This is a genomic window from Vreelandella songnenensis (assembly GCF_003002925.1).
Taxonomy (GTDB): Bacteria; Pseudomonadota; Gammaproteobacteria; order Pseudomonadales; family Halomonadaceae; genus Vreelandella; species Vreelandella songnenensis.
Genome location: NZ_PVTK01000002.1, coordinates 230687 through 288357 on the forward strand (window position 1 = coordinate 230687; position 57671 = coordinate 288357).

Annotated in this window: 51 protein-coding genes and 1 tRNA gene (2 of these 52 running past the window's edge); 34 read left to right on the forward strand and 18 right to left on the reverse strand. The window is 57.8% G+C overall.

The genetic code is table 11. From position 1 onward, the window contains the following. The 8 genes from B0H98_RS05635 to B0H98_RS05670 form a co-directional block, all read right to left on the reverse strand. Positions 1-189 carry the 5' end (the start) of a histone-like nucleoid-structuring protein, MvaT/MvaU family gene (locus B0H98_RS05635; protein ID WP_106374087.1) on the reverse strand. The gene continues 189 nt to the left of window position 1, outside the view, so only the first 189 of its 378 coding nucleotides appear in the window; it begins with the start codon at positions 187-189; its stop codon lies beyond the left edge, outside the window. A 314-nt stretch (positions 190-503) separates the two neighbouring features. Next, positions 504-2183, reverse strand: coding sequence for a 30S ribosomal protein S1 (rpsA, locus tag B0H98_RS05640; protein ID WP_106374088.1), 1680 nt, complete (start codon positions 2181-2183; stop codon positions 504-506). A gap of 183 nt (positions 2184-2366) precedes the next feature. After that, a complete protein-coding gene (gene cmk, locus B0H98_RS05645; protein WP_106374089.1) occupies positions 2367-3056 on the reverse strand; it encodes a (d)CMP kinase in 690 nt (229 codons plus the stop codon). Continuing rightward, positions 3049-5337, reverse strand: a complete 2289-nt coding sequence (locus B0H98_RS05650; RefSeq protein ID WP_106374090.1) for a bifunctional prephenate dehydrogenase/3-phosphoshikimate 1-carboxyvinyltransferase — start codon at positions 5335-5337, stop codon at positions 3049-3051. Before B0H98_RS05650 ends, cmk begins: the two co-directional genes overlap by 8 nt. Next, positions 5334-6425 carry a prephenate dehydratase gene (gene pheA / locus B0H98_RS05655; protein ID WP_106374091.1) on the reverse strand — a complete coding sequence of 364 codons (1092 nt, stop codon included), beginning with the start codon at positions 6423-6425 and terminating at the stop codon, positions 5334-5336. Before pheA ends, B0H98_RS05650 begins: the two co-directional genes overlap by 4 nt. A 5-nt stretch (positions 6426-6430) precedes the next feature. Next, complete coding sequence (gene serC, locus B0H98_RS05660; protein ID WP_106374092.1) at positions 6431-7534, reverse strand: 3-phosphoserine/phosphohydroxythreonine transaminase; 1104 nt, start codon at positions 7532-7534, stop codon at positions 6431-6433. Then, entirely contained in the window at positions 7518-10220 is a 2703-nt protein-coding gene (gene gyrA, locus B0H98_RS05665; RefSeq protein WP_106374093.1) for a DNA gyrase subunit A, read from the reverse strand. Before gyrA ends, serC begins: the two co-directional genes overlap by 17 nt. A gap of 153 nt (positions 10221-10373) precedes the next feature. Next, the gene (locus B0H98_RS05670) at positions 10374-10808 is read right to left on the reverse strand and encodes an acyl-CoA thioesterase (protein WP_106374094.1); all 435 of its coding nucleotides are present in this window, start codon (positions 10806-10808) and stop codon (positions 10374-10376) included. 164 nt (positions 10809-10972) lie between these two features. Between B0H98_RS05670 and B0H98_RS05675 the strand changes: the two genes are divergently transcribed. The 12 genes from B0H98_RS05675 (at position 10973) to nth (ending at position 23319) form a co-directional block, all read left to right on the forward strand. Then, complete coding sequence (locus B0H98_RS05675; protein ID WP_106374095.1) at positions 10973-11911, forward strand: recombination-associated protein RdgC; 939 nt, start codon at positions 10973-10975, stop codon at positions 11909-11911. 53 nt (positions 11912-11964) lie between these two features. Further along, on the forward strand, positions 11965-13149 hold the full coding sequence (locus B0H98_RS05680; protein WP_106374096.1) for a 1-acyl-sn-glycerol-3-phosphate acyltransferase: 1185 nt from the start codon (positions 11965-11967) through the stop codon (positions 13147-13149). Positions 13150-13266: 117 nt separating this feature from the next. Then, complete coding sequence (locus B0H98_RS05685) at positions 13267-13548, forward strand: hypothetical protein (RefSeq protein ID WP_106374097.1); 282 nt, start codon at positions 13267-13269, stop codon at positions 13546-13548. 114 nt (positions 13549-13662) lie between these two features. Beyond that, entirely contained in the window at positions 13663-15699 is a 2037-nt protein-coding gene (gene metG, locus B0H98_RS05690; RefSeq protein ID WP_106374098.1) for a methionine--tRNA ligase, read from the forward strand. 200 nt (positions 15700-15899) lie between these two features. Next, positions 15900-17411 (forward strand): sensor domain-containing diguanylate cyclase, encoded by a 1512-nt coding sequence (locus tag B0H98_RS05695; protein WP_106374099.1) that lies wholly within the window; start codon positions 15900-15902, stop codon positions 17409-17411. Continuing rightward, positions 17408-17989 (forward strand): electron transport complex subunit RsxA, encoded by a 582-nt coding sequence (rsxA, locus tag B0H98_RS05700; protein WP_106374100.1) that lies wholly within the window; start codon positions 17408-17410, stop codon positions 17987-17989. The genes B0H98_RS05695 and rsxA overlap by 4 nt, the downstream gene beginning before the upstream one ends. Before the next feature lie 9 nt (positions 17990-17998). After that, the gene (gene rsxB / locus B0H98_RS05705; protein ID WP_106374101.1) at positions 17999-18592 is read left to right on the forward strand and encodes an electron transport complex subunit RsxB; all 594 of its coding nucleotides are present in this window, start codon (positions 17999-18001) and stop codon (positions 18590-18592) included. Continuing rightward, entirely contained in the window at positions 18593-20257 is a 1665-nt protein-coding gene (rsxC, locus tag B0H98_RS05710) for an electron transport complex subunit RsxC (RefSeq protein WP_106374102.1), read from the forward strand. Next, entirely contained in the window at positions 20254-21285 is a 1032-nt protein-coding gene (locus B0H98_RS05715) for an RnfABCDGE type electron transport complex subunit D (RefSeq protein ID WP_106374103.1), read from the forward strand. The genes rsxC and B0H98_RS05715 overlap by 4 nt, the downstream gene beginning before the upstream one ends. After that, a complete protein-coding gene (locus tag B0H98_RS05720) occupies positions 21285-21932 on the forward strand; it encodes an RnfABCDGE type electron transport complex subunit G (protein ID WP_106374104.1) in 648 nt (215 codons plus the stop codon). Before B0H98_RS05715 ends, B0H98_RS05720 begins: the two co-directional genes overlap by 1 nt. Continuing rightward, complete coding sequence (locus B0H98_RS05725; protein ID WP_106374105.1) at positions 21929-22627, forward strand: electron transport complex subunit E; 699 nt, start codon at positions 21929-21931, stop codon at positions 22625-22627. Before B0H98_RS05720 ends, B0H98_RS05725 begins: the two co-directional genes overlap by 4 nt. A gap of 53 nt (positions 22628-22680) precedes the next feature. Beyond that, a complete protein-coding gene (nth, locus tag B0H98_RS05730) occupies positions 22681-23319 on the forward strand; it encodes an endonuclease III (protein WP_106374106.1) in 639 nt (212 codons plus the stop codon). Here nth and B0H98_RS05735 read toward each other — a convergent pair. After that, positions 23316-24374, reverse strand: coding sequence for a tRNA-queuosine alpha-mannosyltransferase domain-containing protein (locus B0H98_RS05735; RefSeq protein WP_106374107.1), 1059 nt, complete (start codon positions 24372-24374; stop codon positions 23316-23318). The genes nth and B0H98_RS05735 overlap by 4 nt on opposite strands. Before the next feature lie 174 nt (positions 24375-24548). Between B0H98_RS05735 and B0H98_RS05740 the strand changes: the two genes are divergently transcribed. The 5 genes from B0H98_RS05740 to B0H98_RS05760 all read left to right on the forward strand — a co-directional run bounded on the left by B0H98_RS05740 (position 24549) and on the right by B0H98_RS05760 (position 31227). Next, the gene (locus tag B0H98_RS05740) at positions 24549-24923 is read left to right on the forward strand and encodes a response regulator transcription factor (protein ID WP_106374108.1); all 375 of its coding nucleotides are present in this window, start codon (positions 24549-24551) and stop codon (positions 24921-24923) included. Continuing rightward, the gene (locus B0H98_RS05745; RefSeq protein WP_106374109.1) at positions 24920-26977 is read left to right on the forward strand and encodes a 3'-5' exonuclease; all 2058 of its coding nucleotides are present in this window, start codon (positions 24920-24922) and stop codon (positions 26975-26977) included. The genes B0H98_RS05740 and B0H98_RS05745 overlap by 4 nt, the downstream gene beginning before the upstream one ends. Further along, a complete protein-coding gene (locus B0H98_RS05750; RefSeq protein WP_106374110.1) occupies positions 26974-27177 on the forward strand; it encodes a hypothetical protein in 204 nt (67 codons plus the stop codon). Before B0H98_RS05745 ends, B0H98_RS05750 begins: the two co-directional genes overlap by 4 nt. Positions 27178-27179: 2 nt before the next feature. Next, complete coding sequence (locus B0H98_RS05755) at positions 27180-29915, forward strand: sensor histidine kinase (RefSeq protein WP_106374241.1); 2736 nt, start codon at positions 27180-27182, stop codon at positions 29913-29915. 82 nt (positions 29916-29997) lie between these two features. Then, positions 29998-31227, forward strand: coding sequence for an EAL and HDOD domain-containing protein (locus B0H98_RS05760; RefSeq protein WP_244182974.1), 1230 nt, complete (start codon positions 29998-30000; stop codon positions 31225-31227). 105 nt (positions 31228-31332) lie between these two features. Here the strand turns inward: B0H98_RS05760 and B0H98_RS05765 are convergent, their stop codons facing one another. Together B0H98_RS05765 and B0H98_RS05770 are read right to left on the reverse strand one after the other, a co-directional pair. After that, positions 31333-31656, reverse strand: coding sequence for an HlyU family transcriptional regulator (locus B0H98_RS05765; RefSeq protein WP_106374111.1), 324 nt, complete (start codon positions 31654-31656; stop codon positions 31333-31335). 56 nt (positions 31657-31712) lie between these two features. Continuing rightward, positions 31713-32933, reverse strand: a complete 1221-nt coding sequence (locus tag B0H98_RS05770) for an argininosuccinate synthase (RefSeq protein WP_106374112.1) — start codon at positions 32931-32933, stop codon at positions 31713-31715. 210 nt (positions 32934-33143) lie between these two features. Here B0H98_RS05770 and rnt point away from each other — a divergent pair, with 210 nt between their 5' ends. Beyond that, on the forward strand, positions 33144-33812 hold the full coding sequence (gene rnt, locus B0H98_RS05775) for a ribonuclease T (RefSeq protein WP_106374113.1): 669 nt from the start codon (positions 33144-33146) through the stop codon (positions 33810-33812). A gap of 129 nt (positions 33813-33941) precedes the next feature. Continuing rightward, positions 33942-35201 carry a 6-phosphofructokinase gene (locus B0H98_RS05780; protein WP_106374114.1) on the forward strand — a complete coding sequence of 420 codons (1260 nt, stop codon included), beginning with the start codon at positions 33942-33944 and terminating at the stop codon, positions 35199-35201. A gap of 104 nt (positions 35202-35305) precedes the next feature. On the opposite strand, the gene B0H98_RS05785 is transcribed toward B0H98_RS05780, so the two are convergent. Further along, entirely contained in the window at positions 35306-37024 is a 1719-nt protein-coding gene (locus B0H98_RS05785; protein WP_106374115.1) for a bifunctional protein-serine/threonine kinase/phosphatase, read from the reverse strand. Positions 37025-37276: 252 nt separating this feature from the next. Here B0H98_RS05785 and ppa point away from each other — a divergent pair, with 252 nt between their 5' ends. The 8 genes from ppa to purH all read left to right on the forward strand — a co-directional run bounded on the left by ppa (position 37277) and on the right by purH (position 46044). Then, on the forward strand, positions 37277-37807 hold the full coding sequence (ppa, locus tag B0H98_RS05790) for an inorganic diphosphatase (RefSeq protein ID WP_009095357.1): 531 nt from the start codon (positions 37277-37279) through the stop codon (positions 37805-37807). 140 nt (positions 37808-37947) lie between these two features. Continuing rightward, a complete protein-coding gene (gene dsbD, locus B0H98_RS05795) occupies positions 37948-39795 on the forward strand; it encodes a protein-disulfide reductase DsbD (protein ID WP_106374116.1) in 1848 nt (615 codons plus the stop codon). Positions 39796-40102: 307 nt separating this feature from the next. After that, positions 40103-40564 carry an acetyl-CoA carboxylase biotin carboxyl carrier protein gene (accB, locus tag B0H98_RS05800; protein WP_106374243.1) on the forward strand — a complete coding sequence of 154 codons (462 nt, stop codon included), beginning with the start codon at positions 40103-40105 and terminating at the stop codon, positions 40562-40564. Between the two features lie 30 nt (positions 40565-40594). Then, positions 40595-41935, forward strand: a complete 1341-nt coding sequence (gene accC, locus B0H98_RS05805) for an acetyl-CoA carboxylase biotin carboxylase subunit (RefSeq protein ID WP_106374117.1) — start codon at positions 40595-40597, stop codon at positions 41933-41935. Between the two features lie 116 nt (positions 41936-42051). Further along, positions 42052-42963: a 50S ribosomal protein L11 methyltransferase gene (gene prmA / locus B0H98_RS05810; protein ID WP_106374118.1), complete on the forward strand. Its 912-nt coding sequence runs from the start codon at positions 42052-42054 to the stop codon at positions 42961-42963. An 89-nt stretch (positions 42964-43052) separates the two neighbouring features. Beyond that, positions 43053-44093 carry a tRNA dihydrouridine synthase DusB gene (gene dusB / locus B0H98_RS05815; protein WP_106374119.1) on the forward strand — a complete coding sequence of 347 codons (1041 nt, stop codon included), beginning with the start codon at positions 43053-43055 and terminating at the stop codon, positions 44091-44093. Next, positions 44090-44413, forward strand: coding sequence for a DNA-binding transcriptional regulator Fis (fis, locus tag B0H98_RS05820; protein WP_106374120.1), 324 nt, complete (start codon positions 44090-44092; stop codon positions 44411-44413). Before dusB ends, fis begins: the two co-directional genes overlap by 4 nt. Positions 44414-44463: 50 nt before the next feature. Then, positions 44464-46044 (forward strand): bifunctional phosphoribosylaminoimidazolecarboxamide formyltransferase/IMP cyclohydrolase, encoded by a 1581-nt coding sequence (gene purH / locus B0H98_RS05825; protein WP_106374121.1) that lies wholly within the window; start codon positions 44464-44466, stop codon positions 46042-46044. Between the two features lie 86 nt (positions 46045-46130). Here purH and B0H98_RS05830 read toward each other — a convergent pair whose 3' ends face one another. From B0H98_RS05830 to B0H98_RS05845, 4 genes are all read right to left on the reverse strand, one after another. Beyond that, positions 46131-47588, reverse strand: a complete 1458-nt coding sequence (locus B0H98_RS05830; protein ID WP_106374122.1) for an NAD-dependent succinate-semialdehyde dehydrogenase — start codon at positions 47586-47588, stop codon at positions 46131-46133. 121 nt (positions 47589-47709) lie between these two features. Continuing rightward, positions 47710-48261, reverse strand: coding sequence for a GTP cyclohydrolase I FolE (gene folE / locus B0H98_RS05835; protein WP_106374123.1), 552 nt, complete (start codon positions 48259-48261; stop codon positions 47710-47712). Between the two features lie 242 nt (positions 48262-48503). Further along, the gene (locus tag B0H98_RS05840) at positions 48504-49478 is read right to left on the reverse strand and encodes a serine/threonine protein kinase (protein WP_106374124.1); all 975 of its coding nucleotides are present in this window, start codon (positions 49476-49478) and stop codon (positions 48504-48506) included. A gap of 31 nt (positions 49479-49509) precedes the next feature. Continuing rightward, entirely contained in the window at positions 49510-50199 is a 690-nt protein-coding gene (locus B0H98_RS05845) for a ComF family protein (protein ID WP_244182975.1), read from the reverse strand. A gap of 116 nt (positions 50200-50315) precedes the next feature. Here B0H98_RS05845 and B0H98_RS05850 point away from each other — a divergent pair. From B0H98_RS05850 to B0H98_RS05860, 3 genes are all read left to right on the forward strand, one after another. Next, positions 50316-50400, forward strand: a tRNA-Leu gene (locus B0H98_RS05850). Between the two features lie 191 nt (positions 50401-50591). Beyond that, a complete protein-coding gene (locus tag B0H98_RS05855) occupies positions 50592-51221 on the forward strand; it encodes a hypothetical protein (protein WP_106374125.1) in 630 nt (209 codons plus the stop codon). 45 nt (positions 51222-51266) lie between these two features. Further along, on the forward strand, positions 51267-52262 hold the full coding sequence (locus B0H98_RS05860; RefSeq protein ID WP_106374126.1) for a hypothetical protein: 996 nt from the start codon (positions 51267-51269) through the stop codon (positions 52260-52262). 83 nt (positions 52263-52345) lie between these two features. Here the strand turns inward: B0H98_RS05860 and B0H98_RS05865 are convergent, their stop codons facing one another. Then, on the reverse strand, positions 52346-53107 hold the full coding sequence (locus tag B0H98_RS05865; RefSeq protein WP_106374127.1) for an SDR family NAD(P)-dependent oxidoreductase: 762 nt from the start codon (positions 53105-53107) through the stop codon (positions 52346-52348). A gap of 181 nt (positions 53108-53288) precedes the next feature. On the opposite strand from B0H98_RS05865, the gene B0H98_RS05870 reads away from it, so the two are divergent. The 4 genes from B0H98_RS05870 to B0H98_RS05885 all read left to right on the forward strand — a co-directional run bounded on the left by B0H98_RS05870 (position 53289) and on the right by B0H98_RS05885 (position 56930). Then, positions 53289-53798, forward strand: coding sequence for an FxsA family protein (locus tag B0H98_RS05870; RefSeq protein ID WP_106374128.1), 510 nt, complete (start codon positions 53289-53291; stop codon positions 53796-53798). A 232-nt stretch (positions 53799-54030) separates the two neighbouring features. After that, on the forward strand, positions 54031-54324 hold the full coding sequence (locus B0H98_RS05875; protein ID WP_106374129.1) for a co-chaperone GroES: 294 nt from the start codon (positions 54031-54033) through the stop codon (positions 54322-54324). A 58-nt stretch (positions 54325-54382) separates the two neighbouring features. Next, positions 54383-56026, forward strand: coding sequence for a chaperonin GroEL (gene groL, locus B0H98_RS05880; protein ID WP_106374130.1), 1644 nt, complete (start codon positions 54383-54385; stop codon positions 56024-56026). 169 nt (positions 56027-56195) lie between these two features. Continuing rightward, on the forward strand, positions 56196-56930 hold the full coding sequence (locus B0H98_RS05885; protein ID WP_106374131.1) for an RNA methyltransferase: 735 nt from the start codon (positions 56196-56198) through the stop codon (positions 56928-56930). A gap of 68 nt (positions 56931-56998) precedes the next feature. On the opposite strand, the gene B0H98_RS05890 is transcribed toward B0H98_RS05885, so the two are convergent. Further along, on the reverse strand, positions 56999-57671 hold the 3' end of the coding sequence (locus tag B0H98_RS05890; RefSeq protein WP_106374132.1) for a Na+/H+ antiporter family protein. The gene runs 674 nt beyond the window's last position; only the last 673 of its 1347 coding nucleotides appear in the window; its start codon lies off the right edge, out of view — the gene reads right to left on this strand; it ends in the stop codon at positions 56999-57001.

The window sequence follows — 57671 nt, forward strand, 5'->3', positions numbered from 1 at the left end:
ATCGTTTGACGGGTCCAGCAGTGCGATCACATCTGCAGGGCGCTTGCCAAACTCATTCATCAGAGCTTCAAGTTTAGCCTTGAACTCCAACTCACTTTTTAAACGCTGATCGCCTTCAAGACGCTGTAAATCTTCTTGAAGCTGCTTAAGCTGCTGCTCTTTTTGAATATATTCATTGAGAAGTGACATGGGGAGTCCTTTTACTTCGGGTTTATCTACTAGACATCAAATTAGCCAACGCGAGTTATCAAACTGACCAATACAATATCCATTAGTTCAGGATGCGTTGCCATTATTGCTTTAAAAACTCTAATTGACAATAGTCTAGCGTGGTTTCATTTAATTACTAATAATTTTTAAGCGCTTAATTCAAATTTAAAAAAGTGGAAAACCCGATTAGCATTAGATGCAATGTATCGAAGCGATTAAAAAAATTGTTAGTTAAGGACAAAAAAAAGCGCCGCCCGTTAGGGCGGCGCTTGATGAAACCAGCGACTAAAAAATTAGTCTTGGCCCATCTGCTGCTTGATCAGATCACCGATGGTAGTCGGGCCGCCCGCTGTTTCGGGCTCCTGGTCGCGCAACTTCTTCAGATTCTGACGAGTATCGTCTTGCTCTTTCGCCTTGATGGAAAGATTGATCTGACGGCTCTTACGGTCAACGCTTACGATGCGTGCTTCAACGCTATCGCCTTCGTTGAGTACGTTACGAGCGTCTTCAATGCGGTCAGCGCTGATTTCTGACGCTTTAAGAATCGCAATAACGTCAGTTGCCAGCTCAACCTGAGCTTCTTTCGCATCAACTTCAATGATGCGACCGGTAACGATGCTGCCCTTGTCATTTACAGACAGGTATTCAGCAACCGGGTCGGAATCCATCTGCTTGATGCCCAGCGAGATGCGCTCACGCTCAGGATCAATGGAGAGGATAACCGCTTCGGCTTCGTCGCCTTTCTTGAAGTTGCGAACGGCTTCTTCGCCAGTCTCTGTCCAAGAGATGTCGGACAGGTGAACCAGGCCATCGATGCCGCCTTCAAGGCCGATGAAGATACCGAAGTCAGTGATTGACTTGATGGTACCTGAAACGCGGTCGCCCTTGTTGTATTCAGCGTTGAAGGTTTCCCACGGGTTAGCAGTACACTGCTTGATACCCAGAGAAATACGACGACGCTCTTCATCGATATCCAGCACCATGACGTCAACATCGTCGCCCACCTGGACAACTTTAGACGGGTGGATATTCTTGTTGGTCCAGTCCATTTCAGAAACGTGAACCAGGCCTTCGACGCCTTCCTCAAGCTCAGCAAAGCAGCCGTAGTCAGTCAGGTTAGTGACGACTGCGTGTACTTTCATGCCTTCCGGGTAGCGCTCTTTGATGTTGACCCACGGATCTTCGCCCAGCTGCTTCAGACCCAGCGATACGCGGTTGCGCTCACGGTCGAACTTCAGCACTTTGACGTTGATCTCGTCGCCAACGGCTACGATTTCGGAAGGATGCTTGATGCGCTTCCAAGCCATGTCAGTGATGTGCAGCAGGCCGTCAACACCACCCAGGTCTACGAAAGCGCCGTAGTCTGTCAGGTTCTTAACGATACCCTTGATCTGCTGGCCTTCTTGCAGAGTTGCCAGCAGCGCTTCGCGCTCGGCACTGTTCTCTGCTTCCAGAACCGCACGACGTGAAACTACAACGTTGTTGCGCTTCGGATCGAGCTTGATGACTTTGAAGTCCAGCTCTTTGTTTTCCAGGTGCGCAGTATCGCGAACCGGACGAACATCAACCAGAGAACCCGGCAGGAACGCACGGATAGAGTCAACTTCGACAGTGAAGCCGCCTTTGACCTTACCGTTGATAACGCCCTTGATGATTTCGTCTTTCTCGAAGGCTGCTTCAAGAATCTTCCAAGCTTCAGCGCGCTTGGCTTTTTCACGAGACAGACGAGTCTCACCGAAACCGTCTTCAACCGCTTCAAGTGCAACGTGAACGTCATCGCCGATGGCAATGTTCAGTTCGCCGTTCTCGTCACGGAATTGAGAGGCCGGGATTTGACCTTCAGATTTCAGGCCAGCGTTGACAGTAACCCAGTCACCGTCAATGTCGACAACTTGAGCCGCAACAATAGCGCCCGGCTCCATGTTGATGTCGTTAAGAGACTGTTCAAACAGCTCAGCAAAGCTTTCGCTCATGGTGTTCCTACGTAATTACGTTGTTGAGGCATAAATGCCTTCTCCGCACCACCAGCGAGTGCGGGCCTAATGTAACTCTGCCTTTGAGGACGTTAGCGCTGGTTAAACCTGACCGGGCTCACCGATGTGAGTTACCTGCCCTGCCACGTTGTGACGCCGCATCAAAAGCGCCGCAAGGGAGAATCAATCAACAGAAGCCAACCCTTTCTGGGCAAGCAGTTCCGATAACCGTTCCACCACTTCCGGTATGCTCAGGCGCGTGGTATCAAGCGTAATGGCATCATCTGCCGGCTTGAGAGGAGCCACACTGCGCTGCGTGTCGCGTGCATCGCGTGCCTGAATCTCCTTTAAAAGACTCGGAAGACTAGCATCCATGCCCGCCTCCTGCAACTGAAGATGGCGACGACGCGCTCGCTCTTCAGCGCTGGCCGTTAAAAACACCTTTAAAGGCGCATCGGTAAAAACGACCGTTCCCATATCACGTCCATCCGCCACCAACCCCGGCGTCTGACAAAAATCCCGCTGGCGTTGAAGCAAAGCGGTACGAACTTCTGGCATGGCTGCCACCATCGACGCCCGCTCGCCCATCTGCTCGGTACGAATCAGTTGGCTTACATCCTCGCCTTCCAGCAGCGTGCGAACGCCGCCTTCCCCAACGGGAAAGGCGACATCCAGTGACTGCGCCAGTGCAGCCACACCCTGCTCGTCATCAAGGGCCACTGCGTGCTTGATGGCCGCCGCTGCCGTCAGCCGGTAAAGCGCCCCGCTATCCAACAGATGCCAGCCTAGACGCTTGGCTATCAGACTGCTGATGGTTCCCTTGCCTGCACCGCCCGGCCCATCAATGGTGAGCACCGGGATAGACTTAGTCATGCCCGCCCTCCACGTTGACGCTCATGCCGATTCGATTGGCAAGCTCGACAAAGCTTGGGAATGAAGTGGCCACGTTGGCGCAGTCGTCAATGACGATGTCATCGCCAGCACGCAGCGCCGCGATGGCGAACGCCATGGCAATGCGGTGGTCACCGAGACTATCGACACGCCCACCGCCGTAGCTTGGCGTGTCACCACTACCGTTGCCCACGATATCGATACCGTCTTCGACCACGGTATGTTCAACGCCCAGCACGGCAAGTCCATCGGCCATGGCCTGAATGCGGTCAGACTCCTTTACACGCAGCTCTTCTGCGCCGCGCAGGCGAGTCGTGCCGGATGCATTGGCGGCGGCGATAAACAGTGCCGGGAATTCATCAATCGCCAGGGGCACCTGTTCGACCGGAATATCAATGCCGTTGAGCGGCGCGTAGCGGATACGAATATCGGCCACCGGCTCACCGCCGACTTCACGCTCGTTTTCAAGCGCAAGATCCGCCCCCATCAGGGTCAGAATATTGATAACTCCGATGCGAGTCGGGTTGATTCCCACGTGTTCCAGGGTAATGTCAGCGCCAGGCGTGATGGCAGCAGCCACCAGGAAGAAGGTTGCCGACGAAATGTCCGAAGGCACATCGATCGGCCCCGCCGAGAGCTTTCCGCCGCCCTGTAGCCAGCAAGTGTCTTCTTCGCGGGAAACCGCATAGCCAAACCCATTGAGCATACGCTCGGTATGATCGCGGGTGGGTGCCGGTTCACGTACGCGTGTTTCACCCTCGGCATAAAGCCCTGCCAGCAAAAGACAGGATTTTACCTGCGCACTGGCCATGGGCATATCGTAAAAAACGCCTTTAAGCGACGCGCCGCCTTTAATCCTGAGTGGCGGCCGGCCACCTTCGGCGGTGTCAATCGTGGCGCCCATCAAGCGTAGCGGATCAGCCACACGCGCCATGGGACGCTTGGTCAGCGACTCGTCCCCTGTCAGTTCGCTATCAAATGCCTGGCCCGCGAGCAGCCCGGCAAAAAGACGCATGGCGGTTCCGGAATTGCCGACATAAAGCGGCCCGGAAGGTGCTTTCAGGCCGTGCATGCCAACGCCATGAATCGTCACGCGTCCTTGGTGCGGGCCTTCAATGGCAACGCCCATTTCGCGAAACGCCTGAAGCGTGGCCAGGCTGTCCTCACCTTCCAGAAATCCTTTTACCTCGGTGACGCCTTCTGCAAGTGCGCCCAGCATGATCGAGCGGTGCGACATGGATTTATCGCCCGGTACGCGCAGACGGCCCTTGGCTTCACCGCCCGGGTGTACTCGATAGGTCACCTTACCCTGTGGTTGCATATTGTATTCCGCTTGGTAGCTGGTTTTATTCAATAACGTATCAAAGTAATGGCGTGCATGACTTGCACGATCAAAGGTAGCGATCAGCGCATCGCTATCACCGCCTTCCACGGCCTGACGTAGCCGGGCAAGGCCCGCCTCGAAATCATCCAATGACGCCAGCACCGCTTCACGATTGGCAACAAAGATATCCCGCCACATGACCGGATCGCTGCCCGCGATACGGGTGAAATCACGAAAACCGCCGGCGGCATAACGAAATATCTCGAGCCGCTCGTCCTGGCGGGCCAGCGTATCCACCAATGAGAACGCCAGCAGGTGGGGCAAATGGCTGGTACGCGCAAGCACTTGATCGTGGCGCTCGACATCCATTTCCAGCACATCAGCACCGCAGGCTTGCCAAAGCGCACGCACCCGCTGCAAGGCGTCCGGGTCGACATCAGGCTCCGGCGTGAGGATAACGCTGTGCCGGACATACAGCGCTGGGTTGGCAGCGGCAACGCCACTTTTTTCCGAGCCTGCAATGGGATGCCCCAGCACCATATTGGGGGGCACACGACCAAAAGCGTTAATGGCACTGGCACGAATGGTCGCCTTGGTACTTCCCACATCGGTCAGCACGACATTATTGGCCGCCAGGGGCAGTGCATCCGCCAACGCGACCAGAACGGATTCCATGGCAAGCACCGGCACGGCCAGTACCACCATGGTGGCATCCACTACCTGAGCGGCAAGATCCACACCGCCTTCATTGACCAGACCCATTTCGATGCCGCGGGCAACTTCATCCGGATCGGGATCACAAGCGGCAATCACCCCTTTGAAACCCGAAACGCGCAGCGCTGCCGCCAACGAACCACCGATCAGGCCCAATCCGACGATAACCAGCCGCTGCTCGGTGCATGGCGATCGCTTTGCCGCTGGTGAACGCACGGATGTCACAGCACGCCTTGCGGGTAGGAGCCCAGCACACGCAGCTCGGAAGCGCGTAGCTTGACTTCCTCCAGCACGGCGGCGACACGTGGCTCATCGACATGGCCTTTAAAATCGATAAAGAACACGTAGTTCCATACGCCGGTGCGCGATGGCCGGGTTTCGATACGGGTCAAGTCGATCTTGTGGCGGTGAAAAGGCTCCAGCAGGTCATGCAGCGCGCCGGGCTGGTTGCGCATGGCGACCACGATGGAGGTCTTGTCCTCGCCGGCCATGGGCACCTGCTGATTACCGATAATCAAGAACCGGGTCGAGTTGTCCGGCCGGTCTTCAATCTTGTCGGCGATCCGTTCAAGGCCATAGAGCTTGGCAGCCATATCACCGGCAATTGCAGCGCTGTGCCATTCGGTCTTGACCAGTTTGGCCGCTTCGGCGTTGGAGGATACCGGCACGCGCTCGGCGTGAGGATAGTGTGCATCGAGCCACTTGCGGCACTGACCAAAGGATTGCGGGTGCGAGTAGATACGCGAGATCTTGTCGCGGCGCGTGGTATCACTGATCAGAAGATGGTGATGAATGCGCAGCACGACTTCGCCGCAAATATGGATAGACGAATCCATGAAGGTATCGAGCGTGTGATTGACGACCCCTTCCGTCGAGTTCTCGACCGGCACCACGCCGTAGTTTACGGCACCGGCCTCAACCTCGCGAAACACCTCGTCAATGGCCGCCATGGGCAAGCTGATCGCGCTCTCGCCAAAATGTTTGAGCGCCGCCTGCTGGGTAAAGGTACCTTCCGGCCCCAGATACGCCACCTTGATCGGCTGCTCAAGCGCCAGACAAGCCGACATGATTTCGCGAAACAGCCGCGCCATCTCTTCAGAATCCAGCGGCCCCTGGTTAAGCGACATGATACGGCGAAGCACCTGCGCTTCACGCTCAGGCCGGTAGAACACCGCATCCTTGTCGTGAGCGAGCTTGACGTGCGCTACTTTCTGCGCGCAGTCGGCGCGTTCGCTGATCAGGCGAAGAATATCGCCATCCAGCTGATCAATACGCTGGCGCAGCTCATCCAGGTTGATTGACGAGTCGGACATGAACGTTAGCCTCTTCGTTGTTCAAAATCTGCCATGAAAGCTACCAGCGCATCGACTGCCTCTTCAGGCACGGCGTTGTAAAGACTGGCACGCATGCCGCCCACGCTGCGGTGACCTTTCAGGTTGAGAAGCCCCGCCTGGTCAGCCTCTTGTAAAAATGCCTTGTCCAGAGCGGCATCGGCCAATACGAAAGGCACGTTCATGCGCGAACGGTTCGCCTTGGCAATCGGATTGCTGTAGAAGTCGCTGGTATCAATGGCGCTATAAAGCTTATCCGCCTTGCGCTGATTGATGACATTCATCGCTTCAAGACCGCCAATATCATCGCGCAGCCACTGAAAGACGAGCCCTGCCAGGTACCAGGCATAGGTTGGCGGCGTGTTGACCATGGAGCCGGCTTCGGCCAGCATTTGATAGTCAAACAGCGAGGGGATATCCGGCTTGGCACGACCCAGCAGATCGTCGCGAACCAGCACCAGCGTCAAGCCCGCTGGGCCAATATTCTTCTGCGCCCCGGCATAGATGACGCCAAAGTCGTCAACCTGCATGGGCTTGGAAAGAATATTGGAAGACATATCGCAGACCAGCGGTACACGCTGGCCGTCAGCACGCGAAACGTGGGGCGTGTAGTCAAACTCCAGGCCACCAATCGTCTCATTGGACGTGTAATGCAGGTAAGCCGCGTCGCGGCTGATATCCAGCGTATCATGCCCAGGTACAGCCGTATGGCCATTGGGTTCGCTGCTGCCGGCTACGTGGCACGCATAGCCAAGCCGCCTGGCTTCACTCAAGGCTTTCTTGCCCCAGATACCCGTCTGGATAAAATTGCCGCTGCCGCCCTGGCCCAGCAGGTTCATGGGCAGCATGGCAAACTGCATGCTCGCCCCGCCTTGCAAGAACAGCACGCGGTAATGATCAGGAACGCTCAGCAACGCGCGGAAATCCGCCTCCGCCTGCTCGGCAATCGCCACGAACTCGTCGCTTCGGTGGCTCATTTCCATAACGGAAAGGCCACGCCCCTGATAATCCACCAGCTCGTTGCGGGCCCTTTCGAGCACCGCAACAGGCAGGGCCGCCGGCCCTGCGCAAAAGTTATAGTGACGCGTCATCGGCCCCAGTATCCTGTGCACTTTCGCTTGCGTTGTCTTCAATCACCTCATCCAGCGCTTCCAGCTCGCTGTCGTCCGGCTCATCAACACGCACGGTTTTAACCAGCTTTTCCTCTTTACCCAGGCGAATCAGCATTACACCCTGAGTATTACGCGATGTCGTGGATACCTCTTCAACCCGCGTACGTACCAGCGTGCCGCGATCGGTAATCAGCATCATTTCATCGGCGTCGTAGACCTGCATGGCGGCCACCAGTGCGCCGTTACGCTCGCTGGTCTGCATGGCGATGACACCTTGGCCACCGCGTCCACGCAGCGGGAACTCTTCCAGGCGCGTGCGCTTGCCATAACCATTTTCACTGGCGGTCAGGATATAGATCTGGCCTTCCGGCTGGGTGCTTTCAACAGCACTCTCAACCGCTTCTTCACCCTCGGCATCCGCTTCGGCATCGATCTGCTGGCTCTTGGGAATGATCAAGCTGATCACTTCACAGCCTTCGGCCAGACGCATGCCGCGTACACCGCGGGCTGTACGCCCCATGGCGCGCACATTGCCTTCTTCAAAGCGAATCGCCTTGCCATTGGAGGAGAGCATCATGGCGTGGTCGGACCCGGAAGTGATCGCGGCACCGACCAGGCGGTCGCCCTCTTCAAGATCGATCGCGATCAGGCCCACGCTACGCGGACGCGAGAACTGCTCGAGACTCGTCCGCTTCACCGTGCCGTTGGCCGTGGCGAAGAAGATATAGTGTTCAGGGTCGTAGTCACGCACCGGCAGGATGGCATTGACCGACTCGCCTTCTTCCAGCGGCAGCATGTTCACCAGCGGCTTGCCACGTGAACCGCGGCTCGCGGCGGGCATTTCGTAAACTTTCAGCCAGTACACCTTGCCGCGGTTGGAGAACAGCAGCACGGTGTCATGGGTCGAGGCCACCAGCAGGTGCTCGATCACGTCTTCATCTTTCATGGACGTGGCCGACTTGCCGCGGCCACCCCGACGCTGCGCCTGATAGTCCGAAAGCGGCTGGGTCTTGGCGTAACCCGAGCGCGATACGGTAACGACCATATCCTCTTCAGCAATCAGGTCTTCCATGGAAAGATCCAGATGGCTTGCCTGAATTTCGGTACGCCGGTCATTGCCGAACTGATCGCGCACGGCATGCAGCTCTTCACGAATGACTTCCATCAAACGGTCAGCGGAGGCCAGTATTTCGGTCAGCTCGGCAATACGCTCAAGAATCGACAGGTATTCGTTAAGCAGCTTCTCGGTTTCCAGCCCCGTCAGACGATGCAGGCGCAGCTCAAGAATTGCCTGAGCCTGGGCTGGCGACAGCCGGTACTCGGTCGCTGACGGATTAAGACCAAAGTGCTCATCAAGCTCTTCAGGCTTGCAGGAAGTCGCCCCCGCTCTTTCGAGCATGGCGGTTACCTGGCCAGGCTGCCACGTTTTCGCCAGCAGCTTCTCCTTGGCTTCGGAAGCACTGGGCGATGCCTTGATCATTTCGATAATGGCATCGATGTTGGAGATAGCGACCGCCAGGCCTTCCAGGATATGGCCACGTTCGCGGGCTTTCTTGAGTTCGAACAGCGTTCGCCGGGTAACCACCTCTCGGCGGTGACGAATGAACGCTTCCAGCATTTCCTTGAGGTTCAGGGTACGCGGCTGGCCGTTCTCGAGCGCCACCATGTTGATACCGAACACGTTTTGCAGCTGGGTCTGGGCAAACAGGTTGTTGACCACGACTTCGCCGGACTCGCCGCGCTTGATCTCGATGACAACGCGCAAGCCGTCCTTATCGGATTCATCGCGCAGCTCGGCAATGCCTTCGATCTTCTTCTCTTTGACCAGCTCGGCGATTTTCTCGATCAGCCGCGCCTTGTTCACCTGATAAGGCAGCTCGGTGATGATGATGTGGTCGCGGCCAGTCTTGTCATGGTGTTCGATGGTATGGCAGGCGCGCACATAGATGCGCCCACGCCCGGTGCGATAGGCATCCAGAATGCCTGCACGCCCGTTGATGATACCGCCAGTGGGGAAGTCAGGACCCGGGATATACTCCATCAGGTCATCCACGGACAGCGTGTAGTCGTCGATCAGCGCCAGACAGCCATCGATGACTTCACGCATGTTGTGCGGAGGAATATTGGTCGCCATGCCTACCGCGATGCCCGACGAGCCGTTGATCAGCAGGTTGGGCACCTTGGTGGGTAGTACGGCCGGGATACGTTCGGTACCGTCGTAGTTGTCGACCCAATCCACGGTATCCTTTTCAAGATCCGCGAGCAGCTCGTGCGCTAGACGCGACATGCGCACTTCGGTGTAACGCATGGCGGCGGCATTATCGCCGTCGATGGAGCCGAAGTTGCCCTGGCCGTCGACCAGCACATGGCGCATCGAGAAGTGCTGCGCCATACGTACGATGGTGTCGTAAACCGCGCTATCACCATGCGGGTGATATTTACCGATGACATCGCCGACCACACGTGCCGACTTCTTGTACGGTTTATTCCAGTCATTGCCCAGTTCGTGCATGGCAAACAGCACACGCCGGTGAACCGGTTTCAGCCCGTCGCGCACGTCAGGCAGCGCGCGGCCGATAATGACACTCATCGCATAGTCGAGGTACGACTGTTTGAGCTCGTCTTCAATATTGACGGGCAAGATTTCTCTGGCGATGTCACCCATGAAAGTCAGATCCTTTGCACTGCATTGGCACTGCGAGAGTTGAAAGCGCTTAAAATACCGCCTTTTAGCAGAACCTCAAGGCGGCGCGCAGATACCCCTACATCATACCACTGCATCCGCGGCAAGGGCAGTCAGGGACTCACGCATTGCTGATTAAGGCGTAAATTGCTCCTTGGCAAGCACTAGCCGGTCAAGCGTCTGCCTGAGCTCTCCTTCAATGGCCACCGCCTTGTTGGCCTTCATGTCCAGAAGCACGAAGGTAAGATCCGCCTGGGCAATCAGTGTACCGTCGCTTCTATAGATACGGTGATGGCAAAGGGCGCTACGCTCACCCACCTCCACCATGCCGGTAAGCACACTAAGATCATCGCCGTGTCCGGCGGCAGCGCGATAGTCGATGTTCAGATTGACCACGACAAAGGCGCGCCCGGCTTGATGAAGCTCGCTCATCAAGCCGGGATGTTCATCAAAGAATGCCCAGCGGCCCTCCTCCATGAACTCGAGATAGCGGGCATTATTGACGTGCTGATAGACATCCAGATGATAGCCGCGAACGCGTAGCGCCACGCGTGAAAGCCCCTCGGACATAATTTCTTCTCCCTGAAAACATGATGACGATAGCGGGTTTACCCACCATGACGTCAATCAAACACAAGTTTGAAACACATACAATAAGCGCATGGGAGGTAAGGAGCTGGCAGGAATGCCCGGCTTTCGACATAATGTGCCACCTTTTGGATAGGACTGGTGACATGTGGTTTAAGCACCTGCATTTATATCGCCTGCACGGCGCCCCCGAGCTCGACAGCACAACCCTGACCGATGCTCTCGATGCGCATGCAGCCAAACCGCTGGGCACGGCGGATGCGCGCCGCCTGGGCTGGACGGCGCCCGCCGGCCGCCTTGGCGGTGGCCAGCTGCTGCACGAGATACAGGGCCACCGTTTGCTTTCGGTACTGCGCCAGGAGCGCCTGCTGCCCGCCTCGGTCGTCAAGGAAGAGGTGGATGAACAGGTGGCCGATATAGAGGCACGCGAAGGCCGCAAGGTAACCCGCAAGGAAAAAACCGCGCTGAAGGAGCAGGTAACTGAAGAGCTGCTGCCCCGAGCCTTTATCCGTAGCCAGAAAGTCGATCTCTGGTGGGATACGCGCCGCCAGTTGATAGGTATCAATGCAAGCTCACGCACGCGTGCCGAAGACGTCCTGGATCTGCTGCGCGAAACCCTGGGTAGTTTGAAGGCTACGCCGCTCTCCTCCCAGACACTGCCGATTCGCGCCATGACCACCTGGCTTGGCGACCCGGCAAGCCGTCCGGCGGATCTTCAGCTTGGCGATCAAGTCGAACTCAAGGCCAAGGGCGATGACGGCGTACTGCGCGCGCGCCAGGTGGATCTGGACAGCGACGAGATTCAGCAGCTGCTCGAAAGCGGCCGTCAGGCCAGCAAGCTCGCCGTGAGCCTCGAAGGTCGGTTAAGCTTCGTGCTGCATGATGACCTGGCGCTCAAGTCGCTGCGTTTTGGCGATGCCTTGATTGAAGAAGCGGACCATGCCGATGATGGCGACGACGCGCTTGCTCGGCTTGAAACCGACTTTATTTTAATGGCCCAAGCGCTATCTGATGATATCGTCCGCCTGATAGAGTGGCTGGATGGTGAAAACAAGCAGGAACCTGCTGAGCCCTCAGGCCACTAACGCTTTGATGCTGCCATGAATCGTTTTTTACTGTTTATCATCCAACGGATCGCATGAATCATCACAACGACGCAACCAACGCTCTCACTACCACCGATCCGTGGGCGGATATACGCCCCTATGCGGATAGCGAAGTGGCTGATGTCCTTGCACGTCTGGCCCGCGACAGCGAGCTATTGGATGCGCTCACCCGTTTTCGGCTGCCGCGCCTGGCCCGCTGGATGCCGTCGCTTGCTCGCACGCTTGCAAGTCGGGCCATTCAACGTGAAGTAAAAGGGGTTACCTCGGTACGCGATTTTCAGATGCGCATTGCCACCTATATGGAGCGCATGATTCGCACGACCACCGATGCGTTTGAGGTATCCGGGCTTGACAAGCTCGACCCGGAAAGTGCCTATCTCTTCATTGGCAATCACCGTGATATATCGCTTGATCCGGCGTTTGTGAACTATGCGCTTTATCAGGCGGACCGCGACACGGTACGTATCGCCATTGGCGATAACCTGCTTAAAAAGCCTTATGTCACCGACCTGATGCGGCTCAACAAAAGCTTCATCGTACCCCGCAGCGCACGCGGCAAACGGGCCATGCTGGCGGCCTATCAGCAGCTCTCGGCCTATATTCGTCATTCAATTACCGATGACCAGCACTCCATCTGGATGGCTCAGCGTGAGGGACGGGCCAAGAATGGCATCGACCGTACCGACCCGGCCATCATCAAGATGCTGACCATGGCCAAGCGAAATGCCGAGCGAGACATGGTATTTGGCGAAGCGGTAGCCGAGCTCAAGCTCGTGCCGGTTTCGATCAGCTATGAATACGACCCCTGTGATGTACAAAAAGCCCAGGAGCTTCACGACCTGGCAACGCAGGGCAGCTACGCCAAAAGCGAATTTGAAGATATCCGCTCGATTGTCGCCGGCATTACCGGTGATAAGGGTCGGGTTCAATTGCGCTTTGGCACGCCCATCGGGGTAGATATGGCAACGCCAGACGAAGTGGCCGGTGAAATCGACCGCCAGGTGATCGGCGGCTACCGTCTGTATCCCAGCCACTACCTGGCACTTGAAGCGCTAGGCGAAGCGCCGGAGCTGGTGGCCCGCAAGACGATTACCCGGCAGGATCGCGAGCGCTTCAAGGCACGCCTTGAAAACGTACCCGAAGCACTGCGTCCCTACTGGTTATTGCAATACGCCAACCCGGTCAAGCACAAGGCGGGCCGCCTGACGCTCAAGTAATCGCGCCGCCGATACAGCCAGCAGGCGAGTCATGCCTGCGGCACCAAAAAATGCTATGGTCAATGCATTGACCGGCTTCGCTGGCGCATTCACAAGCGCGGCGTCAAGGAGAACCTCATGTCTGCATCAGAAATTCAAAAGTCGCGTATTATTAACGAGCTGCGCGGTTTTATCCGCAAACTGCTTCAAGATCCCGAGATACTTGAACAGTCATTGGTCATCGCTCGCCAAGAGCTCGGCGAGGGCAGCAGCCCCGCCGCCATGGCCCGGATCGCCAACGAGATATCCAACACCACCAGCGTGCATATCCCGGAAGACCCGGCCGAACATTCAGAGGCTGACAAGCTGTTTCTGGAGCTCTTGAAAGAAGTCGTTCAGGAAGAGCAGGCGCTTTACTAGCCGCCCCAAAACGCCAGCAGGACATCCTGCAACGTCGCGCTCATTGCGGTGTCGGCCTGAGGCCGACTACTTCGCTGTCTTACCGTTATCGCCCAATTGGAATTAGCACTCACCATGTCCAACTCTGCCACGCGCAACATTCTGGTGACCAGCGCGCTCCCCTACGCCAACGGAGCCATTCACCTTGGTCACCTGCTTGAATATATCCAAACCGATATCTGGGTACGTTTTCAGAAGAGCCGTGGCCAGCAGTGCTACTACGTGTGCGCCGACGATGCCCATGGCACCGCCATCATGCTGCGTGCTGAACAGGAAGGCATCACACCAGAGGCACTGATCGACCGGGTTTCTCACGATCATCAGGCAGATTTCGCCCGCTTTGGCGTGGGGTTTGACAACTATCACTCTACCCACTCGGAAGAGAACCGCCACTTCAGCGAGCTGATCTACACGCGTCTGCGCGACAAGGGCCACATTGCTACCCGCGATATCGAGCAGATGTATGACCCGCAAAAAGGGCTGTTCCTGGCCGACCGCTTCATCAAGGGCACCTGCCCCAAGTGCGGCACCGACGATCAGTATGGCGACAATTGCGAAAAATGCGGGGCCACGTATACGCCTGCCGACCTGATCAATCCGGTATCGGCCATTTCCGGCGCCACGCCGGAAGTGCGCAGCTCGACCCACTACTTCTTCAAGCTGCCCGACTTTGCCGAGTTCTTGCAGGCCTGGATTGACGACGGCCACGTTCAGCCCCAGATCCGCAACAAGCTGATGGAGTGGTTCGAATCCGGTTTCAACGAGTGGGATATCTCACGCGATGCGCCCTACTTCGGGTTTGAAATTCCCGATGCACCAGGCAAGTACTTCTATGTCTGGCTGGACGCGCCGATCGGTTACCTGGCCAGCTTCAAGAACCTGTGCGATCGTGAAGGCATCGACTTCGACCGTTACTGGAACAAGGATTCCGACGCCGAGGTATATCACTTCATCGGCAAGGACATCGTCTATTTCCACGCCCTTTTCTGGCCGGCCATGCTGCATGGTGCCGAACTGCGCACGCCCACCGCCGTCAACTGCCACGGGTTCTTGACCGTCGATGGCGCCAAGATGTCGAAGTCCCGTGGCACCTTCATCAAGGCCGCCACCTACGCCGATCACCTCAACCCCGAGTACTTGCGCTACTACTTTGCCGCCAAGCTGACGTCCAAGGTGGATGATCTGGATCTCAACCTTGACGACTTCGCCGCCCGGGTCAATTCAGACCTTGTTGGCAAGGTGGTCAATATCGCCAGTCGCTGCGCCGGGTTTGTGAAAAAACTGGGCGGCGGCACGCTTTCTGCCCACTGCGCCGAGCCGCAGATGCTCGCGCGATTCATTGCCGCGGGTGATGACATTGCCGAAGATTTCGAGGCCCGAGAATTCAGTCGCGCCATGCGCAAGATCATGGAGCTGGCCGACGAGGCAAACACCTACATCGCTGAAAAAGAGCCTTGGGCGCTTGCCAAGCAGGATGGCCGTGACGAAGAGGTGCTCGAAATCTGCTCGGTGGGCATCAATCTGTTCCGCCAGTTGATGGTGTACCTGGCGCCGGTGGTACCCGCCATGGCAGCCCAGGCCCAGGCGTTCTTGAAGCTCGAGTCGATGCAGTGGGAAAGCCGTCATGGCATTTTGACCCATCACCCGGTCGAGAAATTCAAGCCGCTGATGACCCGCGTGGAGCGCGACAAGATCGACGCCATGATCGAAGCTTCGAAGGAGGACCTGGTGGAAGAGCAGAAGCTTAAACAAGCTCCCAAAGGCCCGCTGGCGGAAGAGCCGATTGCCGGTGAAATCGGCTTTGACGATTTTGCCAAGGTCGATCTGCGCATTGCCCGTATCACCAAGGCCCAATACGTTGAGGGCGCCGATAAACTGCTTCAGCTGACCTTGGATCTTGGCGGTGAAACGCGCAACGTTTTCTCGGGCATTCGTAGTGCCTATGCCCCGGAAGCGCTTGAAGGCCGCCTGACCGTGATGGTCGCCAATCTGGCGCCGCGTAAAATGCGCTTCGGGCTTTCAGAAGGCATGGTTCTCGCTTCGGCCAACAAGGAGGGAATCTACCTGCTTTCGCCTGATACTGGCGCAGAACCTGGACAACGTGTAATGTAGCCAGCGCTTTAAGCACTGACAGGAGGGGTAGAGACAATCAGGCTCTACCCCTTTTTTGATTATTTTCCTCAACTTGCGCTCCTCCAAGACGTCCCCGTTCAGGCCCACTTATGCTCCGGCACTTCTCTCGATCACTGCGTTTTCAATTCTTAATCGCGCTGAGTGGTGTGCTTTTGCTCGCTCTTTGTTCATTGGGCGCCATGAGCAAATGGATCATTTTCCCCGCCCTGCACAAGGAGGAGCGTGGCATCATCAGCCAGGAGCTCAAGCGTGTTGAGCGAAGCCTGGCGCTGGCCCAGCAGGAGCTGCTGGCCCAGGCCAGGGACTGGGCCAACTGGGACGACACCTACGAATTTGTCCAGGGCAATTATTCGCGCTACCGCGAGGTGAATTTCAGCCCCGAAATGATGCAGGAGATGCGCTACCAGCTGATTGCGTTTTTCGATGCCAGTGGCGACATCTACTTTCTTTCCGGGCTGGCGCCGGATACCGGTGAATACACCACCTGCACACGCACGCTTGGCAACTGTGCCTGGATGTCACCCTATATCGACAGTATCCAGCTCTCCTTGGAAGATTCGTCCGATCAGCAGCGCTATCTTTTCCCTGGCGCAAGCTCGCCAGCAATGGTCGCCGTAACACCGATTGTGCGAACCGATGGTAGTGGGCCAAGCGTTGGCTGGCTTGCCAAGGTCCGTCTGATGAATGAGGAATGGATTGCGCAGATGGAAGCCGTGACCGGCCTGCCGATTACCATCGAGCAGCTGCCCAGTTCGCAGATAGAGCCAATGACCACCATCGAAGGCGATACCATATACGCCCAGCATCTGCTGCCGACCAATGTACCGGCCATCAACATTTCAATTGGTACCCAGCTGAACCGCACCCACTATCTGGCAAGCCTTGATACCATTCGTTACGTGCTGATCTGGACCGCCTGCCTCATGCTGTTCGTGATCGGATTCGTGCTCTGGCTGATGGAGCGGATAATTCTCAGACCGCTGAAGGCGCTGTCGGTTTTTGCCAGGCAGGCCTCGGGGGAAGATACGCGTCTCGATTCGGCACTGCTGTGCCAGCGTAGCGATGAGATCGGCATTCTGGCACGCAGCTTCGAGCAGCAGCTGACCCGCCAGCGAGAGCTCAATGCCGAGCTTCTCAACCTATCAACCCATGATGCTCTGACCGGGCTACCCAATCGACGCCTGTTCGATCAGGAGCTTCAGGCCGCCATCCATGAAACCGAGGCTCGATCACAGCCACTGGCCGTCATGATGCTGGACATTGATCATTTCAAACTGTTTAACGATCACTACGGCCACCAGAAAGGTGACGAGTGCCTGCAGCAGGTGGCCCTGGCACTTCAGAACGTAGCTGCCAGCCATAACTTCCTAATCGCCCGCACCGGTGGCGAAGAGTTTAGTGCGCTGCTGCCCAACATATCGGCCAACACGGCCAAACAGATCGGCTATCAATTACACCGCACGGTAGATCAGCTGAAATTGCCCCACAAGGCCTCGCCCGTGGCGCCCCATGTTACTATCAGCGTGGGTATCGGCTCGCTGGACGACAGCAGCGATATCTCGCCGACTGCACTGATGAGCACGGCCGATCAGGCCCTGTATCGCGCCAAGGCAGCAGGTCGTCATCAAGTGATGGTATTTACCCCACCAACTTCCAGTGCGTCTGCCTATACGCACGATACGCCGCTATGAGTGAACTTTTTATCATCTTGATCAGCACCGCGCTGGTCAATAATTTCGTTCTGGTCCAGTTTCTGGGCCTTTGCCCCTTCATGGGGGTGTCCAACAAGCTGGAGTCGGCCATGGGCATGTCCCTGGCCACCACCTTTGTACTTACGCTCGCTTCGGCGGCAAGCTACGTAGTGTATTACGGCCTGCTGGTGCCGCTGGAGATCACTTATCTGCGCACTATCAGCTTTATCGTAGTGATCGCCGCGGTAGTGCAGTTTACTGAAATCATGGTGCGCCACTTGAGCCCGCTGCTGCACCAGGTGCTGGGGATTTTCCTGCCACTGATCACCACCAACTGCGCCGTACTGGGTGTCGCACTGCTATCGCTGAATCGCGAGCTGAGCTTTTTTCATACCACGCTTTACGGATTGGGCGCAGCCCTTGGTTTTTCGCTGATCCTGGTCCTGTTTGCCGCCATGCGCGAACGGCTGGCCGGGGCGGATATTCCCAGGCCGTTTCGAGGCGCCGCCATTGCCATGGTCACTGCCAGCCTGATGTCGCTTGCTTTTCTCGGTTTTTCCGGCTTGACCCAGGGGTAATTCAATACCATGAGTGATGCGGTTTCCCTTTGGGGCATTATCAGTGCCATTGGCATTCTTACCGGCCTGGGCGTCGGCTTTGGTGCCTTGTTAGGTGCGGTCAGCGAGCGCTTCAAGGGCGATGCCCACCCGCTGGTCGATCAGATTGATGCGCTGCTGCCGCAGACTCAGTGCGGTCAGTGCGGCTACCCTGGGTGCCGCCCCTATGCCGAGGCCATCAATGAAGGCGACGCCCTCAACAAGTGCCCCCCAGGCGGCGATGCAACCATTCAGGCGCTCGCCGATTTGCTGGGCCGCGAAGCCGAGCCGCTCGATGGTGACGCGCCTGAAGAAAATCGGGTGGCCTTCATACGTGAGGCGGAATGCATTGGCTGCACCAAATGCATTCAGGCCTGCCCGGTGGACGCGATTATTGGCGCCGCCAAGCAGATGCATACCGTCATCGAAGACGAGTGTACCGGTTGCGACCTGTGCGTTGACCCCTGCCCGGTGGACTGTATTGATATGCGGCCGAGAAGCGCGCCGCTTACCCAGTGGCAGCCGGTCATGCCCTTCACCGCCAGCGTCATTACCAGCGACCGCAGCCCGGCCGGAGGAAACTGAATGGCGCTTACCTTTGATTATCAAGGCGGCATCTACCCGCCCGAGCGTAAATCTCGCTCAAGTCAGGCATCCCTTCAGTATGCTCCGTTACCGGCAAGAGTAACTCTGCCACTGCGTCAGCACAGCGGGCGCCCTGCCACTGCCTGCGTTACCCCGGGTCAGCATGTGCAGGTGGGCACGCTGATTGCCAGGCGCGACGGGCTTATATCGGCTGATGTGCACGCCAGCATCAGCGGCACCGTGACCCAGGTAAGCGAGCACGCCATTCAGATCGAAAGTGACAATCTGGATACCCGGCAACCGCTTGCCCCGCTTGATTGGCGCGAGACGGATGCACTTACCCTACTTGCTCGCCTGGATGAAAGCGGCGTGGTGGGCCTTGGCGGGGCCGGCTTTCCCACCCAAGTGAAGGCGCGCGTCATCGAGCGCCACGCTATCGATACGCTGATCATCAACGCCGCCGAGTGCGAACCCTATATCACCGCCGATGACATCACCCTGCAGCGCTACCCAGGCGAAGTGCTTGAAGGCGCGCAGTTGATGGCATCGCTGTGCGGCGCCGGGCAGATCGTTATCGGTATCGAGGATAACAAGCCCGAGGCCATTGCTGCACTGAAGCAGGCCATTACCCAGAGCCGGCCCGCCCCTATAACGCTTGGGGTGATTCCAATCCGCTACCCAAGCGGCAGTGAAAAGCTTCTGATCAAGACGCTGTTGAACCGCACGGTGCCAAGCCTTGGCCTGCCGGCGGATGTTGGCGTGCTGTGCCATAACCCCGGCACCCTGCTGGCGGCACTTCAGGCAGTCAGAGACGGCCAGCCACTGGTACAGCGGGTGGTGACGCTGACCGGCGAAGCGATCAGCCGGCCAGGCAATTACTGGGTGCGCCTGGGCACACCGATAGATGAGCTGCTGGCTTACGCAGGCCTTGAACGCTCCCGACTGGACAAGGTGGTTCAGGGTGGCCCGATGATGGGCAGCACGCTTGAAACCTTGAGCGCGCCAGCAACCAAGACGACCAACTGCCTGATTGCCGCCACCCAGTCAGAGCTTCCACCGGCACCGCCCGCCTCGCCGTGCATTCGCTGCGGGGCCTGTGAAAACGTCTGCCCCGTCCAGCTGCTTCCCCAGCAGTTGCACTGGTATGCCCGCGCTCAGGAAGACGACAAGCTCGAGCGTTATCACCTGTTTGACTGCATCGAATGCGGCGCCTGTAGCTACGTCTGCCCCAGCCATATCCCGCTGGTGGATGATTACCGCGAAGCGAAAAGCCGCCTGCGTCACCAGCGGATCGAAGCCGCCAAGGCGGACCATGCCAAGCATCGCTTCGAGTTTCGTCAGGCCCGCCTGGCCCGTGAAGAAGCCGAGAAACAGGCGCGCCGGCACGCCCGCCAGGCGCAGAACAGGCCCGGTGCAGCTTCAAGTACCGAGGCCACGGCCGCGCCCCAGGCGGATCTGCGCAGCCTGCGTATTGCCCAGACGGCCGCCAAGGCGGCCGTGCGAAAAGCCGAGAAGGTGCTCGCCCGCGAGGCCCAGCAGGCGCCCAATGAATCTCACGAGGATCTGGAAATGCAGCTGGCAACCGCTCGGGAAAACCTCAAAGCCGCCGACTTACAGTTGGCTCAGGCCCGGCAGAGCGCCTCTGCACCGGAGGAGTCCCCATGAGCATGCTGCACGCTTCACAGGCAACTGACGCCCCCGTATCCATGACAAGCACTTCGCCGACCGCGCCACTGATGCGTTGGGTAATGGCGGCAACGCTGCCCGGCATCATCGCCATGACCGCCTGGTTCGGCCTTGGCGTGCTGAGCAATATCGTGCTCGCCGCCGCCTTTGGCCTGCTGCTTGAAAGTGTCGTGTTGCGCCTGAGAAAGCGCCCGGTTGTGCCCGCACTGAACGACTCAAGCGCGCTGCTGACCGGGGTACTGCTGGGTGCTTCGCTGCCACCGGCCAGCCCCTGGTGGCTGATAGGCGTCGGCATGGTAGCCGCCGTGGTCATTGCCAAGCAGCTATATGGTGGTCTGGGGCATAACCCTTTCAACCCCGCCATGGTGGGCTACGCGCTTTTACTGGTTTCGTTTCCCGCCTACATGACGCTTTGGGCCCCACCCCAGCCGTTGATTAGTGACACACTCTGGGCGCAGATCATGGGCACCTTGCCGGCCACCCAGATTGATGCGTTGAGCGGGGCCACGCCGCTGGATGCGTTCAAGCAGAAGGCTGACGGCCTTTCTGCGGCCCAATTCTGGGCAAGCGACCCGCTGCCTGCCGGCACGCTGAATGCCTGGCGGATGATCAGCCTGGCCTGGCTGGCGGGGGGTATCCTGCTGCTGGCCAAGCGGATTATCAGTTGGCACATTCCCGCTGCCCTGCTCGGCAGCATGCTGATACTGGCCGCGCTGTTCCATCTGCTGGACGCCGACCAGTTTGCCTCACCCACGCTTCATCTGCTGACCGGGGCGACGCTGTTCGGCGCCTTCTTTATTGCCACCGACCCGGTATCGGCAGCCACCAGTCGGCGTGGCAAGCTCTTGTACGGCGCGGGCATCGGCATACTGATCGTCGTTATCCGCAACCTGGGCGGCTATCCAGACGCCGTTGCCTTTGGCGTCTTGTTGATGAACCTCTGCGTGCCGCTGATCGATCTCTACACGGTGCCACGTCCCCAAGGCCACTACCGAGGAGTGCCGTGATGACGCCGATGAGCGCCATGCGGCGCGGCGCACTGACGCTGGGGATCTTTGCCCTGATCACCGCAGGCAGCGTGGCGCTTACTCGGGCACTGACCGCCGAGCGCATCAGCGAGCACCGCGAGGCTTACCAGCACCGGCAATTGCAGGCAGTGCTGCCTCAGGCCATGGCCGACATTCCCACTGCCGAGCTTCTGAACGGCACTTTTGCCCTGCCCGCACCAGCCGCACTCGGGCATCGCGGGCCAGCCACCGGCTGGCGAATAAGCCGTGAGGAGGGCCAGGCCATCGTTCTGCCGGTCATTACCCGCCAAGGCTACAGTGGAGAGATCGATTTGCTGGTCGGCATGCAGCTAGAGCCCGACGGACAGCCGCGTATCAGCGGGGTGCGCGTGACCTATCATCAGGAGACGCCGGGACTTGGCGACCGGATAGAAGCACAGCGCAGCGATTGGATAACACGCTTTAACGGGCTGCGGCTTGATGATCTGCCACCCGATGGCTGGGCCGTCAAAAAAGACGGCGGTCAGTTTGATGGCTTCACCGGCGCCACCATTACTCCGCGTGCAGTGATTCAGGCAGTATATGGCGCTTTACAGTACGCCGAGCGTTTACCGCCACCTGCCCCCGAACAGGAGCCAGCGTCATGAGCCAGTGGCCTACGCTTACCCGTCAGGGTCTTTGGAACAATAACCCAGCGCTGGTGCAGCTCTTGGGGCTTTGTCCTCTGCTTGCGGTCAGTACTACCGTGGTCAACTCGCTAGGGCTTGCCCTGGCCACGCTGTTCGTGATGGTAGGCTCCAGCACGGCGGTATCCCTGGTACGTCATCAGGTGCCAAATGCCGTGCGGCTGCCCGCTTTTGTCATGATCATCGCAGCCTTTGTTACCTGTGCCGAGCTGCTCATGGCCGCCTACGCCTATCCGCTCTATCAGCTTCTGGGCATCTTCATTCCGCTGATCGTGACCAACTGCGCGATTCTCGGCCGCGCCGATGCGTTTGCCTCGCGCCAGCCGGTAGGTCTCGCGGCTCTTGACGGCCTGATGATGGGCCTGGGATTCGGCATCGTGCTGGTGGTACTGGGCGGCCTGCGCGAGCTACTGGGACAGGGCACCCTGTTCAGTGATATGGCACTGCTGCTGGGCCCGATGGCCGAGGGCTGGCAGTTGACGCTGGCAAAGGACTACCAGTTTCTATTTTTTGTCCTGCCGCCCGGGGCTTTTTTCGTGGCCGGTATGCTGATTGCGCTGAAAAACGCTATCGATCAGCGCCGTGCCCAGCGGACCCACCCTGTAGTCACCAGCCGCACCGAGCGTCGCGTTCGGGTGACCGGAGTTATCAAGTAACCGTTATCAGGCAACTATCATCAGGTCCTGAAACAGCACCAAAGAGACATGTCATGAATGCCCAGAAGCGCCATGAAATTTTTGCTCGCCTGCAGGCAGCCGACTCGCATCCCACTACTGAGCTCAACTGGACAACGCCCTTTGAGCTGCTGGCGGCGGTGCTGCTCTCGGCTCAGGCAACCGATGTCGGCGTCAACAAGGCAACCGACCGGCTCTACCCCGTTGCCAACACGCCTCAAGCAATCATTGAGCTGGGCATCGAAGGGCTTAAAACGCATATCAAGACCATCGGCCTTTACAATACCAAGGCTGAAAACCTGATGAAGACGTGCCATATTCTGGTGAATCAGCATGACGGCCAAGTACCCGAAACGCGGGAGGCGCTCGAAGCGCTGCCCGGCGTCGGGCGCAAGACCGCCAATGTGATTCTCAATACCGCATTTGGCCAGCCAACGATTGCAGTCGATACGCATATCTTTCGCGTGTCTAACCGTACCGGCATCGCCAAGGGCAAGAATGTGGTTGAAGTCGAACAGAAACTGCTGCGCCATGTCCCCAAGGCATTCAAGCAGGACGCCCATCACTGGCTGATTCTGCACGGCCGTTACACCTGTATTGCGCGCAAGCCGCGCTGCGGCAGCTGCATTATTGAAGACCTGTGCGAATATCCGGATAAAACCGAGCTTGCCTAGCGCTCGGCCAAGATATCCTGATACGCCGCCCGCCAGGCTGGCCACTCCCATTTTTCCGTTTTCAGCCCTAATGGGCGCGTTTCAGGGTCGCTCAGCCAGGCATGCAGGCGCTGATAAAGCCCTTCTGGCGTGCCATCGTAGCGGTACTCGTCAGGGTAAAGCTCAGGGAAACAGAGCCTGTCCGGCACAAGCGGCAAGGCGCCACGCTGGGCGGCTTCCATGATCGCCAGCCCCTGAAACTCGTGCCAAGTCGTTGAAACCACGATACCGGCTGTCGCTAGAAGCTCTCGATAGTCTGATTCCGGCTGCGGCCCCCAGGCAATGATATGCCTTGCAAGCGCCTTCTCAGCCGAAGCGAAGATGGCGGGCACCTTGCGAAAACGCTGGCCCAGCACCGCGAGCTCAAACGCCACTCCCTGCTCACTGAGCGCCATCAGTACGTTGAAGAAATCCTCGGGGTTCTTGTCATACTCCCAACGGTGGTTCCATACGATGCGCCGTGGGTGGGGTTGACCCGCATCTATGTTGCTCAAGGGCGCAAGCGGAACCGGCAGTATTCGGGCACGGCTACGCAGCCCTTCAAGGGGCTTTGCCGCCGGCAGGTTTTCGGGCATTTTTTTCAGAAACACACGCGCGCCCTCAAAGAAAGAGTCGCGATTGTAAGCGGTGTTAAATACCAGGGTATCGGCGGCAAGTGCCGCGTACAGATTGACCATCTTGGCTTCTACTTGCGGCATCTGGTCGCTGGACTCGGGGTAGGCAAACTGGTTTTCATGGAAATAGACGATCTTCCTGGCCCGCCCCAGATGTGGAAAAAGGCCCACCAGCGTTGCCAGGTCTACCATGGAAGTGGCCAGCACGGCGTCATAGGGCTGGCTCAAGGTCTCGTGCTCCTTCAACCACCAGCTCAGCGGATTACCGCGTATCCGCCAGGCAAAATGGCGCGGTGGCAGGCTGAGCGTCTGCCAGGTGACGCCTTCACTATTGGCCATCAGGCTGTTGGCCCAATAGCGGTGGCTGACCGCTTCATAGGCAGAAAGTAGTAGAACGCGCATCGAGTTTCCTGTTGCCCGGTGTTATCACCCGCCGATTCTAGCACGCACAAAATTCACGCAGGCCAAGATGCTATTCACCGCTATTCGGCCAAGGTCGTCTTGGCTCGGTGCTGCCAGCTACCTACACTCTGGGTAACGCAGCACGTTTTCAGCGAACAATCAGAGGTGGGCTCGATGGCAAAAGTGCTGATCGTCGATGATGAGCCTAATATTGTGCTTTCAATCGAATTCTTGATGGAGCAGGCGGGGTTTGAAGTCATCAGCGCCGCCGATGGCGAACAGGCAATTGAGCGTGTGGGCACTGACACACCCGATATTATTCTGCTGGATATCAGCCTGCCCGGCATGAGCGGGTTTGACGTACTTGAAGCGCTACGCAGCCGCCCCACTACCGCCCAACTACCCATCATCATGCTCACCGCCCACGGGCGCGAGGTAGAGCGTGAGAAAGGCGCCGCTCTTGGGGCCAGCGCCTACATCACCAAACCGTTTTCGACCCAAGCGCTGGTCGAGCAGGTTCAGACCCTGCTGGGCGAGAAAACCGCATGACGCGAAAGGGGCTGCCCAAGCGCCAGCGTCTTATCGGTGCCTGGCTGCTGTTGAGCGGTATCAGCCTGCTGGGCGGCGCCCTGTTTGCTGCCTGGCTCGAGAGCCAGTTGATAATTACCGGCGTCTACCGGGCAGTACTGTGGCTGGGGTGCTTTTCAGGCGGTATTACCCTGTTTCTGATGGGGCTGCTGTTTGAACGCATGCTGTTCAAGCCGCTGCGCCAGCTGCAGGCCCAGCTGGCACGCCTGGTCGCCAATCCCGATGCCGACGATGCGGCTGCCCCCGAAGGCTGGCTAAAAGCATTGGGGCCTGACTTGCACCGCGTCGAGCAGAGCTGGCGCAAGGACCGTCAACAGCTGCACAGGGCTCATGCCGAAGGCGCTCGCAGCGCAACGCGGATTCGCAAGGAGCTTGAGGCGCTGCTCCAGATGCTGGAAACCCCGCTGCTGCTCTACGACCGGCATCGCCGCCTGATGCTCTTCAACCAGGCCGCTGAAGCGTTTTTTGACCACGCCCCCGGGCTCGGGCTGGGCAAGCGCCTGGAAGCCCTGTTTCCGTTAGCGAGCATGCAACAAACGCTTGGCCAGCTGCCCAGCAGCGGCACACCGCGTGAGCTGTTGATCCCCTGCGACAACCGCTGGCTCAAGGTCATCATCCGCCATGTGCCGGAAAGCCACGATGAAGTGCTGCTTACCTGCAGCGATGCCACTGCCGCCTGGTCGAGCGAACGCGGTGTACGCGCTGAGCTTGCCCAGGCGTTGACACCACTGCGCCAGCATACGGCAAGCCTTGTCAGCGCCGCAGAAGCGCTCGGCCAAGTGCGTCAGCAGGGTAGCCACGTGGGCTCTTTGCACCAGCGCCTTGAGCAGGTGGTAAGCGAAGAGAGCCTCGCCTTGAGTGACACCGTTACCTGTATTGGCAAGCTGCTGGAATCTCTTCAGCGCCAAGGCGAGCGACTGACGCCTATCTGGTCCAACGACTTCTGGCAGATGCTGGACGACTATCTCGACCCGGCTCACCGCCTGATTACACCTATTGGCCTACCGCTATGGTTCAAGGGCGACGCCCCGGCACTAATGGCGTTGCTCAGTTCGCTGGTTCATCATCTGAGCCACTACATGGCGGGGCGGCTTTTCGAGGGCGAGGTTTCACTGAGCACTCGGCATGTCTATCTGGATGTGATCTGGAAAGGCAAGCCGATTGCGGAGCGCGAGCTGGCCGGCTGGCGACAACAGCGGCTGACTACGCTGCCGCTAAGCCCCAGTGTTGGTGATGTACTGCGCCAGCATGCAAGCGACGTATGGAGCATCCAGGATGCAGACGGAGAGCATGCTCGGCTGCGCCTGCCCCTGCCGTCGGTTGAGCAATCCGGTGCTCCGCGAACAGCGCCGCCGCGGCCGGAGTTTCATGATTTTGGTATTGCTGAGCTGCCCTCGCCGGACACAGCGCTTGCCAGTTGCCCGCTGCGCAGCCTTGAGCTCGTCATCTTTGACACCGAAACCACCGGGCTTGAGCTGCGCAAGGGCGATAGCGTCATCAGCATTGGTGCCTGCCGTATCGTCAATACGCGATTACTGGCAAGCGACACGTTTGATGAATACGTCAACCCTCAAAAGCGCATTCCACAGGCCAGCACGGCCATTCATGGTATTACCGATGAAGATGTCAGCGATGCGCCGCTCCTGCTCCCGGTGCTTGAACGCTTTCGCGATTATATTGGTGACGCTGCGATACTTGCCCATAACGCTGCCTTTGACATGCTCGCCATCAGCCACCAGGGGGTTACCTTCGACATGCCGGTGCTGGATACCCTGCTGATTTCCCGAGCCCTGGATGAGGCGCTGGACGGCCACGACCTCGACAGCCTGGTCAAGCGCTACTGCCTGAATCTGCCTGCCGGCATGCGCCATACGGCGCTTGGGGATGCCCGCGTTACCGCAGAACTCTGGCTTGCCCTGCTGCCGCGCCTTGAAGCCCGGGGTATTTCTACCGTTGAGCAGCTGTTGCACTTTCAAGCCAGTGCCTTTGATCGCGAGGATGCAAACGCCCTATGACGCCCCCTACCCCGCGCCATCGCGAAAGGCTGCTGGCCCTGACGATACTGGCCCTTATTCTCTTCTGCCCACCGCTGCTGCTGGTTGTTGATCGTCTTCCCGCATTGGGCATCGGCTGGCTGCCGGCCTACTTATTGGCTGCCTGGGCGCTGATCATCGGCCTGACCACCTGGCTGATGGAGCGCCCCAAGGGGCGATGACCATGCGAACCGATGCCCTGTTACTGGCAGCCGTGTTTGGCTATCTGGGGGTCTTGTTTCTGGTTGCTTTCTGGGGTGACCGACGCGCCGAACAGGGCCGCTCGATCATTGGCTCCCCCACGGTCTACGCGCTCTCCATCGCGGTTTACTGCACGGCCTGGACCTTTTACGGAAGCGTGGGCCGGGCAGCCCAGTTCGGACCCAGCTTTCTGCTGATCTATCTGGGCCCGACGCTTGCCATGCTGCTTTCGCCCTTCATCATTCGCAAGATGGTGCGTATCGCGGCGCGCCAGCGCATCACGTCCATTGCCGACTTCATCAGCGCCCGCTATGGCAAGAGCACCGGCCTGGGCGCCTTGGTAGCACTGATCTCGCTGATAACCATCACGCCTTATATCGCCCTGCAGTTGAAAGCCATTACCGTGAGCCATGCAGTGCTGGTCAACTACCCGCAAGGTGCCGATGCTCTCCTGTACGACGAGCACTTCTGGATAGATAGATCCTTCTGGGTCGCGCTGGTATTAGCGGTGTTCATCATCCTGTTCGGCACGCGCCACCTGGATGCCAGCGAGCGCCACGAGGGTATGGTAGCGGCAATAGCGCTTGAGTCGCTGGTCAAGCTGGTGGCGTTTCTGGCCGTGGGCATCTTTGTGGTCTTCAGCCTGTTCGAAGGCCCGGGTGCACTGTTTGCCCAGGTCGCCCAGACACCGGAGCTTACACGGCTGATGCATCTGGAAAGTGTACCCGGCGGCGCCACTGGCTGGGTGGGTATGCTGATTCTGGCCTTCCTGGCCTTTCTGACCTTGCCACGCCAGTTTCAGGTGCTGGTGGTGGAAAATGTCGATGAACAGCATCTGGCACGCGCCAGCTGGCTGTTTCCGCTTTATCTCCTGCTGATCAACCTGTTCGTGATTCCGATTGCACTGGCGGGGCTGCTGCTGGATGCCGGCGACCCGGACAGCTTTGTACTTACCCTGCCGCTCTCTGCCGGGCTTGAGAACCTGCCGCTGCTGGTCTTCATTGGCGGGCTTTCGGCGGCCACTGGCATGGTGATTGTCGAGACTATCGCCCTCTCTACCATGGTCAGCAATCACCTGGTCATGCCGCTGCTGCTGCGCTTCAACAGGCTCCATTCGGGCAGTACCGGCGGGCTTGCCCACTGGCTGCTGCGCATTCGCCGCGTAGCCATCGTGCTTATCCTGCTGCTGGGTTATCTCTACCACGCGCTGGTAGGCGACAGCTATAGCCTGGTAACCATCGGGCTGGTTTCCTTTGTCGGCGCGGCCCAGTTTGCTCCGGCGCTGCTGATCGGCCTCTACTGGCGCGGCGCCACACGGCCGGGGGCCATCTACGGGCTGATCACCGGTTTCATGGTATGGGCCTACACCTTGCTGCTGCCAGGTGTCGTTCAGTCCGGCTGGCTGGATACAGCGCTGCTTTCTGAAGGGCCATTCGGCATCGGCTGGCTTGCGCCCTACACGCTGTTCGGCCTTGAAGAGTGGGATATCTATACCCATTCGCTGTTCTGGAGCCTGCTGGTCAACGCAGGCCTTCTGGTAGGTATTTCACTGTTCACACGCCCCTCTCCCCTTGAGCAGACTCAGGCGGCGCTGTTTACTCAGGCGCTGCACCCAAACCTGCCCACGGCAGCGCTTCAGCGGGGACAGACCACCCAGGGCGCGCTCAACCAGCTGCTGGCGCGCTATCTCGGCCCCAAGGTGGCGCAGCGGGTTTTTACGCACCAAAGCAGTAGCGAAGTACTCGTCGATCTGCCGGCTTCCGATGAGCTGATCATGCGCGCGGAACAGGCCCTGGCGGGGTCGCTGGGTAACGCTTCGGCCCGCGTGTTGATCAACTCGGTGGTGCGTGGTGAAGCACTGGATATCGAATCGCTGCTGAGCATGCTGGACACCACCACCCAGACGCTTGAATACAACCGGCGCCTGAAGCAGAAATCCGATGAGCTTGCACGCATTGGCAAGGATCTGCAGAGCGCCAACGACCGCTTACGTGAACTTGATCGCCTGAAGGATGAATTTGTGGCCATGATCAGCCATGAACTGCGCACGCCTCTGACCTCCATTCGCGCGTTTGCGGAGATTCTGGCAGGCCCACAGACCATCGCTGAACCCAAACGACAGCACTTTCTGGACGTCATGGTACTTGAAAGCCAGCGCCTTTCACGGCTGATCGATGAAATCCTGGATCTGGCGCGGCTAGAGAGCGGACGTATGTCTCTTGAGCGGGAGCCTCTTGACCTGGCAGCCCTGGCCGACCACAGCCTGGCGGCCGTAGCACGGCTTTTTGAGGAGCGTAATATCAGCCTGGAAACGGCCATTGAAGTGCGCCCGGCCTACGTAATGGGCGATTCCGACCGCATCGAACAGATCATTCTCAATCTGCTGGATAATGCGAGCAAATTTGCCAATTCGCCAGAGCCGAAAATTTTCATACGACTCTACAAAGCGCAGCAGCATATCTACCTGAGCGTTGAAGATAACGGCAGCGGCATCGAGCATGAGTCGCGGGAGCAGGTATTCGAGAAATTCCATCAGTTGAAAAGTGACAATACCCACCGCCAGCGCCCCAAGGGCAGCGGCCTGGGCTTGCCCATCAGCCGGGCGATCGCCACACACCTGGGAGGCAGGCTCTGGCTAGGCGAGCCACAGGTACTCGGTGGCGCCTGCTTTGTGCTGGAACTTCCCGAAGCCGAGGCCTTTATACCGTCAGGTAAGTAAATTCCACTTAATAACTTACTACTGCGAAGCCTCTCCTATAAACTATCCTTAATTAATGATTGTTGGTTTGAAGCGGTTACTCATGGAAGCGCTGATGCAGAACCTTAGAGAATACTCTTATAACGAAAACAGCAATAATTATACTATCGCCATCCAGCCCATCGTGGATAGCAATCTAAAGCATATTGCCGATGAGCTTTTATACCGTGCCAATGACACCAGCTTCTCGGCAGATATCAGTGATGATGTTCAGGCAACCGCCCGCGCGTGCGCGGTTGCCATTTATGAAATTGGCATTGACAGTCTGTGCGGCCAGCGCCAGCTATTCATCAATGCATCTCATCAGTGGTTAACGGACCCCGATCTACAGGGACTGCCCGCCGATCAGATCGTGATTGAGGTACTTGAAGATACGCCTGCCACCGATAAGGTCATCGACTCCTTGAAGCATTTAAAGCAGCAAGGCTACACCATCGCTTTAGACGATTTCATACTCAATGAAAGCAGCGAAAAACTGCTGCCTTACTGCGATATAGTCAAAATTGATATTTCTACCCCCGTGAATACGCTCCTCGTCAGCCGTCTGATTTCTCAAGGGTTTACACTTCTAGCCGAGCGTGTTGAAACACAGGCCGATTTCAAGGCGTGTCAGTTGATGGGCTTCACCCTTTTTCAGGGTTATTTTTACGAAAAACCTAAAACACAGCCTTCCAGTTCCATAAGGCGTACAGCATCTCGCGCTAATCAGCTACAGCTTTTAGCCTCCCTTTACAAAGAAAGAACCAACCTTTCCGATATTGCAGATTTGATCATACGTGACCCGTACCTGCTAAGCGCCACCTTCAAGAGAGCCAATTCAGCCGATAAGGGCTCTCGTAAACCCGCGACCAGGCTTATTAACTGCCTACAGATGATAGGTATTCGAGAGCTCAGAACTCTTGTATCGATTTTGATGCTGGCGAGTAACAGCCCGGCAAGCAGGCTTAACTTGATCAATGGGCTAACCCGAGGATTTACCTGTGAACGGATAGCCGAACAAAGAAACCAGGATGGCCAGGAGGGCTTTATCGTTGGGCTCTTTTCTCTTATGCCCACTATCCTGGAAATTGATCTGGGCACACTGCTTCAGGAAGTACGCCTTGGACGAGCCATCGAAAAAGCATTGACGGTCAAGGAGGGTTCTTTGGGAAGGCTGTTAAAAGATGTTCAGGCTGCAGAAGGTGGTGAGCCACCCAAACACTTCCCAACCGATACGCTACTTAAAGCCGCCGCCCAGGCACGTGCGCTTATCGATGCACACGGCGTGTGTTAACCAGCACTGATATTAGATACATAAAGAGCGAAGCAGCATCAATGACTACTGGCGATGACGTGGCGAGTAGTCATCAAGACTGTGCTAGCGGCAGGCGCTTGCGGATTAATTACCCGCCTGACGAGGGTCGGGCTCGAACATGGACTCGCCCACTTCATCAATAAAGCGCTGCGCCTTGGTCACCATCATGGCATCGCAAGCTTCACGGGCGGGCAGCATGTCAGAACGCTCAAAACGATGCTCGCGGCGCTCGCCGCTGGCATCGGGGTGGCTGATAACGCCACTGACGCGATACTGCCCGCTCTGCTGGTCGGGCTGCGACACAATCAGATAACCCTTGTACTCCACCGGCTCGGCGGCTTTCAGGCTGGGTTTTGCGGAAGCTTCTCGCTCTCCGCCAAAAAGCCCTGATAAAAGTTTTTTAAACATACGGCCTCCTGCGGCGTCAAAAAAAGCGGCAGGAAGGCCTGCCGCTTTTGTTCAGATCAGCTCTGCTGGCGACCTTTGCCTGCTGCGATCCGCAAACGCAGCGCGTTCAGCTTGATAAAGCCTTCAGCGTCTTTCTGGTTGTACGCACCCGCATCGTCTTCAAACGTCGCGATGGACTCATCGAACAGCGACTGCTCGGATTTACGTCCAACCACAGTGGCATTGCCCTTGTAGAGCTTCATGCGCACAACGCCCGAGACGTTTTTCTGGGTCTCGTCGATTGCCGCCTGCAGCATGCGACGCTCGGGGCTCCACCAGTAGCCGTTATAGATCACTTCGGCGTATTTCGGCATCAGCTGATCTTTCAGGTGAGCCTCTTCACGATCAAGCGTCAGTGACTCGATAGCGCGGTGAGCGCGTAGCATGATGGTACCGCCGGGCGTTTCGTAGCAGCCGCGCGACTTCATGCCCACGTAGCGGTTCTCGACGATATCCAGACGGCCGATGCCGTTGTCACCGCCCACTTTATTGAGCTTCTCGAGCACTTCGTGCGCCTTGAGGGCCTCGCCGTCAATGGCGACGATATCGCCTTTCTCGAACGTCAGCTCGACATAGGTAGGCGTATCCGGCGCGGCTTCCGGCGAGACGCTCCAGCGCCACATGTCGTCTTCGGCTTCGGCCCAGGGGTCTTCCAGAATGCCGCCTTCGTAGGAGATATGCAGCAGGTTGGCATCCATGGAGTACGGCGATTTCTTCTTCTTGTTGGAGAAATCGACGGGGATATTGTGCTCTTCGCAGTAAGCCATCAGCTTCTCGCGCGAGGTCAGATCCCATTCGCGCCAGGGCGCAATGACCTTGACACCGGGCTTCAGGGCATAACCGCCCAGCTCGAAGCGTACCTGGTCGTTACCTTTACCGGTTGCCCCGTGAGAAATGGCATCGGCGCCGGTCTCGTTGGCGATTTCGATCAGACGCTTGGCAATCAGCGGGCGCGCAATCGAGGTACCCAGCAGATACTCGCCTTCGTAAATGGTGTTGGCACGGAACATGGGGAAGACGTAGTCGCGCACGAACTCTTCGCGCAGGTCTTCGATGTAAATCTCTTTCACACCCAGCGCTTGCGCCTTGGCGCGTGCCGGCTCGACTTCTTCGCCCTGACCGATGTCGGCAGTAAAGGTTACCACCTCGCAGTTGTAAGTCTCTTGCAACCACTTAACGATTACAGATGTGTCCAGGCCGCCTGAATATGCCAGCACAACCTTTTTGACATCGGACATGCTTTGCTCCTTTTAATGAAAGCAAGTTCACTAGAAAATGCAGCGCCTGATGGCACGCTGCATGTCGAAATAAACTCCGAGTATAGCGTTCTCTATGCCCAGCGAATACCGTCAACGACGCCCGAGAGAGAAAGCTGCTAGAATCACCCCATTGAAGAGGCGGACCGCCGCCCATTTTGACCGATTACTCGCTTTACTAAGGAGAGCTGCATGAGCGAGGCAATTGCCCGCGAATTAATGGCCCAACGTTTTCGCAGTTATCTGCCGGTTGTCATTGATTTAGAAACGGGTGGCTTCAATGCCCAAAGTGATGCCGTGCTTGAGATTGCAGCCGTCACGCTCACCATGGACCCGGAAGGCAATCTTCTACCCGATGCAACCTACGCCTACCATATCCAGCCCTTTGAAGGTGCCAACGTCGAACAGTCCGCACTCGACTTTACCGGCATCAACCTTGATGACCCGCTGCGCCGCCAGGTAGCGCTGAGCGAGTCTGAAGCGCTGGGCGAACTGTTTCGTCCGATACGCAAGTCCATCAAGGCGCACGGCTGTTCGCGGGCCATTCTGGTAGGTCATAACGCTGCCTTTGACCAAGGGTTCTTGAACGCGGCAGCCAATCGCTGCAACGTCAAGCGCAATCCGTTTCACCCCTTCTCAAGTTTCGATACCGCGACCCTTGCAGGGCTTGTGTACGGCCAGACGGTACTGGCACGCGCCTGCCGGGCTGCGGGTATCGAGTTCGACAACAAGGCCGCCCACTCGGCGCGTTACGACACCGAACGCACGGCGGAGCTGTTCTGCGCCATGGTCAACCGTTACAAGGACCTGGGGGGCTGGCGCCTGGCCCAGCGCGAGCAGGACCTTGATGACAACGAGTAGCCTTTCGGCCGAGTGCAGCGGCCAGGGCTTTACGCTAAACTTGAGCAGTTTGCGGCACGGCGAATGAAAGCCGGTGTAAGGCTTTCATTGTGCTTCACTTTTTCGCTTTACAAGAGATGAGACGTTTCAATGGCTCAGCATAATGCCTTTTACGCCCAGTCCGGCGGCGTTACCGCCGTTATCAACGCCAGCGCCTGTGGCGTTATCCAAGCCTGCCGCCAGGCGCCCGAGCAGATCGGCAAGGTGTACGCCGGTCATAACGGCATTATCGGCGCCTTGACCGAAGACCTCATCGATGTAACCCAGGAAAGCGACGAAGCGATCGGTGCCCTGCGCCACACGCCGGGCGGTGCCTTCGGGTCCTGCCGCTACAAGCTCAAGGATATCGATACACACCGTGCCCAGTACGAGCGCCTGATCGAGGTGTTCAAGGCCCACGATATCCGCTACTTCTTCTATAACGGCGGCGGTGATAGCGCAGACACCTGCCTCAAGGTTTCCCAGCTTTCCGAAAAGCTCGGCTATCCGCTGACGGCCATTCACGTCCCCAAAACGGTCGACAACGACCTGCCGATTACCGATAACAGCCCGGGCTTTGGCAGCGTAGCCAAGTATATTGCCACCTCTACCCGCGAAGCTTCGCTGGATATCGCCTCGATGTGCGCTACCTCCACCAAGGTATTCGTGCTTGAAGTCATGGGCCGTCATGCGGGTTGGATCGCAGCAGCAGGTGGTCTTGCCGGCGAAGGTGAAGGCGAGCCCCCTCACCTGATCATATTTCCCGAGGTGGCCTTCAATCGCAAGGCGGTCATGGCACGCGTCGAAGAGAGCGTTAAGAACAATGGCTACTGCGTGATCGTGGTGTCCGAAGGCGCGCGCTACGAAGATGGCACCTTCCTGGCAGATGCAGGTAATACCGATGCCTTTGGTCACCGCCAACTGGGCGGCGTTGCCCCCACGCTTGCCGGCATGATCAAGCAGGACCTGGGTTACAAGTATCACTGGGCAGTTGCCGACTACCTTCAGCGCGCGGCGCGCCACCTGGCTTCCAGAACCGACGTCGAGCAGGCCTACGCGGTGGGTCGTGAAGCCGTAACACTGGCGCTGGCAGGCAAGAACTCGATGATGCCGGCCATTCGCCGCATTTCTCAGTCGCCCTATCAGTGGGACGTGATCTCGGCTCCTCTGGCGCAGATTGCCAACCAGGAGAAATTCATGCCACGGGATTTCATCAGCGAAAACGGTTTTGAAATCACCCAGGCCTGCCGCGACTACCTCTCGCCGCTGATTCAAGGCGAAGACTTCCCGCCGTTCGAGAATGGCTTGCCCAAGGTCGCCAAGCTGAAGCTGGCCAAGGTAGACAAGAAACTGCCGGTGTTTACCCTGTAATATGTCTTGAAAAAGGCGCCACTGCGGTGGCGCCTTGAGCTAAACCAGAACGGGCGGTGAGATAACTCATCGCCCGTTTTAGTGTCCGCAGATTGGAGTCTGGCTTAACGCAGTAGCCAGGAAAGCACCAGCAGCAGCAGCAATACGCCGGCAACCCCCTGCCAGAAGTGTCGCCTGGGCTCTTGTCGGTGAGTATCACGTACAGCCGGGCGCCCCAGCGGCAGGCGCAGGGCATGAAGAAACTCTGACAAGCGCCGAAAGCGCAGCGCTCGCTGGGGGTCCAGCGCCCGGCGCAGCGCGTCGTCAAGCTCCGGGGTTATTTCCGGATTGTGGGCGCGCGAGCTGCGGTAGCTAAGCTCTTCGAGATCGGTATGGCTGCGCAGCTTGTTCGGGGTCAACTGATACGGCAGCTCGCCGGTGAGCAGCCAGTAGACCGTCGAGGCCAGCGAGTACTGATCGCTGCGCCGGCCAATGCTGTCGCCCAGCGCGTACTCGGGCGCGGTGTGCTCATTGAAGCCAATCTGGCGCAGCAGTTCGCCGGAATGGCGATGGCCGTCCACTTCGCGCATATGGCAGGCGCTGAAGTCGTTGAGGATCAGTTGGCCGTGAGTATCGATCAGGATGTTGTCCGGGGTGATCTGCTGATGAATGATATCCCGGTGGTGAAGTGCCTGAACGGCCTTGCCCAGTTGATTGGCGATATCCAGACGCTGCACCAGGCTTGCCTGGGGATGGCGCTCCGCCCACTGGCGCAGGGTTTCGCCCTCCACATGCTGCATCAGATAGTAGAGGTAGCGCCGCGGTCTTGAGGGCCTGACCACCTTGACGACAAACGGCGAGTTGACCCGCTCCACCACCCACTGCTGAAGCAGAAAGTGTTCCAGATAGGCGTTGCGCAGTGAAAGCTCGGGGCTTGGGGCTTTCATCACCATTTCACGCTCGGTATACACATCGCGCACGCGATACACCCGGGACTGGGCGTTGCGCGACATCACTTCGATCACTTCCAGTCCGTCCAGCCGCTCCCCCGGGGCAAGTTCTGGAGGGATCGGCAGATCGCCGTAAATCAACCCCGGGTCATCCGGCGACTCTTCCGGCAGCTCGTCGATACGTACCAGCTGAAAGCAGAACTGATCACCCCCGTAGCCACGCTCCTGGGCACGCTGCTTGGCCTCACTGGCCAGGCGCTCGCAGGCGGCATCCAGGTCGCTGGCGTCCTGACGAATCAGGCGAACATAATCAGAAGGCAGCAGCGTGCCGCGCACCCCCCGCGTGGTAAACAGGAAAATATCGCCCTGCTTGAGCCCCAGGTGGGTGTAGTCGATATCCACACTGCCATCCATGCCCAACGCTCGAGAGGGGTAGTGATAGCCGCCGATGTCGGTGATATGGTCGCGGGTCAGCTGTTCGAACTCAGCCCCGCGCAAACGAAACACCAGGGTATCGCCCATATGAAAAAGATGGGCTTCCCGCTTGCGAAACACCACCACCGACATCGATGAGACGAAGCCACCCTCTTTAACGTGCTGACTCTGGCTATAGCACCAGCTGTTGAGCGCACGCAAAACCCGTGTGGCCGACGTCTTGGTATCCCAGTGATCAGGCGTGGAGAAGTAGTCTGCCAGGAAGCCGCGCACGCTCAGGTCACCCGCCTGCTTGGCCAGGGTATTGCGTGACACGGAGTCGCTGATAACCGCACAGCCCCCTTTGACTTTCAACAGCGGCGCATCAGGAAAACGCACCGACATGGAACTGCGGTGCAAGCGTCGGTCAGGTGCGACAAACGCCTGACCATAACTGATTAGCAACTGGGCATGCCCCACTCATCCTCCTTGGCTAACCGCTCTAAAGACATCACAGCGGCTATGATACACGCAACCACCCTCAAGCGATGCCCGCCAAACGTCGCTATTGCGGCGACACGGCCGATTAATGGCTACCATTAGCCTGCCGGCGGGCCAACCCCCATCTTGGATTGGTAATCGCCCGGTCATCTTCGTATAATTCCCGATTATTCGTGCAACGCATCAATTGCTTAGCCACTGCAACACCCAAGGACTCTTAAGGACTCAACGATGAACTTCGATAACATCCCTGCTGGAAAGGATTTGCCGAACGATATTTATGTGGCGATCGAGATTCCTGCGAACCACGCGCCTATCAAATACGAAATTGATAAAGACATGGGTGCGCTGCTGGTTGACCGCTTCATGGCGACCCCGATGTTCTACCCCGCCAACTATGGCTTTATCCCCCATACCCTGGCTGATGATGGCGATGCTCTCGACGCGCTTGTCGTGACTCCTCACCCGGTAGCGCCTGGCAGCATCATCCGTGCACGCCCCATCGGCATCCTCAACATGACCGATGAAGCCGGTGAAGACGCCAAGCTTGTATGTGTACCGCACCCCAAGCTGAGCACGCTGTACGATGACGTTCAGGAAGTGACCGACCTGCCCGAACTGCTGCGCCAGCAGATTGCTCACTTCTTCGAGAACTACAAGGATCTCGAAAAAGGCAAGTGGGTGAAGGTCGAGTCCTGGGAAGGTGTCGAAGCCGCCCGCAAAGCGATCGAGAAAGCAGCCGCGGCCTACCACAAGGCGTAAAGTGAACTAAACGCTGCTGTTTGTCTCTCAAGAAGGCCGCCGCTCAGGCGGCTTTCTTATAGGTTCTGCAAGTTGGTACGGCAAGGCCCTTGCCGTCTCTAGGTGACCATTTCCCATCATATCGCCGTCAAGGATATAGTGTGCTGCCCCTCAAACGCCTCGGTTTACTTCTGCTGATCTGGTTGCCGCTTGTAGCCCAAGCGCAATGGTTCTCTTCAAGTGGCGACGACAAGTTCCTGCCGGTCATGGAAGCGTTTGTGCCGAGCGCCTGGCACGATGGCGAAACGCTTTACGTGGGCATGCAAAGCGCAGATGGCTACTACCTTTACCGCCATCAGTTTGATGTTGAAAGCCAGACATCCGAGGTTACCCTAGGCGAGCCGCTGCTACCGGAAGGCACGTTCACCACGGATGAATTTCTAGGCGAGGTGTACACCTTTCGCGACCTGATGGTGTTTGAAGTCCCGCTTGAGAGCGCCTACTCTGGCCCCATCGATATTGAATTGACCTTTCAGGGCTGCGCCGATGCCGGGCTCTGCTATCCGCCCGAACGCGTAACACTGCAAGCCTCGGAATCAGAGCCTCCGCCCCAGTACGCCGAGTGGCTGAACGCGCAGACCGGGCAGCCAGGTCAAGCCAGCGAACCTGAGGCAGCACCTGACCAAGACGCAGCGCTTAGCACACCGCAGAGCGCTGACAGCCGTTTCAGCACACTGCTGAGCGAGGCAAGCCTACCCCTGGCCCTGGGGCTTTTTTTCATTGCCGGAATCGGCCTCACCTTTACGCCCTGCGTACTGCCCATGATTCCGATCCTGTCCTCGATCATCGTTGGCCAGAATCCTACTCGCCCCCGCGCCTTTGCCCTTTCAACAAGCTATGTACTCGGCATGGCGATTACCTACGCGGTAGTAGGTGTACTGATGGGTTTGTTCGGTGCCGGCCTTAATCTTCAGGCCAGGCTCCAGTCCGCGCCGGTACTGATTACCTTTGCGCTACTGTTTAGCGTGTTTGCCCTCGCCATGTTCGGCGCATTCGAGCTCCGCTTCTCTCCTAAGCTCACCAGCCGTATTGATGCCTGGCAAACCCGTGCGCAGCAAAGCGGCCCGGGGGGACTTTTCCTGGCAGGCGCCCTTTCTGTACTGGTGGTGTCGCCCTGTGTGACCGCGCCGCTGGCTGGGGCTCTGGTATTTATCTCCTCGACCGGCGATGCGCTTATAGGCGGCGCCGTGCTGTTTGCCCTGGGCCTTGGCATGGGACTGCCGCTTCTACTGGTAGGCACCTTAGGCGTTACGCTGTTACCGCGCACCGGGGCCTGGATGAACGGCGTCAAGATCGCGTTTGGGCTGCTGCTGCTGGGTGTTGCCATCTGGATGGTAGAGCGTTTGGTGGCAGGCCCCGTGGCCCTACTGCTCTGGGCAGGCCTGGCAATTGGTAGCGCTCTGGTGATGGGTGCACTGAATGTCAACTATCCGCTTGGCTGGGCGCGTGCCCGACAAACTCTGGGCCTGATGCTTCTGACCTGGGGTATCGCCCTGGTATTGGGTGCTGCACAAGGTAATCACGACCCGCTTCGGCCGTTAAGTGTCTCCAGCACTTCCTCAACGCCTGCTCAGACAATCGAATTTACCAGTGTCGACAGCCTTGCAACGCTTGAAACCGCGCTGGCGCAAGCGGCCAGCGCGGGGCAACCTGCCTTTGTGCACTTCACCGCCGGCTGGTGCATTTCGTGCAAGGTCATGGAGCGTGATGTCTATACGGACCCGCGTGTAATGGCGGCTCTAGAGGGCTATACGTTGATTGCCGCTGATGTGAGCGACACTGATGCACAAAGTCGCGAACTGCTGGACCGTTTTCAACTGTTCGGCCCGCCCAGCCTGCTGTTTTTTGATCAGGGCACGGAAATACGCGCCGCGCGCATTCAGGGAGAAGCAAGTGCCAGTGAGCTGGCCGACCACCTGAACGCGCTTTCCGAATGGCAAACCAGCTGATCATGACGAACCTAAGGGCTCTCGTCTCCTAGGCCTGATACTCACCGCAAAGGCGATCAGTAGCCAATATACAAGGGGCATACCCCTTACCAAGGCTAGACCGAAGCTGGACATGCCCGGTTTTTTTCGGCAAACTCCGCTCCCATATTGGTTAAATTCCTGGTTTTCAAGCTGTAAGAGGGGTAACGTTCGCTAACATGCAGCGTTCTCTTCTTTTTTAAAATTGGTTTACTGCGCACCCGGCACTGCCTTTTACAGCGCATCTGCCGGGTCAGGTAACAACATTCATCTATTAATGGGGCCCACCATGGATATTCGCAAAGTCAAAAAACTGATCGAGCTGCTTGAAGAGTCCAACATCAGCGAGATCGAAATTCAGGAAGGCGAAGAGTCAGTACGCATCAGCCGCCACCCGAATGGCGCCACTTGGCAGCCCCAGCCAATGCCTCAATATGCTCAGCCGGCAGCCCCGGCGCCTACTCCTTCAGCGCATGCGCCCGCCGCTGATGCAGAGCCCCAAGGTGCAAGCTTCCGCGGCGAAGCCGTCAACTCGCCCATGGTAGGTACCTTCTATCGTAGCCCGGCACCCGGTGCGAAATCCTTCGTGGAAGTGGGCGATACCGTCAAGCAAGGCGACACCGTATGTATCGTTGAAGCGATGAAGATGATGAACCAGATTGAAGCTGACCGCGACGGCGTGGTGGAAGCCATTCTGGTGGAAGATGGTGAGCCGGTGGAATTCGATCAGCCCATGATCGTTCTCGCTTAATCTTTCTTATCAACACGGGTGGACTCTCCCATGCTGGACAAGGTACTTATCGCCAACCGCGGCGAGATAGCCCTACGTATTCTGCGCGCCTGCAAGGAACTGGGCATCAAGACCGTAGCGGTACACTCCAAGGCTGACCGCGAACTCATGCACGTTCGCCTGGCGGATGAAGCTGTGTGTATCGGCCCGGCGTCATCGGCCCAATCATATCTGAACATTCCGGCGCTGATCAGCGCCGCTGAAGTGACCGACTCAAGCGCGATTCATCCGGGCTACGGCTTCTTGTCCGAAAACGCCAACTTTGCCGAGCAGGTTGAGCGCTCTGGGTTTACCTTCATCGGCCCGCGCGCAGAGACGATCCGCCTGATGGGTGACAAGGTCAGCGCCATCGAAGCCATGAAAATTGCCGGCGTACCGACCGTGCCCGGCTCTGACGGCCCGCTGGGTGATGACGAAGCGGCGACGCTTGCGACCGCCAACCGCATCGGCTACCCGGTCATCATCAAGGCAGCTGCCGGTGGCGGTGGCCGCGGCATGCGCGTGGTGCATTCGGAAAGTCAGCTGCTGTCGTCGATCAGCATTACTCAGAACGAAGCCCAGGCAGCGTTTGGTGACGGCACGGTTTACATGGAAAAATTCCTTGAGAAACCGCGTCACGTGGAAGTCCAGGTACTGGCCGATGGCCAGGGCAACGCCATTCACCTGTACGACCGCGACTGCTCGCTGCAACGTCGTCATCAGAAGGTGCTTGAAGAAGCGCCTGCTCCCGGCATCGACCCCAAGGCCCGCGCTGATGTGCTGGAAGCCTGTCGCCAGGCATGTCTGGAAATCAACTATCGTGGCGCCGGCACGTTCGAGTTTCTCTACGAAGACGGCAAGTTCTTCTTTATCGAGATGAACACCCGCGTACAGGTAGAGCACCCGGTCACCGAAATGGTGACCGGTGTGGATATCGTCAAGGAGCAGCTGCGTATTGCTTCTGGCCTCCCGCTGTCGATTACCCAGGAAGACGTCAAGCTCAACGGCCACGCCTTTGAGTGCCGGATCAATGCCGAAGACGCGCGCACCTTCATGCCCTCTCCCGGCAAGGTAACGCTGTTTCACGCACCGGGCGGTCTGGGCGTACGCATGGATTCCCACCTGTACACGGGCTACACCGTCCCACCGCACTATGATTCGCTGATCGGCAAGCTGATTACCTGGGGTGCTGACCGTGAGACGGCTCTGACACGTATGCGCAATGCGCTGGACGAGCTGCTCGTGGAAGGTATCAAGACCAATATCGATCTGCAGAAAGACCTGGTGCGCGATAGCCACTTCCGCCAGGGTGGGGTCAATATCCACTACCTGGAAAAGAAGCTGGCCAACTAGGCGTTGAGCCAACTACACGTCTGACGACAGCCTTGTTTGACAACTGTCTTAGCAATACCCAACGGGGTGCGGCCATGCCCACCCCGTTATCGTTTATGCCTACCGCGGAGAGCCCCATGCCCTGGCTTCAACTTAAAGCCCACGTTGCCCCTGAGCAGGCCGAACTTCTCGAAGAGCTGCTGCTTGAAGAGGGAGCGACCGCCATCGGGCTGCAGGACGCCCATGACGACCCGGTATTCGAACCCGAGCGCGGCACCACACCGCTGTGGCAGGACACCGTGCTGACCGGCCTGTACGACGACCTTGAAGGCGTGGAAAGCATGCTGGCGCGCATTGAAGCCGCCTGGGCCGAGCAGATGCCGGATGAACCCTGCCCGACCATCGAATATGAGCTGCTGGCAGACCGGGACTGGGAGCGCGAGTGGATGGACGACTTCACCCCCTTGCAAATGGGCCAGCGGCTCTGGATCGTGCCGAGCTGGCATACTCCCCCCGAGGCGGACGCGGTCAACCTGATACTCGACCCGGGCCTGGCCTTTGGTACCGGCACCCACCCCACCACCGCGCTTTGCCTTGAGTGGCTTGACCAACTCGCCGTTGACGGCACGCTGGGCGACAAGCAGGTGCTGGATATCGGCTGTGGCTCGGGTATTCTGGCGATTGCTGCGCTCAAGCTGGGCGCACGCCACGCCGACGGCACCGATATCGATCCCCAGGCGCTCCAGGCCAGCCGTGATAATGCCGAGCGCAACCAGATCCCGGAGCAGGACTTTGCCCTTTACTACCCCGAGCAGTTGACGGGCGGTCCTTATCCCGTGGTGACAGCCAACATCCTGGCGGGCCCACTGGTCGAACTGGCACCGACCATTGCCGGCCACGTGGCGCCGGGCGGACTGCTTGCCCTGTCGGGTATTCTGGCCAATCAGGCAGACAGCGTACTCGAGGCCTATGAAACACAGGGCCTGATCATGGATGAGCCGGTGCTGCGTGAAGGCTGGGTACGCCTGACCGGCCACCGCCCCGCTTAATCTGGGCCACGGCCTTCACCCCGCCGCCGAGTAGGCGTATCATACGCCCCCTTGAAACGACCTACTCGTTCGGCTGACTGCGCACTACTATGACCCTGATTCCTGAATCACCCACCGCCATCGGCCCCTACACCTTGCCTAACCAGGTCATACTGGCGCCCATGGCCGGGGTTACCGACCGCCCTTTCCGTCAGCTCTGCCGAAGGCTGGGGGCCGGCTGGGTGGTGGGCGAAATGGTGACCGCCGACCCGAGCCTCTGGCATACGCGTAAATCTCAGCTGCGCATGGATCATCAAGGCGAACCGGATCCCAGGGTCGTTCAGATCGCCGGGGGCGATGCCGAGATGCTCGCCCAGGCGGCCCGGCTCAATGCCGAGCTCGGCGCCCAGATCATCGACATCAACATGGGTTGCCCGGCAAAAAAGGTCTGCAACAAGGCCGCAGGCTCGGCGCTTCTGCGTGATGAAGCCCTGGTCGCCGAGATACTGGAAGCCGTGGTCAAGGCGGTCGACGTACCGGTCACGCTGAAAATCCGCACCGGCTGGTGCGCTGACTCCAACAACGGCGTGAGAATTGCCAAGCTTGCCGAAGCGGCCGGCATTCAGGCGCTGGCGGTGCATGGCCGTCATCGTGAACAGCGCTATACTGGATGGGCGGAATACGACACGATTGCGGACATCAAATCGCGTCTATCCATCCCGGTCATTGCCAATGGTGATATTACAAGCCCGGAAAAAGCAGCCGAAGTCCTTCGTTATACCCGCGCCGATGCGGTGATGATTGGACGTGGCGCCCAGGGCAATCCGTGGATTTTCGAACAGATCACCCATTACTTGCAGCACGGCGAACGATTGGCCCTGCCTAGTCTGGATGAGCGCCGCCTGGTGCTGGTCGAGCACGTCGCCGCCCTGCACGCTTTTTATGGCGATACGATGGGTGTACGCATTGCGCGCAAGCATATTGGCTGGTATCTCGAGAGTGACCAGCGCTTTTGCGATGACAAGCGCCGCCGGCTGAAACAGCAATTCAATGCCCTGGCCTCACCTGAAACGCAATTTAACTGGATCAATGACGCAATGGCGTTTGACGCTGACAAGCGTCTGCTAGCCAAAGGAAGCCATGCTGCATGAACGAACGCGATCTTCTTTCCAGCGAACTCTCTTCGCGCCTGACAGGCACACTCGCTGATCCCGCAGCAAGCGCTCCTCCGCAGCCCTTGAGAGAGGCCGTGGAGTCCGCCATGCGCCGCTACTTCGAGCATCTCGATGGCAGCCAGGCCACCGACCTGTACGCCATGGTGATGGCCGAAGTAGAAGCGCCGCTGCTCGCCTGCGTACTTGAGCACACCGATGGCAACCAGACCCGCGCCGCGGACGTGCTGGGATTGAACCGCGGTACGCTGCGCAAGAAACTCAAGCTTTACGGACTTATCGAAGGTGACGCCCCATAATTCTGGGGCGTTGTTGTTTTTATTTCCCCACTCTGCAAACGAGCTTACCCATGGTTGATAGTACTGCTACCCCCGTTCGTCGCGCGCTGCTGAGCGTTTCTGATAAAACCGGTATTGTAGACTTCGCCCGCGGCCTGTCCGAGCGCGGTATCGAGCTTCTTTCCACGGGCGGTACCTTCCGCCTGCTTCAGGAAAACGGCATTGCCGTTGTTGAGGTATCCGAGCACACGGGGTTTCCGGAAATCATGGATGGCCGGGTAAAGACGCTGCATCCCAAGATTCATGGCGGCATTCTCGCCCGCCGTGGTCAGGATGACGCGGTCATGGCTGAAAACGACATCACCCCGATCGACATGGTGGTGGTCAATCTTTATCCCTTCGCGGCGACCGTGGCCAAGCCTGACTGCACGCTGGAAGACGCCATCGAGAACATCGATATCGGCGGCCCCACCATGGTTCGCGCCTGTGCCAAGAACCACGCCTACACCACCATCGTGGTCAATGCCGATGACTACGCCCGCGTGCTCGAAGAGCTTGCCGACAACGATGGCAAGGTAAGCCGCGACACCCGCTTTGATCTTGCCGTCAAGGCCTTCGAGCACACCGCCGGCTACGACGGTGCGATTGCCGAGTACCTGGGCCGCAAGGTCAACGAGAGCGACGCCACGTTTGCCCGTACCTTCAACCTGCAGCTAACCAAAAAGCAGGATATGCGCTACGGCGAGAACCCCCATCAGCAAGCGGCGTTCTACGTGGACCCGCAAGCGTCTGAACCCAGCGTCGCCACGGCCAACATGCTCCAGGGCAAGCCGCTCTCGTTCAACAACGTCGCGGACACCGATGCCGCCTTTGAGTGCGTCAAGGCGTTTGATGAAACGGCCTGCGTTATCGTCAAGCACGCCAATCCGTGTGGCGTGGCAGTCGGTGAAACGGCACTGGAAGCTTACGACAAGGCGTTTGCCACCGACCCCACCAGCGCGTTTGGCGGCATCATTGCCTTCAATACGCCGCTTGAAGCCGACACGGCGCGGGCAATCGTGGATCGCCAGTTCGTCGAGGTCATCATCGCCCCTGGGGTCAGCGCCGAAGCCGCCGCCATTGTTGGCGAAAAACAGAACGTTCGCCTGCTGGATGTCAGTGCCCACTGGCCCGGCGATGCCCAGGCGGCGTTTGACTACAAGCGCGTGAATGGCGGCCTGCTGGTTCAGGAGCGCGACCAGGGTATGGTCACGCGCGAGGAGCTGACCGTCGTGAGCAAGCGCGAACCTTCCGAGCAGGAGCTTCGCGACCTTACCTTCGCCTGGAGGGTCGCCAAGTTCGTCAAATCCAACGCGATTGTTTACGCCAAGGCGGGCCAGACCATTGGTGTGGGCGCCGGCCAAATGAGCCGCGTCTATTCAGCCAGAATTGCCGGCATCAAGGCCGCTGACGAGAACCTTACCGTTCCGGGCTCGGTCATGGCCTCCGATGCGTTTTTCCCCTTCCGTGACGGTATCGATGCGGCAGCGGCGGCAGGCATCACTGCCGTGATTCAGCCGGGTGGCTCGATGCGCGACCAGGAAGTGATCGACGCCGCCAACGAGGCGGGCATTGCCATGGTATTCACCGGTATGCGTCACTTCCGCCACTAAAGCCCAAGGCTACTGGCTGTAACGCAAACGCCTCGCAAGCATGGCTTGCGAGGCGTTTTTAATGAAAGCTTTCGCAGCTTTATCGGCTAGCCCAGGTCCATGCACAGGTACTTGGTTTCCAGGTACTCTTCCAGGCCCTGATGACCGCCCTCACGACCCAGACCCGACGCCTTCACGCCGCCAAAGGGGGCGGCGGCGTTGGAAATAGCGCCGGTATTGATACCTACCATGCCGTACTCCAACGCTTCGGCCACGCGCCACACACGAGAAAGATCGCGCGAATAGAAGTAGGACGCCAACCCGTACTGGGTGTCGTTGGCCATCTCGATGGCGGTTTCTTCGTCATCGAAGGGAAACACCGCGGCCAACGGGCCGAACGTTTCTTCCTTGGCGACCTTCATGTCTTCCGTGGCGAAGCTTATCAGCGTGGGGGTAAAGAAATTGCCGCCCAGCGGGTGCGGGTGGCCGCCCAGCAGCAGCTCGGCACCCTTGTCGATGGCATCCTGAACGTGCTCGCTCACCTTCTTGACGCCGTCTTCATCGATCAAGGGGCCGATGTTGACACTCTTCTGGGTGCCATCACCCACGTGTAGCTCACTGTTCATGGCAACCGCGAGCTTTTCACAGAAGGCGTTGATCACACTGGACTGAACAAGAAAGCGGTTGGTGCAGATGCAGGTCTGCCCGGCATTGCGGAACTTGGCGGCCATGGCACCTTCTACCGCAGCGTCCAGATCAGCATCTTCAAAGACGATAAACGGCGCATTGCCACCTAGCTCCAGCGATATTTTCTGAACGTGCTCGGCGGCCTTGGCCATCAGCGTACGACCCACTTCCGTGGAGCCTGTGAAGGTAATCTTGCGCACTTTAGGCGACTGGGTAAGCGCCTCGGCAATGTCCGACGCACTGCCGGGTACGACGTTGAACACGCCACGCGGAATGCCTGCTCGTTCAGCAAGCAGCGCAAGTGCGGTGGCGGAAAAAGGTGTTTGGCTGGCGGGCTTTACAACGATGGTGCAGCCTGCGGCCAGGGCGGCCCCCGCCTTGCGGGTAATCATGGCCGCCGGAAAGTTCCAGGGGGTAATCGCGCCTACCACACCGACCGGCTGCTTGGTAACCAGAATGCGCTGGTTTGCCTTGGCGGCCGGGATAGTCTCGCCATATACCCGGCGTGCCTCTTCGGCAAACCAGCGCAGAAAGCTTGCTGCGTAGGCAATCTCCCCTTCTGCTTCCTTGACCGGCTTACCCTGCTCAAAGGTCATCAGCAGGGCCAGGTCGTGCTTATGCTCAAGCATGAGGTCGTGCCACTTGAGCAGCATATCGGCACGCTCCTGAGCGGTGAGCGAGCGCCAGGCGGGCAAGGCGGCATCAGCGGCATCAATGGCGCGCTCGGTTTCAGCCTTGCCAAGCCTTGGCATATCCCCCACCGGCTTTCCGGTGGCAGGATTGATGACGTTAATTTGATCTCCACTGTCAGCGGCTACCCAGCTGCCGTCGATATAGGCAAAGGGGCAGTACAGCTGTGTCTCTTTCAGCGCTTCCATGACAGACTCCTGGCCAAATGATGGCCCTGTGGGCTCATATTTACGCTTTCATGCTAAGACGAAACGTTACATTTGACCAAGTGTTTAGCAAACATCGCTGCCATGCAGCGCCTAGGCAAACTCAGTTGATCAGCGTCAGAAACTCCTGGCGCGTTGCCGGGTTGTCACGGAAACCGCCCAGCATGACGGATGATGTCATGCTCGAGTTCTGTTTCTCGACGCCGCGCATCATCATGCACAGGTGACGCGCCTCTACCACGACGGCCACTCCCTTCGCACCGGTAACCTGCTGAACGGCATCGGCGATTTCACGGGTCAGGTTTTCCTGAATCTGCATACGCCGGGCATACATGTCGACGATGCGCGCAAACTTGGAAAGCCCAAGCACCTTGCCATCAGGAAGGTACGCAATATGGCACTTGCCAATGAACGGCAGCAGGTGATGCTCACACATGGAGTAAAGCTCGATATTCTTTACCAGCACCATTTCATCGGTCTGCGACTCGAAAACCGCACCGTTGATAATTTCCTCCAGCGACTGCTGATAGCCAGCGTTCAGGAACTGCATGGCCTTGGCGGCACGTTTGGGGGTATCCCGCAGGCCCTCGCGGTCCGGGTTTTCGCCAAGGGCCGTAATAATCTGGCGATAGTGCTGGGCGATGTCGTCGGTCATAGTAAGCCTCTTCAAAACGGTGCCAACGTGAACTCAGGTTAATGCCTTAAAGCCATCCTGACCTGCACATTGAACAGCCTTAAAAACAGTGCCTAAACCCTAAGTTCACACAAGGCACAATGCCCGGCAAATAAAAGGCTTATGTAACGTTATAGGAGTGCTGTTAAGCGGTTGATGGGCGCATTTTAACGTACCTTAGCGCTATGTGGCAGGCCCGATGAGGCTTTTCGGACATGGCACCTTCAGGCAAGCCACATTGGCTGCTCCAACTGCAGGGACTGCTGTTCCAATTGGCGAATATGCTGGTCCCAGTAGCCACTTTCCGCCATCCAGGGAAACGCACGGGGAAAGGCGGGGTCGTCCCAGCGCGACACCAGCCAGGCGCTGTGCCGGATCAGCCGATAGGCTCTCAGCGGCTCGATCAGCGTCATCTGCTCATGAGGAAACGCAAGCGACTCTTCATACCCTTCACTGATCTCGCTAAGCTGGGCCCGCCAGCCGTTCGGCTCATCCGTGGGCAGTAGCATCCAGATATCCTGAATCGCCGGCGCCATCAGGCAATCGTCAAAATCTACCAGCGTGAACTGCTCATCGCGCCCCAATACGTTGCCCAAATGACAATCGCCATGGCAGCGAATCAGTGATGCCGTATCCAGCGAACTGGAAACCAGCTGGCGCTGCAGCTTCTGAATGACCGCTTCATAGGCACGGCGCTGAAACTTGTTCAGCCACTGGCTTTGCACCACACGCTGCTCGGCATCTGCAATACCGTCGGCAAGCTTCAGGCTCGCTCGATGCTCGAACGCTTTTTGATGCGATACCTTGTGCAAGCGCCCCAGCACTTCACCAAGTGCAAACAGGTGCGCGGGGTTATCAAGCTCTGGCGCCTGACCGGCGTACTGAGCAAACAGGGCAAAGCGAAACGCCTGATAGTGATGCAGCGACTGCCCTTCTTCATTGCGCCAGGGTGGCACGACCGGCACGCCCGCCTGCTCAAGCTCCTGCAAGAAGTCGTGCTCCTCCTGAATGGCAGCATCTGACCAGCGCCCTGGGCGATAGAACTTGATCACCCAGCGGCGCGCCTCGTCGTCACGAAACATCAGTACGCGGTTTTCATAGCTGTTAAGTGCAAAAGGTTCACCGGCAGGCCAGAACCCTATGGACTCGGCCGCTGACATGACCGTATCGGGTGAAAGCGCACTAAATGGGTGTGACATGAACCACTCCTTTGACCAAACGCCTATCTTATCAATTATTGCCCAGCGGCGTTCTTGCCACGGCCCACATATCCACCCGCTCGGCGCCGGCATCAAGCACAACGTCAGCCAGCGCATTGCCCGTTGCCCCGGTCGTTACCACATCGTCAACAAGCATGATGTGGGCAGGCAGCGGGTGTGTATCTTTGGCCATACGAAAAGCCCCGCGCAGGTTGGCCGCCCGCTCCTGACGGTTCAAGGTGCGCTGGGCAACCACCAGCTTGTGGCACTCAGCCTGCAATAGCGGCAACCCGGTGCGCCTGGACAACTGCTCAGCCAGCCACTGCGCCTGATTGAAGCCGCGCTCCCGGGCGCGCTTGGGATGCATGGGCACCGCCAGCAGTGCAGCGCCGGGGTGGCGCGGCATGGCTTTGAGCATCAGTTCGACCAGCAGCATGCCGGCGCGGGGGAAAGCGTTGAACTTGAAATCGTAGATCAGCTCCTTGATGGCGGCCTGATATAGAAGCGCTGCCTGGGTATGAGTAATCGGCGGTGGCTCTTGCAGACAGTGCGCGCATAGGGATTGGTCACGTTCACGCAATGGGTCGGCGCAGTGTGTGCAAGGCTTGACGTTCCACGGCAACTCTACCAAGCAGGTTGTACACCAGCCCTGCCCCGGCTCGGTGCTCGCCAAGCAAAACGCACAGTAGCCCGGCAGTGCCTTGCGCAACGTTTTGTGCATGCTTTGCCAACCGGTTAATAACCCCACAACACCTCCTGACAGCGCTGATTCCATTGGCATATTGCATAAGAGCGTTGACATTTACCAACAAGTTGATAATATACGCCTCGTCTTCTGCGGATGTGGTGGAATTGGTAGACACGCTAGATTTAGGTTCTAGTGCCGTAAGGTGTGGGAGTTCGAGTCTCCCCATCCGCACCAATTTTAAGTTATTCCCCTTTTTATTTATCACGTGTAGTCATCAAGCGGTTACTTATAATCGGTCAGCATCTGCTTACCGATTTTTTTATGCCCGCAATTCCCTTCCCGTTCAATCAAGCTGACTTTCTGCAGACTTTAAGCTAAGTTAGCAGCTAAACATTTGCCAATTTGCCTTGAGAAGGATCTCAACTATGGAATGGCTCAAAGAAAATGCCCAGGCAATTTCTGCGATCGGCAGCATCCTTACCCTCTTTGTATGGGTGTTCTACGCTCAATTACTCTATAACGGCTATGCGCGTCAACGCCGCCCACGGATCATCATCAACCGAGGCAAAGGCGTCGGCCTTGAAGCGCTCTGTCTGATCAGCAACATGAGTAACGAGGCTATCTACGTTCAGCACCTGGTTGCGGTTCTGCATACCAAAGAGCGAAGCTATGAGCTTGATATCGTCGAGTATCAGCAGCAAGGCAATGAAGAGGATGAAGCTTCTTACAGAACCCATCAAGGACCGCTAAACTCAGGTGATTACCTGCATATCCAGTCCTTTAACTCCACGCTTGAACGGCTTACCGAATATTGGGATATAGGTCAGGATGTGCTCAGGCAGTCGGATGTTCAACTGGAAATACGCGTCATTGCCATTTATGGTCCGGAAGACATGCCGATTGGCGCCTCGCGTCACTTCAAGCTTAACTATACCACTGAGCCGGTCGGCCAATTGATACCTACCCGGGTGGATACCCAACGAATGAACAGCCGCCGCGATCGCAAACGCGTGCTAGAGTGGGCTAAAAACATTGAACTACATAAAGCCCGCTAACAGATCGGCCGGTAAAATTTTAATAATATTGATTCGGGATCACACATGAGAAAGTTTTTTGCCCTGGCATGCCTGGGCTCGTTATTGCTGCTTACCGCCCAGGCATACGCCGAGGAAGAAGATAGCGACTTGCCTGACTGGGCAGAGGAGGAAGTCGAGCCCTTTCGTGCGCGGGTTGGCAACTGGGTCGATAACACGTCGCGTAATATCGATGCTTTCTTTGGTGGCGATCGCTACAACGATACCTCTACCAATGAGTCCTATCTGCGTCTGGGCCAGGAAATCGACTGGATGGAAGGTGAAGGCGTGGATGGCGATATCAGCGTTCGCTACCGGATCGATCTGCCCACTACCGAGGAACGCCTGCGCCTGGTCATCGAGAGCGACCCGGAAGAGTCCCAGGGTACATTGACCGAGCAAGGCTCCGGCCGGCTTTATAACGACCAGCGCGACCGGCGCAATTCCACCTTCGGACTTGACTGGCTTGAGGATCGCGACAAGCGCGAAAACTGGAGCAACCGCTTTGGTGCCGGGGTAAGACTACGCCTACCACTGGACCCTTACGTGCGCTTCACCAGCGAGCGCTTGTGGGACATTGGTGATGGCCCCTGGCAGCTTGAATCGTTCAACCGTCTTTCCTGGTTCAACAACGACGGTTACTCGGCGCGTACCGAGTGGGATATCGGGCGGCCGCTTTCGGAAAACCGCCACCTTCGCTTCATCACTAACGTTCAGTGGCGCGAAGAAGAAGACACGCTTGAGTTCAGTGAAATCGCCGAAATCAACCAGCGTCTCAATAAACGCAGCGCACTACGCTACTCGGCCATTGCCCTTGGGGAGAGCGCTTCCAATCCGCGTATGACCAACTACTATCTGCAAACGCGCTATCGGCGAGATATCCATAAGGGCATCATGTTTGCAGATGTCATTCCCGAACTGCACTTCCAGCGCGAAGTCAGCTACGACCCGCGCTGGGCAATGACGCTGCGTCTTGAAATGTACTTCCAGCGTGAAATCAGCCGCGATTATTTCGGCCGCTGAAATCTGCTACCGAACTTGCGGAGAGCAACATTCGCAGCGCGCGAGGCTAACGAGCCTCGCGCGCTGCGTTTGCCTTGACCGTTTCATAAACGCAAACCGCCATCGCACTCGATAATACGCGCGTTGAAATAGTCATTATCAAAAATGAACGCAACGCTCTTGGCGATATCGCAAGGCTCACCCAGGCGCTTCAAGGGTACGCTTGAAGAGATTCTTTCTACCATGTCAGGACGCATGGCGGCGGTCATCTCGGTTGCGATAAATCCCGGGGCCACGGTGCCGGTGCGAATACCGTAGCGCGCAAGCTCCTTGCCCCAGGTGACGGTCAACGCATGCACCCCCGCCTTGGCCGCAGCGTAGTTGCTCTGGCCCATGTTACCCGCCCTAGAGATGCTCGATATATTCACGATCACGCCTTCAAGGCCCGCTTCGATCATCTGCGTGGCGGCTTCACGGCCGCAGAGAAACACGCCGGTCAGATTGACGCTCATCACCTTCTGCCAGGCAGCCAGCGACATACGCTTTTCTACCTTTTTATCGCTTGCCTTGATCAATAGGGCATCATCGGTAATCCCGGCATTACTGACACAGCCGCTGACAGGCCCCATACGCGTGGCAATCTGATTGAAAGCGGTAATGACGGAGTCCTCATCGGCCACGTTGACCACGAAGGCCCGTGCGTGGATGCCTTCTGCCTGGAGTGACAGCACTGCTTCATTCAATACCTGCTCATTCATATCCAGGAGCGCGATGGATGCCCCGGCGTGACCTAATTGCCGGGCAATTGCCAGGCCCAGCCCCCGCGCTCCGCCGGTGACCGCAATTACCTTTTCCGCTAGTTGCATCATGTTCTCCTTCAGCGTTTTTCACTGGCACGCACCCGCATAACTCGGCATGCCGTTTTTATTTGCGTACTGATATGTGTGAGTACTGGATAGGTTAATTTAATCCCCCCACCCTGCTCATCGCTTGTTTTTTGCATGTTTGTCACAATAATGAGCCCTTACGCCTGTTACGGAGCCTGCCATGCCAATTCTTATATTCATCTCTCTTTTTACCTTACTCGACTTCATACTGCTTTTTTCGATTGGCAGTCAAATAGGCTTGCTGACCACGCTACTGCTTGTGCTTGCAACAGGCGTGATTGGGCTACATCTTATTCGCAAGGAGGGTGTCTCGACTTTCGCCCGCGCCCGTCAACGGATGAAGGCAGGCGAGATTCCGTCTCAAGAGCTGATGACAGGTGCCGCGCTCATCTTTGGTGGGGCGCTCCTGATGGCACCGGGATTTCTATCCGATCTGCTAGGCATTGCCTGCCTGCTACCCAGCGCTCGCCAGCTTCTCTACAAAGGGCTTGTCTGGCTTGGGCTTAAAACCAGCGTAGACACAAAGCCCCACACTCATGAGAAAACTCGCCGTCAGCAGCGTGCAGGGTACGGTGGCACCAGCACGTCAGAGACTGGTGGCAGTGCCGAAGATAGCAGCGTCATCGAAGGCGATTTTATCAGTCGCGATGATACATCAAGACGCCCTTGACCTTTGAACACCGATAAATAGCAACAAAAAACATTTTTTCATGGCTACCCCCTTGAAAGGACTTCCAAAGCCCCCACTTTTTGAACCAGCAGACAGGCTTGGTGGTGGCCTATTGGCTGTCACCTTTAACAACGAAGACCATGAGTCTTCATTTCTCGAGGGGCAACTCTCGAGAACATGGTTTAGCTATATGCCCTTTACGGGCCTTGACGATACTTAGGAGAACGTGAGCATGAAAATCCGTCCTTTGCACGATCGCGTCGTAGTTCGCCGCGTGGAAGAAGAACAGAAAACGGCTGGCGGCATCGTTCTGCCAGGCAATGCACAAGAAAAGCCCACGCGTGGCGAAGTTCTTGCAGTAGGTAACGGTCGCATTCTCGATAACGGCGAAGTTCGTCCGCTGGACGTCAAAGTTGGCGACAGCGTGATTTTCAAAGATGGCTTTGGTGTCGAGAAGCAGAAAATCGACGGCGAAGAAGTACTGATCATGAGTGAAACCGATATCCTGGCGGTCGTTGAAGGCTAATCATCGCCTCAACCATTTACGTTCACTTTTCATAATTCGATTTTAGGAAGTAACGAACATGTCAGCTAAACAAGTTAAGTTTTCCGATGACGCTCGTAAACGCATGGCGCGTGGCGTTGACGTTCTGGCCAACGCAGTAAAAGTTACCCTGGGCCCGAAGGGTCGCAACGTGGTTCTCGACAAGTCCTTTGGTGCCCCCACGGTAACCAAGGACGGCGTTTCCGTTGCCAAAGAGATCGAGCTGAAAGACAAGTTCGAGAATATGGGCGCACAGATGGTCAAGGAAGTAGCTTCCAAGACCTCTGACGCTGCTGGTGACGGCACTACCACGGCCACCGTACTGGCCCAGGCAATCGTTGCTGAAGGCCTGAAAGGCGTAACCGCCGGCATGAACCCGATGGATCTCAAGCGCGGTATCGACCAGGCGGTTGCCGCGGCGGTCAAAGAGATTCAGGCAATGTCCGTGCCCTGCACCGACACTAAATCCATCGCCCAGGTAGGCACCATCTCTGCCAACGGCGACAAGCGCATTGGTGAAATCATCGCCGAAGCGATGGAGAAAGTAGGTAAAGAAGGCGTTATCACCGTTGACGAAGGCCGTGGCTTCGAAGACGAGCTGGAAGTGGTCGAAGGTATGCAGTTCGACCGCGGCTACCTCTCGCCCTACTTCGTCACCAACCAGGACACCATGACGGTTGAACTGGAAGATCCTTACATCCTGCTCGTGGACAAGAAGATCTCCAACATCCGTGAACTGTTGCCGGTACTGGAAGCCGTTGCCAAGCAGGGCAAACCGCTTGCCATCATCGCAGAAGACATCGAAGGCGAAGCGCTGGCGACTCTGGTCGTCAACAACATGCGCGGTATCGTCAAAGTAGCCGCCGCCAAGGCGCCTGGTTTCGGCGACCGTCGCAAGGCGATGCTGCAGGATATCGCTATCCTGACCAACGGTACCGTTATCTCTGAAGAAGTTGGCCTGACGCTTGAGCAAGCGAACCTGGATCACCTGGGTACCGCCAAGCGCATGACCATGTCCAAAGAGAACACCACCATTATCGATGGTGCTGGTGTAGAAAACGATATCGAAGCGCGCGTCAACCAGATCCGTGCTCAGATCGAAGACACCTCTTCTGACTACGATAAAGAGAAGCTGCAAGAGCGCGTTGCCAAACTGGCAGGCGGTGTTGCCGTTATCCGTGTCGGCGCTGCGACCGAAGTTGAAATGAAAGAGAAGAAGGCTCGCGTTGAAGACGCGCTGCACTCTACTCGTGCCGCGGTAGAAGAAGGCGTGGTACCTGGCGGCGGTACCGCTCTGGTTCGCGTCATGGCCAAGGTACAAGGCCTGACCGGTGAAAACGAAGACCAGAACCATGGTATCAACATGGCCCTGCGCGCCATGCAGTCTCCGCTGCGTCAGATCGTGACCAACGCCGGTGAAGAAGCCGCTGTGGTCATCAACAGCGTTAAAGATGGCGAAGGCAACTTCGGCTACAACGCCCAGACCGGCGAGTACGGCGATCTGTTCGAAATGGGTGTTCTTGACCCGGCGAAAGTGACCCGCACCGCGCTGCAGTCTGCAGGTTCCGTTGCTGGCCTCATGATCACCACCGAGTGCATGATCGCTGATGATCCGGAAGAGAAAGAAGCCGGCCCGGATATGGGTGGCATGGGCGGAATGGGTGGCATGGGCGGCATGATGTAATGCACCCCTGAGCCTATCGCTCTGACGTTTGACGTCATCAGAAACCCCGCCAAGTGCGGGGTTTCTGCTATTTACAGGCCCTCTTTCTCGCCTGCTTCAGCCCGCCTTTCGATTTAAAAGCGTGCTACCATCTGCGCTTTGAACAAGCCGCTTTCAGGTCGCTATTACCGTGCTATCCACTATTCGTATTGTGCTCGTGCAAACCTTCCATCCAGGCAATATCGGCGCTACGGCGCGCGCCATGAAAACCATGGGGTTGACCAATCTGGTGCTGGTCAATCCGCGCTGCTTCCCTGATGAAGAAGCCACACGGCTGGCCGCTGGTGCCACGGATGTACTGGAGAGCGCCCAGGTGGTTGCAAGCCTTGAAGAAGCGGTCAGCGACTGCGTACAGGTCGTCGGTGCCAGCGCTCGGTTGCGCAGCCTGCCACTACCTCACTTCGATGAACCCGATGAAATGGCCCAAAGCGTTATCCAGAACGCCCATCAGGCGCCGGTCGCGCTGGTGTTTGGACGCGAACGCTCCGGCTTGACCAACGATGAAATTCGCTGCTGCACTCATCAAGTCAGCATCCCGGCCAACCCGGACTACGGTATTCTGAACTTGTCTCAAGCGGTGCAGATCCTCGCCTACGAGGTGCACCGCGCTTGGCGCAAACAGGCAGAGAGCGGCTTCACCTACCAACGCCCGCTGGACGCCACCCCTCCCAGCCGTGAGCAGTTTGGTCATTTTCAAGCCCATCTGGGGCGGCTGATGCAGCAAAGTGGCTTTCTCACCCAGCCCCATGCGCGTACCGAAGAGCAGCTCCAAGCGCTTTTCTCCCGTGCCCAGCCCAGCCGCAAGGAGCTTTCGTTGTTGCGCGGGCTACTCAGCGCCTTTGAAGCTCACCTGCCCGATAAGTAGTCATGCAAAAAGGGCAGCCAATGGCTGCCCTTTTCAATCGTGTGTTTTTTAGAGACACGGGGTAGCGATCAAAGCGTCATCGCCGCCAGCCAGCCGAAGGCGATCAGCGGCAGGTTATAGTGCAAAAAGGTAGGCACTACGCTGTCCCAGATATGGTCGTGCTGACCATCCACGTTCAGACCCGAGGTGGGGCCAAGCGTCGAGTCAGAGGCGGGCGACCCCGCGTCCCCCAGTGCGGCTGCCGTACCCACCAGCACGACCGTCGCCAAGGGCGAAAAGCCGAACTGAACGGCCAGGGGCACAAAGATCGCGGCAATGATCGGAATGGTCGAGAAAGATGAACCGATGCCCAGGGTGATGAACAGTCCCACCAGCAGCATGACCAAGGCAGCAACACCCCGGTTATCACCGAAAATCTCGAAGGCTCCCGCTACCAGCGCATCGATATCGCCGGTCGCTTTCATGACTTCGGCAAAACCCGCCGCCGAGATCATGATAAAGCCAATCAGCGCCATCATGCGCATGCCGCTGGTGAAGAGACCATCCGCTTCACGCCACTTGAAAATGCCGCCCAGCGAAAGCAGGCCGATGCCCACCAGACCGCCCAGAATCATTGACCCGCTATAAAGCTGCAGCCCCAGCGCTGCCACGATCGCCACGCCGGACATGACAAGCCCCAGCGCATGCGGCCTGGCCGGCGTATGGACATGCTGAGCCTGGTTCATGGCCAGATCCTTGCTG

Excerpts from the sequence above, each read along its gene's own strand:
- rpsA (WP_106374088.1), bottom strand. The coding sequence starts at position 2,183 with ATGAGCGAAAGCTTTGCTGAGCTGTTTGAACAGTCTCTTAACGACATC.
- cmk (WP_106374089.1), bottom strand. The coding sequence starts at position 3,056 with ATGACTAAGTCTATCCCGGTGCTCACCATTGATGGGCCGGGCGGTGCA.
- pheA (WP_106374091.1), bottom strand. The coding sequence starts at position 6,425 with ATGTCCGACTCGTCAATCAACCTGGATGAGCTGCGCCAGCGTATTGAT.
- serC (WP_106374092.1), bottom strand. The coding sequence starts at position 7,534 with ATGACGCGTCACTATAACTTTTGCGCAGGGCCGGCGGCCCTGCCTGTT.
- gyrA (WP_106374093.1), bottom strand. The coding sequence starts at position 10,220 with ATGGGTGACATCGCCAGAGAAATCTTGCCCGTCAATATTGAAGACGAG.
- B0H98_RS05670 (WP_106374094.1), bottom strand. The coding sequence starts at position 10,808 with ATGTCCGAGGGGCTTTCACGCGTGGCGCTACGCGTTCGCGGCTATCAT.
- B0H98_RS05675 (WP_106374095.1), top strand. The coding sequence starts at position 10,973 with ATGTGGTTTAAGCACCTGCATTTATATCGCCTGCACGGCGCCCCCGAG.
- B0H98_RS05680 (WP_106374096.1), top strand. The coding sequence starts at position 11,965 with ATGAATCATCACAACGACGCAACCAACGCTCTCACTACCACCGATCCG.
- B0H98_RS05685 (WP_106374097.1), top strand. The coding sequence starts at position 13,267 with ATGTCTGCATCAGAAATTCAAAAGTCGCGTATTATTAACGAGCTGCGC.
- metG (WP_106374098.1), top strand. The coding sequence starts at position 13,663 with ATGTCCAACTCTGCCACGCGCAACATTCTGGTGACCAGCGCGCTCCCC.
- B0H98_RS05695 (WP_106374099.1), top strand. The coding sequence starts at position 15,900 with ATGAGCAAATGGATCATTTTCCCCGCCCTGCACAAGGAGGAGCGTGGC.
- rsxA (WP_106374100.1), top strand. The coding sequence starts at position 17,408 with ATGAGTGAACTTTTTATCATCTTGATCAGCACCGCGCTGGTCAATAAT.
- rsxB (WP_106374101.1), top strand. The coding sequence starts at position 17,999 with ATGAGTGATGCGGTTTCCCTTTGGGGCATTATCAGTGCCATTGGCATT.
- rsxC (WP_106374102.1), top strand. The coding sequence starts at position 18,593 with ATGGCGCTTACCTTTGATTATCAAGGCGGCATCTACCCGCCCGAGCGT.
- B0H98_RS05715 (WP_106374103.1), top strand. The coding sequence starts at position 20,254 with ATGAGCATGCTGCACGCTTCACAGGCAACTGACGCCCCCGTATCCATG.
- B0H98_RS05720 (WP_106374104.1), top strand. The coding sequence starts at position 21,285 with ATGACGCCGATGAGCGCCATGCGGCGCGGCGCACTGACGCTGGGGATC.
- B0H98_RS05725 (WP_106374105.1), top strand. The coding sequence starts at position 21,929 with ATGAGCCAGTGGCCTACGCTTACCCGTCAGGGTCTTTGGAACAATAAC.
- nth (WP_106374106.1), top strand. The coding sequence starts at position 22,681 with ATGAATGCCCAGAAGCGCCATGAAATTTTTGCTCGCCTGCAGGCAGCC.
- B0H98_RS05735 (WP_106374107.1), bottom strand. The coding sequence starts at position 24,374 with ATGCGCGTTCTACTACTTTCTGCCTATGAAGCGGTCAGCCACCGCTAT.
- B0H98_RS05740 (WP_106374108.1), top strand. The coding sequence starts at position 24,549 with ATGGCAAAAGTGCTGATCGTCGATGATGAGCCTAATATTGTGCTTTCA.
- B0H98_RS05745 (WP_106374109.1), top strand. The coding sequence starts at position 24,920 with ATGACGCGAAAGGGGCTGCCCAAGCGCCAGCGTCTTATCGGTGCCTGG.
- B0H98_RS05750 (WP_106374110.1), top strand. The coding sequence starts at position 26,974 with ATGACGCCCCCTACCCCGCGCCATCGCGAAAGGCTGCTGGCCCTGACG.
- B0H98_RS05755 (WP_106374241.1), top strand. The coding sequence starts at position 27,180 with ATGCGAACCGATGCCCTGTTACTGGCAGCCGTGTTTGGCTATCTGGGG.
- B0H98_RS05760 (WP_244182974.1), top strand. The coding sequence starts at position 29,998 with ATGGAAGCGCTGATGCAGAACCTTAGAGAATACTCTTATAACGAAAAC.
- B0H98_RS05765 (WP_106374111.1), bottom strand. The coding sequence starts at position 31,656 with ATGTTTAAAAAACTTTTATCAGGGCTTTTTGGCGGAGAGCGAGAAGCT.
- B0H98_RS05770 (WP_106374112.1), bottom strand. The coding sequence starts at position 32,933 with ATGTCCGATGTCAAAAAGGTTGTGCTGGCATATTCAGGCGGCCTGGAC.
- rnt (WP_106374113.1), top strand. The coding sequence starts at position 33,144 with ATGAGCGAGGCAATTGCCCGCGAATTAATGGCCCAACGTTTTCGCAGT.
- B0H98_RS05780 (WP_106374114.1), top strand. The coding sequence starts at position 33,942 with ATGGCTCAGCATAATGCCTTTTACGCCCAGTCCGGCGGCGTTACCGCC.
- ppa (WP_009095357.1), top strand. The coding sequence starts at position 37,277 with ATGAACTTCGATAACATCCCTGCTGGAAAGGATTTGCCGAACGATATT.
- accB (WP_106374243.1), top strand. The coding sequence starts at position 40,103 with ATGGATATTCGCAAAGTCAAAAAACTGATCGAGCTGCTTGAAGAGTCC.
- accC (WP_106374117.1), top strand. The coding sequence starts at position 40,595 with ATGCTGGACAAGGTACTTATCGCCAACCGCGGCGAGATAGCCCTACGT.
- prmA (WP_106374118.1), top strand. The coding sequence starts at position 42,052 with ATGCCCTGGCTTCAACTTAAAGCCCACGTTGCCCCTGAGCAGGCCGAA.
- dusB (WP_106374119.1), top strand. The coding sequence starts at position 43,053 with ATGACCCTGATTCCTGAATCACCCACCGCCATCGGCCCCTACACCTTG.
- fis (WP_106374120.1), top strand. The coding sequence starts at position 44,090 with ATGAACGAACGCGATCTTCTTTCCAGCGAACTCTCTTCGCGCCTGACA.
- purH (WP_106374121.1), top strand. The coding sequence starts at position 44,464 with ATGGTTGATAGTACTGCTACCCCCGTTCGTCGCGCGCTGCTGAGCGTT.
- B0H98_RS05830 (WP_106374122.1), bottom strand. The coding sequence starts at position 47,588 with ATGGAAGCGCTGAAAGAGACACAGCTGTACTGCCCCTTTGCCTATATC.
- folE (WP_106374123.1), bottom strand. The coding sequence starts at position 48,261 with ATGACCGACGACATCGCCCAGCACTATCGCCAGATTATTACGGCCCTT.
- B0H98_RS05840 (WP_106374124.1), bottom strand. The coding sequence starts at position 49,478 with ATGTCACACCCATTTAGTGCGCTTTCACCCGATACGGTCATGTCAGCG.
- B0H98_RS05845 (WP_244182975.1), bottom strand. The coding sequence starts at position 50,199 with ATGCACAAAACGTTGCGCAAGGCACTGCCGGGCTACTGTGCGTTTTGC.
- B0H98_RS05855 (WP_106374125.1), top strand. The coding sequence starts at position 50,592 with ATGGAATGGCTCAAAGAAAATGCCCAGGCAATTTCTGCGATCGGCAGC.
- B0H98_RS05860 (WP_106374126.1), top strand. The coding sequence starts at position 51,267 with ATGAGAAAGTTTTTTGCCCTGGCATGCCTGGGCTCGTTATTGCTGCTT.
- B0H98_RS05865 (WP_106374127.1), bottom strand. The coding sequence starts at position 53,107 with ATGCAACTAGCGGAAAAGGTAATTGCGGTCACCGGCGGAGCGCGGGGG.
- B0H98_RS05870 (WP_106374128.1), top strand. The coding sequence starts at position 53,289 with ATGCCAATTCTTATATTCATCTCTCTTTTTACCTTACTCGACTTCATA.
- B0H98_RS05875 (WP_106374129.1), top strand. The coding sequence starts at position 54,031 with ATGAAAATCCGTCCTTTGCACGATCGCGTCGTAGTTCGCCGCGTGGAA.
- groL (WP_106374130.1), top strand. The coding sequence starts at position 54,383 with ATGTCAGCTAAACAAGTTAAGTTTTCCGATGACGCTCGTAAACGCATG.